The sequence below is a fragment of the Rhizobium sp. 9140 genome, assembly GCF_900067135.1.
Lineage (GTDB): Bacteria > Pseudomonadota > Alphaproteobacteria > Rhizobiales > Rhizobiaceae > Ferranicluibacter.
Genome location: NZ_FJUR01000001.1, coordinates 54,560 through 109,794, shown reverse-complemented (window position 1 = coordinate 109,794; position 55,235 = coordinate 54,560). Strand labels below are relative to the sequence as shown.

Here is a 55,235-nt window from a genome sequence, read left to right as displayed (position 1 = left end):
TCAGACCATTCGCCGAAGTGAAATGTCTGAGTCCAGAGCGAACTGGATGTCATAAGGTATAAACCGGAATGCTTAACGGGCGGTTAACAATGTATTGTTCCGGCCTCGATCTGCCGCATCTTTCATAAAATTATTGTTTCGTTCATCTTTCGCCGTGGAGAAGAATCGCGATTCGTTTGCTGTTCTCCTGTTCCTACGGATTGGGCCTTATGTCCTCCTTACCCACGATCTCCGTTGCACCATCCCGTTCTCCGGCTTCCCCCGGTGACGGATCGACGATCGTCACTTGCGTGGCGCGGGGCGACATCTGCAGACTTTCGGGCGTCGCCATCAGCGGTCCGTTCGATATGGTGGCGGGATATGGGTCGCGTTGCGAGACGGGAACGGCCGCCCGGCGGCGGCTGCGGAAGAGGGCATAGGCGAAGACGATCATGTGGGCGCAAGCGGTGATCATGAACAGCGCGTAGGGACCCATCATCGTCATCACGGGGCCGCCGACGGTCGGGCCGATGATCGTGCCGATGCCGTAGAGCAGCAGCAGGCCGCCGGAGACTTTCACGAAATCCTCAGGCGCTGCGAAGTCGTTCGCGTGGGACACGGCGATCGGGTAGAGCGCATTCGACATGGCGCCGTAGAGGCCGACCATGATGAGCAGCGACACCTTGCCCGCCGGCTCGAACAGGAAGATCAGCAGCCCCGCCAGCGCGGCGACGGCGGAAATGCCGGCCAGCACGTAGCGGCGGTCCATCCGGTCGGAGAGCCGGCCGGCCGGAAACTGCATGATGGCGCCGAGGAAAATGACCGTGCTGACCATCACGGCGACATCCGCATCCGGCAGACCGGCCTGGCGCCCGAAGACGGCGGCGAGCGTGCCATAGGCGCCATTGGCGATGCCGACCATCAGAATGCCGAGGAACGACACGGGAGAATTGCGGTAGAGGCCGGCCAGATCGAGGCGAACCTGCTTCAGCGGCTGCGGGGAAACGGCCGTGGACATCAGCGTCGGCAGCATGGCCACGCAATAGACGATGCCGCAGACCATGAAGAGCACGGCCGTGTTGGTGTCGCCGAAGGGCACGATCATCTGGCCCGCGACCACGCCGAAGAGGGTAATGGCGATGTAAAGCGAGAAGATCGCGCCGCGGCTCTCGTTCGTTGCCCGCTCGTTCAGCCAACTCTCGATGATCATCGACGTGCCGGCGGTGCAGAAACCGGTGAAGGCCCGCAGGACGACCCACCAGACGGGATCGACATGGATGCCGGTCATCAGCGCGACGATGGCGAGAATGGCGGCGAAGATGCTGAAGGCGCGGATATGGCCCGCGCGCCGTACGATGGTCGGCGCCGTCAGGCAGCCGAGCACGAAGCCGCTGGCCCAGGACGTGCCGAGTAGGCCGAGCAGCGTGGCCGAATAGCCCTCCGTGGTGCCGCGCATCGGCAGGAGCAGGCTGTGAAGGCCGTTTCCGAGAAACAGGAACAGTGTTCCAAGGAGAAGGGCCGCGACGGGGAGGAGATTTCTGGTCATGAGACTTCGCTTGTTCCGGACGTGCCAGCGAACCTACTGCAAATTTCCCGAAACCGGAATCGGTTTGAGCATCAATCTCCTCCAATGTTCCGGACGGCGGCGGCATCGCCATCCGCGACAGGTTCCGGCGGCAACCGAACGTTCCCGTCCGGGCGCCAGGACGCTCGAAACCGAACAGAAAGCGCGTCGCATGCCGGCCATAATTGTTCTATGGTCGTGGCGATGTCCAAAGCGCTCTCCCTCCTGCTTCTCGCCCTGATGACGGTCCAACTGGTGAAGCCATTGGGCTGGCCGGGGCTTCGCTATCGCCGGGATTTCTGGAAGATCGCGGTGGCCGCCATCGCCGTGATGATGCTGACGGTACTGATCCGGCCGTAGCCGCGATCCGCAGAGTGCGTCAGACCGTGAGCGTGCCGCGCATGACCTCCACGCAGTCGCCGATGACCAGCACGCTCATCGGCTTGCCGTCCGACATCGCGACACGCAGGCGGATGTGGCTGGCGCGGCCCATTTCCACGCCCTGGTCGATCGTCAGTTCCACCGTTTCGGGCATTGAAGTCACCTTGGTGGCGAGATAGGCGGCGAGGGCCGCCGAGGCGCTGCCGGTTGCAGGGTCTTCCGCGATGTTGTCGAGCGGCGCAAACATGCGGGCGCGAAGCGAGAGCGGATTCTCGCCGGAGCGGACATAGAGGAAGACCGACAGGCGGCCGTCGACCGGGTCAAGGCCGGCCTCGACCGCGGAAAACAGGCTCGTCTCCGGGTGCGCCGCGGCGAGTGTTTCGAGGTCGGGCAACTCGGCGACGAGGAAGGGCAGGGCGACCGAGAGGAACAGCGGGGCGTGGTTGCCGGTGGCGATCTTTGCCGGGGCAAGCCCGATCATGGGGCCGAGCGTGTCCACGGATAGGCCGTCCGCGACGGTCAGCATCTGCGGCGCCTGAATGCTGGCACCGGTGGCAGCACCGCTGGCGGCGCGCTCAACGGTCACCTCGACGATGCCGGCCTTTTCCTCGAAGCGCAGCCTGTCGCCGACCGGTTTGCCGAAGACATGGCCGGCGCGGGCGAGCGCAAAGGCGGTGCCGACATTGGGATGGCCGGCGAAGGGCAGTTCCATGGTTGGTGTGAAGATCCGCACCTCCGCCGTATTGTCCGGGTTTGCCGGCGGCAGCACGAAGGTGATCTCGGAGTAATTGAACTCGCGCGCGATCGCCTGCATCGTCTCGCTATCGAGTCCCCGCGCATCGGCGATCACGGCCAGCGGATTGCCGCGGAAGCGCTCATTCGTGAAGACATCGAGGGTGACGTAGTCGAACTGGGTCATATGGAACGGGCTCCGGTGATGCTGGGTCAAGAGCTATCCCGGATGCCGGCAGGTGCGAAACGGCAGACTTGTGACCATGACAATTTCGACGCGCTGCGGCTTCAGCGACGCTTCGGCCCTTCAAACGGCATAAAAAAACCCGGCCGCACATGGCGGCCAGGTCTCCTCCCTCCCAGAAGGTGTGACAGCATCCGTGCGAATGCCTTGTATAGGGTGTGCGAAAGGGCGGTCAGGCCGCCTTTTCGAGATCCTTCTTCCAGCCGCCTTGGGCCGCCAGGCCGCACATACGGGCGCGGTGGGTGAAGGCGCGCTGGCCGGCGGCGACGTTTTCGGCCTTGCCCTGCCATGCGTTCAGCGCTTCGGTCTGAAGTGCGCGGCCGTAGGAGAAGGTCATGGCCCAGGGCAGGTCGTAGCCGGCGATCATTGCGGAAAGGTGGGCGGTAGCTTCTTCCGTGGACTGGCCACCGGACAGGAAAGCGATGCCGGGGACGGCGGAGGGCACGGTGCGCTTGAGAACGGCGACGGTGCGCTCGGCGACCTGCTCAACGCTGGCCTTGCGCGCCTTCTTGCCGTCGATGACCATGCTCGGCTTCAGGATCATGCCTTCGAGCGAGACGCGAGCATCGCTGAGTTCGGTGAAAACGATGCGCAGCGTTTCCTCGGTCACTTCGGCCGAGCGCTCGATCGAATGGTCGCCGGGGATGCCGTCCATGAGGACTTCCGGCTCGACGATCGGCACGATGCCGGCTTCCTGGCAGAGCGCCGCGTAGCGGGCGAGCGCCTGCGCATTGGCCTTGACGGAGCCGAAGGTCGGCAGCGTGTCCGAGACGGCGATGACGCCACGCCACTTGGCGAAGCGGGCGCCGGCATCGTAGTAGGTCTTCAGGCGCTCGGCGAGACCGTCGAGGCCTTCGGTGATGGTTTCGCCCGGAAACTTCGCCATCGGCTTTGCGCCGGTGTCCACCTTGATGCCGGGAACGGCGCCGGCCGCGCGGATGATATCGACGAAGGGTGTGCCGTCGGCCGCCTTCTGGAACAGCGTTTCCTCATAGAGAATGACGCCGGAAATATGCGATTTCATCGCCTCGTCGGCGCGAAACAGCATATCGCGATAGTCGCGGCGCGAGGTCTCGCTGGAGGCAAGACCGATCGTGTCGAAGCGCTTGCCGATCGTCGCGGTGGATTCGTCGGCGGCCAGAAGACCCTGTCCCTTTGCCATCATCGCTGCGGCGATATCTTCCAGTCTCTCGGTCATGATCCATCCTCTGCGGCGTTTTGTCTCTACCTCTGGCGATAGCAGAAGTCGAAGAGGATGCAAAATAAATTAAAATATTTAAAACGATTGAAAATAATTTAATCGTTTGAATTACCTGTGATTTCCAATGGTTTTCGGTCAAAGCGCATGCAAGCGCTTTGGATCGCCTGCACGCCGGAGGCGCATGGCTGACCACGCGCCTCCATGAATGTCTTGGGTTACTTCTGCTGGTGGAGGATATCGACGCCCGGAAGCGGCTTACCTTCCATCCATTCGAGGAACGCGCCGCCGGCCGTGGAGACATAGGTCAGGTCGTCGCTAACGCCGGCATGGTTCATGGCCGACACTGTGTCGCCGCCGCCGGCAACGGAGACGAGCGCGCCGCTCTTGGTGCGCGATGCCGCGTGCTTCGCGACGGCGACGGTCGCCTTGTCGAAGGGCGCGATCTCGAAGGCGCCGAGCGGACCGTTCCAGACCAGCGTTTCCGCCTTGCTCACCCAGTCGTTCACAGCCGCGATCGACTTCGCCCCGACGTCGAGAACCATGGCGTCTTCAGGGATCGCCTTGATGTCGACCACCTCGTTGGCCGCGCCCGCCTTGAACTCGCGCGCGATGACGCCGTCTACCGGCAGCACAATGGCGCAGCCCGATGTTTCCGCCTCGGTGAGAATGCTGCGCGCTGTCTCAGCAAGGTCGTGCTCGCAGAGCGACTTGCCGACGTCGATGCCTTGGGCGGCAAGGAAGGTGTTGGCCATGCCGCCACCGATGACGAGGGCATCGACCTTCTTCACGAGGTTGGTCAGAAGATCGATCTTGGTCGAGACCTTGGCGCCGCCGACGATGGCGACGACCGGGCGCTTGGGGTTGCCGAGGCCTGCTTCCAGCGCTTCGAGTTCTGCCTGCATGGTGCGGCCGGCATAGGCGGGCAGCAGATGCGCGAGACCTTCGGTCGAGGCATGGGCGCGATGCGCGGCGGAGAAGGCGTCGTTGATGTAGATGTCGCCATTTGCAGCAAGCGCCTTGGTGAAGTCGGCTTCGTTCTTTTCCTCGCCCTTGTGGAAGCGGGTGTTTTCGAGCAGCAGGATATCGCCGTCCTCAAGGCTGGCCACGGCCGTTGCGGCGGCTTCGCCGATGCAGTCGGCGGCAAAGTGAACGCGCTGGTCGATGATGTCCTCGACGGCGGCGGCGATCGGCTTCAGCGACATATCCGCGACCGGCTCGCCCTTGGGGCGGCCGAAATGAGCGAGCAGGATGACCTTGGCGCCCTTTTCCGACAGTTCGCGGATCGTCGGCACGACGCGCTCGATGCGGGTTGCGTCGGTCACCTTTCCGTCCTTGGTCGGCACGTTCAGGTCGACGCGCACCAGCACGCGCTTGCCGGCAATGTCGGTCAGGTCGTCAAGGGTCTTGAAGGTCATGTGTCGTCTCCGGTTACGTCTGATCGGGTCAGGTTCGAATGAAAAGCGTGGGATAGTCGAGCACGAAGCCGTCCGCATCCAGCAGGAGATCCGCCGTGAAGCTGCGGTCGGCGGCCTCGTAGCGATAGAGGCGGTCTTCGGCAAGGCAGGTATAGAGCTGGGCATCGCGCAGCGGCTCGAACGTGTCGAACGGGATGTAGAGCATGTCGAGGCTGCGGGTTCCGTCTTCCGGACGTAGCGCCAGCCGCCGGATCGGCAACGTATTGGTAAAGGGCGTTCCGGCGAGATCGACGTCGATGCACCCCTCGAAGGCCGGCAACGCATGGCCATCGCCGTCCTGCCAGTGGCCGAGGCCATCCGAGATGAGCGAGAGGCGGAAGCCGGTCGTGGTTTCCAGCGTCAGGGCTGTCGTCGTCCAGTGCGGGTCGCAGTCGATCGTGTAGCGAAGCCCATAGGTCGAGCCGCCGCGCGCGCCGATCACGACGGATTCGATGCGGATACCGGGGTGCAGCCCGGATCGCGGCATCAGCGTCAGATGCTCCAGGCCCTCGTCCTCGAACGGGCGCCAGCGCACGGTCATCTGTTGCAGCGGGCGAAACATCGAGGGGATCCTTGCCTTACCCTGCGTTGGATATGCCGAGACGTTGCTTCAAGGCGGTTAGGCCTGCTGACAGACCGCAGGTAAAAAAGCCCCGGAACGCCTGTGGCGCCCGGGGCTCGTCATGGTCTCAGAGCAGCTTGCCCATGGCGACGGCCGTGTCGCACATGCGGTTGGAGAAGCCCCATTCATTGTCGTACCAGGACAGGATGCGCACGAAATTGCCTTCCAGAACCTTGGTCTGGTCGATGGCGAAGATCGAGGAATGGCTGTCATGGTTGAAGTCGCGGGAGACCAGCGGCTCGTCGGTGTAGCCGAGAATGCCCTTCAGCTTGCCGTCGGCGGCAGCCTTGATGGCATCGTTGATTTCGGCGACGCTCGTGTCGCGCTTGGCGACGAACTTGAAGTCGACGACCGAGACGTTCGGCGTGGGAACGCGGATGGACGTGCCGTCCAGCTTGCCCTTGAGTTCCGGCAGCACGAGGCCGACGGCCTTGGCGGCGCCGGTGGAGGTCGGGATCATGGACAGGGCTGCTGCGCGGGCGCGGTACAGGTCCTTGTGCATGGTGTCGAGCGTCGGCTGGTCGCCCGTGTAAGAGTGGATCGTGGTCATGAAGCCGTGGTCGATGCCGATCACGTCGTTGAGGACCTTGACGACCGGCACCAGGCAGTTCGTGGTGCACGACGCGTTGGAGATGACCGTGTGTTCCTTGGTCAGCTGGTCGTGGTTGACGCCATAGACGACGGTAAGGTCGGCACCGTCGGCAGGCGCCGAGATGATGACGCTCTTCGCGCCAGCCTGAAGGTGGGCGGCAGCCTTGTCGCGGGCGGTGAAGATGCCGGTGCACTCAAGCGCGATATCGACGCCGAGATCCTTGTGCGGCAGTTCGGCCGGGTTGCGCACGGCCGTGACCTTGATTGGCTTGCCGCCGTTGATGACGATCGCATCGCCCTGGACTTCGACGGTTGCGGGGAACTTGCCGTGAATGCTGTCGTAGCGCAGCAGATGCGCATTCGTTTCGACCGGGCCGAGGTCGTTGATGGCGACGACTTCGATGTCGGTGCGGCCGGACTCGACGATGGCGCGGAGCACGTTGCGGCCGATGCGGCCGAAGCCGTTGATGGCGACTTTCACTGTCATGTGGGCTCTCTCCCTTTGAGAAGGCGTAACGGGTTCAGGTAATGGTCATCGGGCATGCGCGGATGCGCATGCCCCTTCCGGGATGTGTTTACGAGAGTTTGGCTTCCGCAGCCGCGACGATCGCGTCCGAGGTGATGCCGAAGTGCTTGAACAGGTCCTTGGCAGGGCCGGACGCACCGAAGGAGTGCATGCCGACGAAGGCGCCGTCGGAGCCGATGAAGCGATCCCAGCCCTGGCGGACCGCGGCTTCCGCCGCGATCTTGACAGGCGCGGTGCCGATCACGGTCGTCTTGTAGTCTTCCGGCTGGTCTTCGAAGAGCTCGAAGCACGGCACGGAGACGACACGGGCAGCGATGCCCTTGGCCTTGAGGTCAGCGGCCGCCTTGACGGCGATCTCGACTTCGGAGCCGGACGCGAAGATCGAGACCTTGGCGTCGTCGGCTGCAATCAGCTCATAGGCACCCTTGGCGCAGAGGTTCTCCTCCGAGTAGGTGGTGCGGGCCGGAGCAAGGTTCTGGCGGGTGAGCGCCAGGCCCGAGGGCCGCTTGCCGTCTTCCAGTGCCAGCTGCCAGCATTCCGCCGTTTCCACGGCATCGGCCGGGCGGAACATCAGGAGGTTCGGGATGGCCCGCAGCGCTGCCATGTGCTCGACCGGCTCGTGCGTCGGGCCGTCCTCGCCCACGCCGATCGAGTCATGCGTCAGCACGTGGATGACGCGGATGCCCATGAGGGCGGCAAGGCGGATCGACGGACGGCAATAGTCCGAGAAGATCATGAAGCCGCCGGAGTAGGGGATCAGGCCGCCATGGAGCGTGATGCCGTTCATGGCCGCGGCCATGCCGTGTTCGCGGATGCCCCAGTGCATGTAGCGGCCGCCGAAATCCGTCGGGGTGATCGACGTCATCTGGCTGGTCTTGGTGTTGTTGGACGGCGTCAGGTCGGCAGAGCCGCCGAGCGTTTCCGGCAGGAAACCGTTGATGACTTCCAGTGCGTCCTCGGACGCCTTGCGGGTTGCGATCGTCGGAGGCTTCTCGGCGAGCTTCTTCTTGTAGTCGTCGATGGCCTTGTCGAAGCCGGCGGGCAGCTGGCCTGCAAAGCGGCGGGTGAATTCCGCCTTCTTCGTCTCGTCGGTCGCAGACAGGCGTGCTTCCCAGGCCTTGCGGGCCTGCACCGAACGCTCGCCGGCGCTGCGCCAGGCATCAAGAACGTCTGCCGGCGTATCGAAGGCTTCCGATTCCCAGTTCAGGGCCTTGCGGGTGGCAGCGATTTCTTCCGCGCCGAGCGGCGAGCCGTGAACCTTGTGGGTGCCGGCCTTGTTCGGTGCGCCGAAACCGATGACGGTCTTGCAGGCGATGAAGGTCGGCCGGTCGGACTTGTGCGCGGCTTCGATCGCGTCGGAGATCGCCTTCTGGTCGTGGCCGTCGACTTCGATCGTGTTCCAGTGCACGGCCTTGAAGCGGGCGATCTGGTCGGTCGAGTCGGACAGCGATACGGCGCCGTCGATGGTGATCGAGTTGTTGTCCCAGAAGAGCACGAGCTTGTTCAGCTTCAGGTGGCCGGCCAGAGCGATCGCTTCATGGCTGATGCCTTCCATGAGGCAGCCGTCACCGCAGAGCGCGTAGGTATAGTGATCCTGGAGATCCGAGCCGAACTCCTGTTCGAGCTTGCGCTCGGCAATCGCCATGCCCACGGCATTGGCAATGCCCTGGCCAAGCGGTCCGGTCGTCGTCTCGATGCCCGTGGCATGGCCGAATTCCGGGTGGCCGGCGGTCTTGGAGCCGAGCTGGCGGAACTGCTTGATGTCCTCGATGGTCATATCGGGATAGCCCGTCAGGTAGAGCAGGGCATAGAGCAGCATCGAGCCGTGGCCGGCGGACAGCACGAAACGGTCGCGGTCTGGCCAGTTGGGGTTCTTCGGGTCGAACTTCATATATTTGGTGAAAAGGACGGTCGCGATATCGGCCGCTCCCATGGGCAGGCCGGGATGGCCGGAATTGGCCTTTTCCACTGCATCCATGGCCAGAAAACGGATCGCATTCGCCATCCGGTCGTGTTGTTCATTCGAGATCATGACTGTTCCGCTTAAGCTTGGTGATCAGGGAACGGTCTCTATCCTCCAAAGACCGCATCGGAAGCGGGGTGAGACATAGCACCTCGCCCGGTGGAGTCAACAAAGACGGCAGGCGCCGGGGTCCCGTCGAAGCACGAAAAATCGTGCGTGATCCACAGCTTCCAGCCTGAAGCTGACGGGCTGGCGTTGTGTCGTCCGGCGGATTGAGTCTAATAGTGCGATTGGCTTTGACGAGGGCGCGGCTTGCCGATTCGGTGCCCCGGCCATGGAATGGAAGCAGACACGATGGCGGCAGGGAAGACAGTCAGGGCGGCAATCGACGAGCTGAAGGGGGCCGTCGCCGGTCTGGAAAGCGTGATCGACGGCCGGCTGGACCGCGAACGCGACCGGGTGGAGATCGAGGGCGAGGTTCGCCGGGTCAATACGGACAGGGCGCGGCTTGCGCAGGAGCTCGACCAGTCGCAGTTCCGCGCCAACCGCCTCGAAGAGGTCAACCGCGAGGTTTCCCGTCGTCTCGTAACGGCCATGGAAACCATTCGCGCCGTTCTCGACCGGTGATCCCTATCTCATCCGTCAACGGGCCTCGGGCCGGGAGTTAGCCAATGGCGCAAGTCACCGTGACGATCGACGGTAAGGCCTATCGCATGGCCTGTGAGGAGGGGCAGGAGGGGCATCTCACCGATCTCGCTCTGCGCTTCGACCAGTATGTCAGCCATCTCAAGGGCCAGTTCGGCGAGATCGGCGATCTCCGGCTGACGGTGATGGCGGCCATCATGGTGACGGACGAACTTTCCGAGGTGGATCGCCGGTTAAAGGCGCTGGAGGCCGAAGTGGACGGGCTGAAGCGCGCCCGGGACGCCGCCGTCGCCAGAGAAGCCGATGCGGAAGAGGCGCTGGCCTCCGCGCTCGGCGAGGTCACGACCCAGATCCAGGGTCTGGCCGCCCGCATCGTCAACCGCCCGGCGCCCCCCGCCCAGCCTGGCCATCCTCCTGCCCAACCGCGCTAAGCGTTCGTTTCGAGACGCCCCCGCCGATTTCGCAAACGGCCTCTGGTATGCCGCGCCGAAGCACTCTATATTCTTTTCTGCGGTCTGCGCTTCACGACAGGAACCACAATCCCTGGGGCCATACTCGATCCAACGGGAGCTGTCCCTGTCCAGGCTCGTGGGCCTGGGCATATGGCGCCCACCTACGTTTGTAGGCACCCAGGATCGTAAACATCCATCGGTCGTGTGGATCGCACCTCATCTCCTCCCTTGAGCCGTCAGTGCTTTGACGCGGTGCCGTTCGGCCTCGCGACGAGCGTCTTGCCGCGCACTTAGCCTCGTAGACGATGCGACAAAATTGATCCCGCTCGCTGGACGGTGCAAACCGGATGGCGATATGAGGGGATCATGACGTTAACATCCAGAGAGCAGAAGGCGCTTCTGCGGGCCGAACGGCTGTCGCTGCGCGATGCGCTGTCGCCGGAGGCGCGGGCTGCCGGCGCCGCCGCGATGCTTCGTCACATCGGTACGCCGGAGTTTGCTCGGGCCTTCCACCTTGCCGGGTCCATGGTCTCCGGCTTTTGGCCGATACGATCCGAACCCGACATCCGGCCGCTTTTGGAGGCGTTGCGTGGCATGGGCGCCCGCCTTTGCCTCCCCGTCGTTCTCGACCGCGAAACCATCGTCTTCCGCGAATATCGCGCCGGTTCACCCGTCGTGAAGACCGGGTTCGGCACCACCGGACCCGACAAGACGGCGCCGGAGGTCGATCCGGATATCATGCTGGTGCCGCTTTCGGCCTTCGATCGCGGCGGCCACCGGATCGGTTATGGCGCCGGCCATTACGATCGCGCCATCGCGCGTCTCGACGCGCTGGGCAAGCGACCGCGATTGATCGGGATTGCTTTCGCCTGCCAGGAAGTGGCATCAGTGCCTTTTGAGCCGCACGACATCCCGCTTGACGCCATTCTGACGGAGGAAGGCCTGATCGAGACGCAGCGGCGGGGCTTACAAGCGAGATCAATCTGATATGAGACTTCTGTTCCTCGGCGACATGGTGGGCAAGACGGGCCGGACGACGGTCTGGGAAAAGCTTCCGGGCATCGTCTCCGACCTCAAACTCGACTTTGTCATCGTCAATGGCGAAAACGCGGCCGGCGGCTTCGGGATCACCGAGGATATCTTCCTGGAGACGATCAATGCCGGTGCCGACGTGGTCACCACCGGCAACCATGTCTGGGACCAGAAGGAGGCCGTGACCTTCTGCCAGCGGCACGACCAGTTCCTGCGGCCCGCCAACTATCCCGCAGGCACGCCCGGGCGCGGCTCCGGCCTCTATTTCGCCCGCAACGGCGCGCGCGTGCTCGTCGCCAACATCATGGGCCGCGTGTTCATGCATCCCGAGCTCGACGATCCCTTCAAGTCGGCCGAGGCCATTCTCGCCGCCTGCCCCTTGACGGAGCAGGCGGACGCGATCGTGTTCGACTTCCATGCCGAGGCGACCAGCGAGAAGCAGTGCTTCGGCCATTTCGTCGACGGGCGCGCCAGCTTCGTCGTCGGCACCCACACGCATGTGCCGACCGCCGACCACCAGATCCTCAACGGCGGCACCGCCTACCTGTCGGATGCAGGCATGTGCGGCGACTACGACTCGTCGCTCGGCATGGAAAAGGAGGAGCCGCTCAACCGCTTCATCTCCAAAATGCCCAAAGGCCGCTTCGAAGCCGCATCCGGCCCCGCCACGATCTGCGGCGTCGGCGTCGAGATCTCCGATCGCACCGGCCTTGCCGAAGCCATCGCTCCCTTGCGCATCGGCCCACGCCTTTCGGAAACCGTACCGTCCTTCTGGGCGTGATCGTCTCGATGCGGAATATGAGACGTTACGCATATTGACATCAGCCGGCAGAGCGCATTTTCTGTTGCCGACCAAGACCACTTGGCGCGCTGGCGGGTTGTGTTACGATATCCATGCGGATCGTGTTCAACGAGATCAAACGGCAGAGCAATATCCGGAAGCACGGACTGGATTTCGCAAATATAGAAATGTCCTATTTCTCGCGTTCGATCATTGTCCCGGCGAAGAAAGCTCGGATGCTGGCCGTCGGGCAATATGAGCATGTCATCACGGCCGTGGTCTTCTCGCGTCTTGGCACGGAAGCTATTTCAATTATCTCCTTCCGTCTGGCGAGCAAGAAGGAAAGAGCAATTATGAGCAAAGCTAGAAAATCCCTATGGCCCGTAACGGACACTGACGAAGCCGAAATTCAGGCGAGAATCGCTTCTGATCCTGACGCTCCAGAGGCAACGGATGAGGAACTGGCCCAAGCGCGCCCCTTCGCCGAGGTCTTTCCCGATCTCGCCGAAAGCATCCGCCGGGTGGAAGCGGAACGGGAAGCGTCAAGGGAACGCGTTTCCCTCGATCTCGACGGCGATGTCCTCGCCAAGTTCCGGGCGACCGGCGAAGGCTGGGAGGAGCGGATCAACAAGGTCTTGCGCTCGGCCAAGCCTTAAAGCCGTTCCTCAGGCAATGACGCGATTGTGACGTATCGCCTCTTTACCGCGAGCCGCCTGCGCATATCCTGACACGACCGCCGAACAAGGCCGAACCGGGTCAGGGTGTGCCATGCTGCGATCTGCCGTTCTCACCTGCGCTGTCCTTGCCTCTGCCGGCTTCGCCTTCCTGCAGGCGCCGGCGCTCGCTCAGGAGCGGGCGGTCAGCCAGTGTCAGGCGATCGCACAGGCGTTGCCGGACGCCGGTTTCGTCCAGTTGGCGAGCGCCGATCCCTTCGCATTCTCTCTTCAGCAGGCTGCAACACGCGACCAGACCGTTGCCATCACCTTTCTCGGACACTCCACCTTCCTCTTGGAAACGCCGGGCGGGGTGACGATCGCGACCGACTATTCCGGCTTTCACCGCCCGCCGCAGCCGCCGATGGTGGCGACGATGAACAAGGCGCATTCGACGCACTACACGCTGACGCCGGGGCCTGAGATCGCCCACGTGCTGCATGGCTGGAGCGACGACGGCAACGCCGCCGATCACGATCTCGTCGTCGGCGACGCCTATATCCGCAATGTGCCGACCGACATTCGCGCCGGCTATGGCGGCGCGATGGAGCCGGACGGCAATTCGATCTTCATCTTCGAGGTTGCCGGCCTCTGCGTCGGCCATCTCGGCCATTTGCATCACGAGCTCGACGAGACGGATTACGCCGAGATCGGCCGTCTGGACGTGGTGATGGTGCCGGTGGATGGCGGGCTGACGATGGGCGCGGAGAGCATGGTGCGCGTGGTCACCCGGCTGCGCTCCGCGCTGATCCTGCCGATGCACCGGCGCGGCCCGCCGGTCGAAAGCTTCCTCGGCCTCTTCGGTCCCGGCTTCGACCGCAAGATGGCTGACAGCGCCACCGTCACCGTCTCGCTGCGCACCCTGCCAAAGAAGCCGCTGATCATGGTTCTCCAGGGCCTTTGAGGCTTTGCACCCGCGATGAGCCGGACAACAGGCTGGACGAACCGGCCGGATGAAATTATAAGGCGGCCCGATCCCATCATCGGCAGAGTTTATCCAAGAGGGCGCCATGGCCGGCCATTCACAGTTCAAGAACATCATGCATCGCAAGGGCCGCCAGGATGCCGTGCGCTCCAAGATGTTTTCCAAGCTCGCGCGCGAAATCACCGTCGCGGCCAAGGCCGGCCTTCCCGATCCCTCGATGAATGCCCGCCTGCGCCTTGCCATCCAGAATGCCAAGGCCCAGTCCATGCCGCGCGACAATATCGAACGCGCCGTCAAGAAGGCATCGGGTGCCGACAGCGAGAACTACGACGAAATCCGTTATGAGGGCTACGGCCCGGGCGGCGTCGCCGTTATCGTCGAGGCGCTGACCGACAACCGAAACCGCACTGCGTCCAATGTCCGCTCGACCTTCACCAAGGCCGGCGGCGCGCTGGGTGAAACCGGCTCGGTCTCCTTCTCGTTCGATCGCGTCGGCGAAATCATCTACAAGCCCGATGTCGGCACGGCGGACGCCGTCATGGAGGCGGCCATCGAAGCCGGTGCCGAGGACGTGACCAGCGACGAGGATGGCCACACGATCATCTGTGGTTTCGAGGATATCGGCGAGGTCTCCAAGGCGCTGGAAGCGACGCTCGGCGAAGCCGAGACGGTGAAGGCGATCTGGAAGGCGCAGAACAGCGTTCCCGTTGACGAAGAGCGGGCGGAATCCCTGATGAAGCTCATCGACACCCTGGAAGACGACGACGACGTGCAGAACGTCTACGCCAATTTCGAAGTGTCCGACGAGGTCATGGCCAAGCTGTCGGCCTGACCCGCAGGTTGCAATCACGTCTTGCGCCGGTTGTTTTTGGTGTGAGGGTGCGCCCTTGCTAACTTAATCGTAATGTCTGTCGGTCAGCATGCAGTCCGTCTGCTGCTGCCGACGCCTCGTTGTCATCGAGGCGTTTCCCGCGTCGGCCGACGGACTGCGGAGGCCCATGTCGCTTCCGATGCGCGGTTTCCGCGCAGGTCCAACCTGAATGCTGGATGGAAAGCGGGCCGGGCGATGCGTTTCGTTCACCTCAGACTGATCGGACCCGCCATCGGCGGCGTCGCCCTTTTCATTGCCGCCATGGCGACCGTTCCCTATTACGGCGCGGCGCGGATCGACGGCGAGGCGCGGGTTCAGCAGGAGACGCTGGTCGAGCGCAATCTCGCGCTCTGGATCGCCGATATCGAATTCGCACTGACCTCATGGACCATCTGGGACGAGGCGATCGCCAAGCTCGACAACACGTTCGATTTCGAGTGGACGGATCGAAACGTCGGCGCCTCGTTGATCGGAACGTCGCGAACGCGCTTTGTCGCGGTTCTCAAGCCTGACGACTCCGTTCTTTACGCACGCACGGATGAGACGGTAAAATCGCGGCCCTTTTTCGCCCGCGGCGCGGAGCGGATCGTTGCCGACGCCGAGCCGCTCGTGGCCGACGTGCGCAAGCGCGAAGCCGGGCCGAAGGGACCGGGCATCCCGAAGCCCATCGCCATCAGCCGGATCGAGGTCGTCGGACAGGATGCCGTGCTTCTGTCGGCGAGCCTGTTCCAGCCGGATTTCGGTACGTCGCAGGTCAGTGGTCCTCGTGCGCCCGTGCTGATCACCGCCATGCCCATCGGCAGTAGCCTGCAGGATTTCTTCGGAACGCGGTTCCTGCTCGATGATGCCCGCGTCAGCCCCTTGAGCGAGGTCGTACCCGAGCGCGCTCGGTCGGAAATCGCCATTGGGCCTGATGGCGAGATACAGGTCCTCTCATGGCGCCCGCCGACCCCCGCGCGCGATATGCTCTATCAGGCGACGCCGCTCGTTCTCACGGTCTTCGTCGTACTTTTCGTCGGCGGTTTTCTGCTGGTGCGCATCTCGCAGACGACCGCCCAGATGCTGGTCGGTCGCGAACGCATGATGACGCATGCCGCCACGCATGATGTTCTCACGGGTCTGGCGAACCGGGCGCTGCTGGACACTGCGTATCTAGAGGCAATTTCGTCGGGATCATTTGTCGTGGCGTGCCTCGATCTCGATGGTTTCAAGGGCGTCAACGATACCTTCGGTCACGCGATCGGCGACGATCTGCTGCGCGCTGTCGCAACACGGCTGCGCGCGAATACACGCGATATGGATCGCCTTTTCCGCCTCGGCGGCGACGAGTTTGCCATCCTGATGCCATCGATCACAATTGCGGATGCCGAAGCGGCGTGCTGGCGGCTCGGGGAGGCCTTGTCGGCGCCGATGTACCTGCCGGGCGCCTATCCGCCGGGCCATCGCATCGAAATCGCCGCCTCTTTCGGGCTCTGCCACGTCAAGAGCCCGGAAACGAGCCGCGATGCCGCCTTCCGGTCGGCGGACGATGCGCTCTATCAGGCGAAGTCGCTTGGCCGCGGTTGCGTCGTCGTGGCGGGGAACGCGGATACCGGGGAGCAGACGGCGTTCACCGGCGATCTTCGCCGCGCTGCCGCCAGCTTGCGCGGCTGAGCCTAAATCATGCCGCGGCGGCAAGCTCCTGCCGCGCTTCTGCAAAACGACGGACCGACGTCAGTCGGGCCTCCATGTCGAAGATCGGCATGGAGATGATCAGTTCGTCCGCGCGCGTATCCGAGAGGAACGCCTGCGTCTTCCGGCGCACCGTCTCCGGCCCGCCGACGATGGCATAGGTCATCGCGTGATCCACGAAGCCCTTCTCCGACGCATTCCAGAGACCGTCCATGCTGTCGACCGGCGGCGGAAACTGCCCGCGCGCATTGCGGCGCAGCGCCACGAAGGATTGCTGCATCGATGTGAAGAGATGCTGCGCTTCCTCGTCGGTATCCGCGGCCACGCCCATGATGCCGACCATGGCGTAAGGCTTGTCGAGAATGGCCGACGGCTCGAAACGTTCGCGATAGATCTCCAACGCCGAAAACAGCATGTCCGGTGCAAAATGCGAGGCGAAGGCGAAGGGCAGGCCGAGCATGCCGGCGAGCTGCGCGCTGTAATGGCTGGAACCGAGAAGCCAGATCGGGACGTTGGTGCCGGCACCGGGGGTGGCGATCACCTCGCCCTCGCGCGGCGTGCCGAGCAAGCCCTGCAGTTCCACGACATCGTTCGGGAAGGCATTGGCGCTGCCTTCCATGTGGCGCCTGAGCGCCGCCGCCGTGCGCATGTCCGTGCCCGGCGCCCGGCCAAGGCCGAGGTCGATGCGGCCCGGATAGAGCGCCGCGAGCGTGCCGAACTGTTCGGCAATGACGAGCGGCGAATGGTTGGGCAGCATGATGCCGCCGGAGCCGACGCGGATCGTCTTCGTGCCCGCCGCCACATGCGAGATGACAAGCGCGGTCGCGGCACTGGCAATGCCGCTCATGCCGTGGTGTTCTGCCAGCCAGAACCGCTTGTAACCCGCGCGCTCGGCCTCCTGAGCCAGTCGCCGCGAGTTGTCGAGCGCGTGTGAAACAGTGCTGCCTTTGGTGATCGGCGACAGGTCGAGAATGGAAAAGGGGACCATGGAAAGCGGCCTTCAATTGATGAACGTCATTGTCATGTAAGAGACCCGTTTGCCGAATCCAAGGACGGCTCAGAACGCGTTCGTTGCGGATGTTTTTGTTTTGTTCACATTTTGCTGGCAGCGTCCGGGTGCAAAGGCTAGGATATTTTCATGCAATCCACGATTCGCATTATCGGTATCGATCCCGGGCTCCGCCGCATGGGATGGGGCGTGATAGACACGCTGGGCAACACGCTACGCTTCGTGGATTCCGGCACGATCCTGTCGGATGGCGATGCTGATCTCGCCTCGCGGCTCTGCCAGCTGCATGACGGGCTTGCCGATATCATCCATCTTCACAAGCCGGACGAAGCGGCTGTCGAGCAGACCTTCGTCAACAAGGACGCCGTGGCGACGCTGAAGCTCGGGCAGGCTCGCGGCATCGCCATGCTGGTGCCGGCCCGCGCCGGGCTGAGGGTGGCGGAATATGCGCCGAACGCCGTCAAGAAATCGGTGATCGGCGTCGGGCATGGTGAAAAGCAGCAGATCCACATGATGATCAAGGTTCTGATGCCTAAGGCGACCTTCAAGGGCAACGATGCCGCGGACGCGCTGGCCATCGCCATCTGCCACGCCCACAACCGCCAGAGCTTTGCCGGCAGTCTCGCCCATCGCATCGCGGCCGCCACGGCATGACGACTTTCCTGTAAGCTTTCTTCTTTTTCTCGGGGACCTCAGCGGATGATTGGCAAGTTGAAGGGCACGATCGACGAGATCGGCGACGACCATGTTGTGATCGACGTCCATGGCGTCGGTTATGTCGCCTATTGTTCCGCGCGCACCCTCGGCAAGCTCGGCTCGACCGGCGAGGCGGCCGTGCTGTTCATCGAGACCTATGTCCGAGAAGACCAGTTGCGCCTGTTCGGCTTCCTCTCCGCGCTGGAGCGCGAATGGTTCCGCCTGTTGCAGAGCGTCCAGGGCGTCGGTGCCAAGGTCGCGCTTGCCGTCCTCTCGGTCCTCACCCCTGGCGAACTCGCCAACGCTATCGCGTTGCAGGACAAGACCTCCATCTCGCGTGCGCCTGGCGTCGGCCCGAAGGTGGCCGTGCGCATCGTCACCGAGCTGAAGAACAAGGCCCCGGCCTTCGCCGGTGAGGCTTCTGCCGGCATTGGCTTCAAGCAGGAACTGGGAGAGGGGGCCGTGCCGGCCCCGGTCGCGGATGCCGTCTCGGCGCTGACCAATCTCGGCTATTCCCGCGATCAGGCCGCCAACGCCATCGCCGCAGCCCTGCGCAATGGGGGCGAGGGGGCCGACAGTGCCAAGCTGATCCGGCTGGGTCTGCGGGAGTTGTCGCAGTGATTCCTTGTCTGCGAGGGGATTCCTTACTATGGTACGAAGGTAAGGAATGGAGCGTCTTATGGGCTATGCTGCGAAACTGACATCCAAAGGACAGACGACGATACCGATCGAGGTCCGGAAATATTTGGACCTCAATCCGGGCGATCAGATGGATTTCATCATCGAGGATGGTGAGGTCAAAATCCGGGCGAAGACCAGAAGTATCATGGAGTTTGCCGGTATTCTCGGTCGCGCTCCCAATGGAGTGAGCCTGACGATCGAAGAGATGGACGATGCCATTGCCCAGGCGGTGGCCGATGACGACCGGAGGATCACGCGTGATTGGAATCGATACAAACGTGCTTCTCCGGTTTCTGATGACGGATAACGCCGAGCAGAACCAGAGCGCAGTCGCGTTCTTCCGTTCGAGATCGGCTGCCGATCCGGCCTATATTTCCACCTTCGTGTTCGCCGAAGCCTGTTGGGTCCTGAGCAGGAGCTATGGTTTCAAAAACCATGACATCGCAACACTGTTTGAAGGCTTGATGGCCAGCCGCGAGATCGTTTTCGAGGATTCGGATGTCATAAAAGGCGTCTTTTCGTCAGATGAATTTGCGAAAATCGATATTGCGGACGTCCTCATCGCGGGCTTTGCCAAGCAAGCCGGCTGCGAGAACATCGTTACGTTTGACCGGAAGGCTGCCCGCCTCATCCCCGGAATGGAACTTCTCGCATGACAGACGAAACCCGCCTGATCTCTCCCGAAAAGCGGGGCGAGGATCTCGATACCGCGCTTCGGCCGCAGTCGCTGGACGAGTTTACCGGCCAGGCGGAGGCGCGTGCCAATCTGAAGGTCTTCATCGAAGCAGCGAAGCATCGCGGCGAGGCGCTGGATCATGTGCTGTTCGTTGGTCCGCCCGGTCTCGGCAAGACGACGCTGGCGCAGATCATGGCCAAGGAGCTGGGCGTCAATTTCCGCTCGACATCCGGTCCCGTCATCGCCAAGGCCGGCGATCTCGCGGCGCTGCTCACCAATCTGGAAGAGCGCGATGTGCTCTTCATCGACGAAATCCACCGGCTGAACCCGGCGGTCGAGGAAATCCTCTATCCCGCCATGGAGGATTTCCAGCTCGACCTGATCATCGGCGAGGGGCCTGCGGCGCGCTCCGTGAAGATCGACCTGTCGAAGTTCACGCTGGTCGCCGCCACCACGCGGCTCGGGCTGCTCACGACGCCGCTGCGCGACCGTTTCGGCATTCCCGTGCGTCTCAGCTTCTACACGGTGGAGGAGCTGGAGCTGATCGTGCGGCGCGGGGCGCGGCTGATGGGACTTGGCATTACCGACGGTGGCGCGCGCGAGATCGCGCGGCGCGCGCGGGGAACGCCGCGCATTGCCGGGCGGCTCCTGCGCCGGGTGCGGGATTTCGCGCAGGTCGCCAGGGCCGAAGCGGTCACGCGGCAGATCGCCGACGAGGCGCTGACGCGGCTGCTCGTCGATAATATGGGCTTCGACCAGCTCGACACGCGCTACCTCACTATGATCGCGCTCAACTTCGGCGGCGGTCCCGTCGGCATCGAGACGATCGCGGCGGGTCTGTCCGAGCCGCGCGATGCGATCGAGGATATCATCGAGCCCTATATGATCCAGCAGGGCTTCATCCAGCGCACGCCGCGCGGCCGCGTGCTGACCGTCAATGCTTGGAAACATCTCGGGCTTGTGCCGCCCAAGGATCTCGAAGCCTCGCAGTTCCGCCTGTTCCAGGAGGACGACTGAGTGCTCTCCCGGCGCGGGCTCCTGAAGACGCTCAGTGCGTTCGTGCTGGCGGCCTTGTCCGCCGGCGCCTACGCTGTCGGCATCGAGCCGCGCGGCCGTCCCCGTGTCGTCACGCACCGGATGACGCCGCCGGGCTGGCCGCAGGGTCTGGTGCTGCGGCTCGTTCTGGTCAGCGATATTCATGCCTGCGACCCTTACATGCCCGCATCGCGGATCGCCGAGATCGCGCATCAGGCGAATGGCCTTGGCGGCGACATGATCCTGTTGCTCGGGGACTTTCTTTCGGGCATGCGGCTGGGATCGCCGGTGCCGCCGGAGGCCTGGGGCGAGGCGTTGCGGCCGTTGCGCGCGCCGCTCGGCGTACACGCCATTCTCGGCAATCACGACTGGCTGGACGATCCGCAGGCCATGGAGAGCGGCAGGCCCGTGACCGTTCAGGCCGTGCTCGATCGTCTCGGCGTGCCGCTCTACAACAATCGCGCCGTGCGCCTCGAAAAGGACGGGCACGCCTTCTGGCTGGCCGGTCTTGCGGATCAGCTGTTTCCGGCCGCCGGGCTCGACGATCTCGCCGGCACGCTGGCAAGCGTGACCGACGCCGCACCCGTCATCCTCATGGCGCACGAGCCGGACATCTTCCCGGCCGTCCCCGCACGCGTTGCCGTCACGCTGTCCGGCCACACCCATGGCGGGCAGATCCGCCTGTTCGGCTATTCTCCCGTCGTACCGTCACGCTTCGGCAGTCGCTATGCCTATGGGCATATTGTCGAAGACGGCCGCCATCTTGTCGTGTCCGGCGGGCTTGGTACGTCCATCCTTCCGGTCCGGCTCGGCTCGCCACCGGAGATCACCGTCGTGGAGCTGGGCTGATGAGCAAACGCAAGATGGTCCGGCTCGATGCCGGCAACAAACGGTTCAATTTCCGGATCGCGGGGCTGGGTTTTCGCGACGGGCATGTCCTTGTCCACCGGGCCGTGCACGAGACGTTCTGGACATTTCCGGGCGGTCGCGCCGAAATCGGCGAGACGTCCGAAGCAACCCTTCGTCGCGAGATGCAGGAGGAACTGGGCGTCGATGTCACCGTCGAGCGCCTCTTGTGGACGGTCGAGAATTTCTTCCATTACGAGGCGCGCGATTTCCACGAGATCGGCTTCTACTATCTGATGACCGTGCCTCCGGTCTTTCCGTTCCACGCCACCGAGATCGTGCATCGCAACCGCGACGGCAAGAGCGATCTGGAGTTCAAATGGGTGCCTGCGACTGTCGCAGCACTGCGCGCGCTCGATATTCCGCCCTATTTCATTGCCGAGGAGATCGAGACATTGCCCGAGACCAGCCGGCATATCGTCTGGCACGATGGCGATCTCGACCTCATCTGACGGAACCCGTTTCACCGACGCGCATTTTCTGAAGCGACCGACCGTCGCGTCAGAGGAGCAAGCGATGAAGAAATTTGCAAAAGGCACTACGGTGTCATGGAAATGGGGACAGGGCACGGCGGAAGGGAAGGTGGACGAAAGCTTCACCGAGGATGTCGAGCGCACCATCAAGGGTCACAAGATCAAGCGCAAGGCCTCGACCGACGAGCCGGCCTACCTCATCAGTCAGGAAGACGGCGCGCATGTGCTGAAGAGCCATTCGGAACTGCGTGCGAACTGATGGCCGGCGATCACATTCCCCCGGAGGCGGTCGCCAAGGCGGCGGAAAAGGGCCTCGAGTTTCGCCAGACGTTCAAGCGGGGCGGCACGCAGATCGGCGTCGCGCGTGCCCGCGACCTCAAGAACCGCGCCAACCTGTCTCCCGATACGATCAAGCGCATGTCGAGCTATTTTTCCCGCCACAAGGTCGACAAGCGCGCCAAGAATTTTGGCGACGATAGCGATCCCTCTCCCGGCTACATCGCCTGGCTGCTCTGGGGTGGCGACGCCGGACGGGACTGGGTGGAGAAGCAGAAGAAGACGCCGGGAAAGGGCAAGGAATAAGGAGCAAGTCGTGCCGTCACCGGTTGTCTGTCAGATGTTCCGAAAGGGCTGCGATGTCGGCGCGGAAACGCTCGGTCCCGCCGGGATGCCAGCCGAGCGAACGCAGGCGGCTTGTGTCCATCGGATGGAACAGGCTTTTGTCCAGAGGCTTGGGTAGCGGATGAACGCAAGCGGTGGCCTGCTGAAGTTCGGAGAGGACGTCGTGGTGGCTCATCAGGAGGTCGGAAGCGTTGAACGCCCGGCCACTGACAAGCGTGGCGTCCGTCGTGAGAAGAAGGAGGATCGCAGCCGCCAGATCGTCACCATGGACCTCGGTGCCGACGCGATCCTCGACCGGCCGGCCGGAGAGGTAGTCCCGCGCAAGCGTTTCCCATTTGTGCGGCAGATCGGAAAGCAGGCCGTAAACGCCTGTGGCGCGGAGGCTGGCCGTCACGAAATCCTCTCCGCTCAAGGCACGCAGCGCCTGTTCTGCTTCCCATTTGACGATACCGTACAGGCTCTCGGGTGCGGGCGTCATATCCTCCGTCAGGAGAATGCCATCCGGCTGACGGCCATAGACGGCGCGGCTGGACAGAAAGATGCAGCGCCGGACGCCGGCGTGTTTCGCCGCTTCGAACAGGCGCACGGAGCCGTGAAGGTTGGCGCGCCGGAAGCCATCGGGGTCGTTGCCCTCGCCACCGCGATATCGGCCGGGCAGGTGCTGGAAGGCGGCATGGACCAGAGCATCGCATCCGTCGAAGTCGGGCAGGGTCGCGTCGGGATCGAGCGAGAGGAGCGTGGTCTCGACAGGGCGTGAGAAGGGCAGGGTGTGCGTCGCCGCCCTGACGCCGGCCAGCACCTCATGGCCCTGTGCGAGCAGATGCTCCACCACGAAGCGACCGACGATGCCTGTTGCGCCCGAGACCAGAATCCGCATCAGCCGGCTCTTTCGCTGAAGGAGGGGCCGGAAAGGCGCGCGATATCGGGAATGTCGGTGCCGTCGTGGAAGGCGTGCCAGAGGTCGATCAGCGGTTTCAGCGCCTCCGCCTTCGGGTGATCCGTCTCCCACGGCTTTTCATACTGGTAGTGCAGCACGCCGATGGAAGGCCAGTCCCACAGGCCCGGCAGCGCGAACCACACATATTGCAGCATGTTCATCGTCACCGGCAGGCCGTGCCAGTCGGGGAAGAACGCCTGCAGAAAACTCTGGTCGGTGCGGGGCCAGAACGCGTCCGGCATATCCAGCCTTTGCAACATCGCCCGGAACGTCTCGTCGGTGGGTTTGGCCACGAAGACGCCGGAGTTCAGCCGGTGGAAATCGGCAAGGCTTTCGTAGACGTTGGGCGCGGCCGAGAATTCCGGATAGGCGAAAAGCCGGTCGATGTTCCTCAGAACCAGAGCATCGGCGTCGATAAAGATGCAGCGCTCGTAGTCCGTCAACTGCCAGAGCCGCAGCTTGCAGAAATTGTCGAGCGGCGAATGAAAGGCCGGCTTGCGCCCCTTGGTGAAGGGCGCTGCGGCATGGACATTCCGCCTTGCATGCCGCTCGTTGAACGCGTCCGACAGCGGCAGCAGATCGGTTTCGATCAGCCGCACATCGAAAGCGCCCAAGGGCGCGAGCACATCCAGAGCGACTGCCGGCGTATGAAGAACGACGATATCGGCCCGGGTGCCTGTCCGGCGGATCGAGCGGCAGAGCGCTTTCGCGCCCATCGCGTAATCGGCATTGGTCACCAGCGTGACGAAGGCGTGGGCGGCGTCTCCGCTCATGAAACCGATTTCAGCCGGCGCCCTTCCGGGTCATGGACGATCTTTGCGGCGATGTCCTTCGTCCAGGCGGAAACGGCGGGAACGCGACTGCGATCGACGCGATAGGCGTATTTCTTCGCCACATCGACGATCTCCGACAGCAGGCCGTCCTTGAGCTTCGTCGGGGCGAGGCCGAGGTCGAGGAACTTGTCGTTCTTCACCACAAGGTCGTTCTCCGGCGCTTCCTTGCGCGGGTTCGGCAGCCAGGCGATCTCGGCGCCGGTCATGTCGCCGATCATCCGGGCAAGATCGCGCACCCGGTGCGTCTCGGTCATCTGGTTGAAGATCTCGACACGCGATCCCCGCTGCGGCGGGTTCTTCAGGGCCAGCTCGATGCAGCGCACGGAGTCCTGAATGTGGATGAAGGCCCGGGTCTGCCCGCCCGTGCCGTGCACGGTGAGGGGATAGCCGATGGCGGCCTGTATCAGGAAGCGGTTCAGCACCGTGCCGTAGTCGCCATCATAGTCGAAGCGGTTGACCAGCTGCTCGTGGCGCCGGGTCTGCTCGGTATGCGTACCCCAGACGATGCCCTGATGCAGGTCGGTGATGCGCAACGCGTCGTTCTTGGCGTAGAACTGGAACAGCAGCTGATCGAGGCACTTGGTCATGTGGTAGATCGAGCCTGGATTAGCCGGGTAAAGAATATCCTGACTTACCGTCTCGCCGCTCTGCGTGGTGATGCCGACGGGCAGATAACCCTCGGGGATCGCGGCGCCCACCGTCGAATATCCATAGACGCCCATGGTTCCCAGATGCACCAGATGCGCGTCGAGGTGCAGTTCCACCAGCGCGTTGAGCAGGTTGTGCGTTGCCGAGACGTTGTTGTTGACCGTGTAGTTCTTGTGCCGGTCGCTCTTCATCGAATAGGGCGCGGCGCGCTGTTCGGCGAAGTGGATCACGGCATCCGGGCGATGCTCGGCCAGCCAGTTTTTCAGAAGCTCGTAGTCCCGACCGAGGTCGATCAGGTTGAAATGGATGCGGCGCCCCGTCTCGGCATGCCAGATGCGCGTGCGCTCCTGGATGGAGTCCATCGGTGTCAGGGACTGCACGCCGAGTTCCGTGTCGATCCACCGGCGCGAGAGATTGTCGAGGATGTGGACGTCGTGGCCCGCCTCGGACAGGTGCAGGGCCGTCGGCCAGCCGATGAAACCGTCTCCGCCCATCACTGCAATCTTCATGACGTCGCCTCCTGAAGAAATGTCGATCGACGGTTGCCCGCCTCTGGAATGAATTTTGCGCCTTCACCGCTGTAATTAGAAATTATGACAGTTGTTCAATGCTTGTCGCGATCGCTTCTTTGCGCCACAACGGCCTTACGAACATGAGGACGGGCATAAGAGGCGGCAGGACGTGGATTATTCGATTGCGGGTCGGCTGGGCGACGAAGGGCATCTGCTCCACCAGCGGGTCTATTACGAAGATACCGATTTCTCCGGCCTCGTCTATCACGCCCGCTACCTGCATTTCCTCGAGCGCGGCCGCACGGATTATCTGCGCTGCCTCGGCGTCGAGCAGCGCGCTCTCCTGACGGCCGATGCCGAGGGGCTCGTCTTCGTCGTCCACCGTATGGAAATAGACTTCCGCCTGCCGGCCCGCATGGACGATATCCTGACCATTCGCACCGTGACGGAAAAGGCCGGCGGTGCGAAGATGGTGCTGCAACAGCAGATCCTCTGCGACGATCGCCTGCTGATCGCCGCAAAGGTCGTCATCGCCGTCATCAACGCCGCCGGGCGTCCGCGACGCCTGCCGGAAGCGCTGGCCGCAAAATTCCTCGCCTGAGACAAGCCGTTCTCGCGGGTGCGCAGGCTGCTAACCGAAGTTTCATTCCCGCATGCTACAGAAACGGCGATAGGGGATGTCCATGAAGATAGCCGTCAACGCCCGGGTCACGAAATTCGCCATGGGTGGCCAGCAGCGGGTTGCTGCCGAGATCGCCACGCGGCTAGGGCCGATGACCGAAATCGTGCCGGATCGCCCGCTCGGCGGCATGAAGGCGCATGCCTGGGAGCAGGTCGTGCTGCCGGTTCGCGCGCGCGGCCATCTCCTCTGGTCGCCATCGGCCACGGGACCCGTCGCCAAGGGAAACCAGGTCGTTACCCTCCACGACGTCGCTTTTCTGGATGTACCCGAATTCTTCTCCCGCTCCTTCACGGCTTTCTATAAGGCGCTGCTGCCGATGCTGGTCCGGCGCGCCGCGCGGGTCGTCACGGTGTCGGAATTCTCGCGCCAGCGGATCGCGGCCACGCTTCCCATCGACGCGGGCCGGATCGACGTTATCCCGAACGGCGTCAGCCGCCATTTCCGCCCTTATGCGGCGTATGAAATCGCCGCCACGCGAACCGCGCTCGACCTGCCCGAACGATACCTTTTGCTCCAGGCCACCGCCGACCGGCGCAAGAACCTGGCAGCGACGCTTCGCGCCTGGGCCATCGCGCAGCGCGCGCTTCCGCAAGAGATCACGCTCGTCGTCTCCGGCAATCTCGGGCGTGCGCACGTGTTCGGCGATGTCGCGTCCATCCCCGACGTGCCGCGCACGAAGCTGATCGGCTATGTCGATGAGGCGCATATGGGGCCGCTGATGGCGGGTGCCGAAACCTTCCTGTTTCCCTCGCTCTACGAGGGCTTCGGCCTGCCGATTGTCGAGGCCATGGCTTGCAACACGCCGGTGCTGACATCGTCGGCCACCGCGACAGGCGAGATCGCGGGCAATGCCGCCATGCTGGTCGATCCCCTGTCCGACACCGCGATCGCGGACGGCATCGTGGCGCTGATGCGCGACGAGAATCTGCGCAGGCGGCTTGCCGCGGAAGGTCTGGTGCGCGCAGGGGATTTCCAGTGGGACAGTGCGGCGGCGCGGTACTGCACGCTTTTCCGCTCGCTCGGTGCGGATATCTGACGCACCGATAGCTGTCGGGCCGTGCTTTCGCTCGACGCCGAACCCGCAGGGCCGAGCGCGGTAACACTCCCTTAACCATAATGATGTCTTATCGACCCACGGGATTTTGTGCAGTGCACGTCATCCTTTGACCAAGATTACGCGGGAAAGGTTTGCCCGAAGCTTGGATTGCACGTGTGCGATCGGCGGCGGGCTGCCGGGGCGAACTTGAAAACAATGACGTTTGAGCGACCTGGCGTCGAGCATGTGATGGCTCTTGCCGGGCGTCCGGATTCGGGGATTTGATAGCATGGAACAGGCTGGATTGGCCGCTGTGACCACGGACGTGACGTTGTGGTCTCTTTTCATGGAGGCCGGCTTCGTCGTGAAGCTGGTCATGCTCGGGCTCATGGCCGCCTCGGTCTGGACCTGGGCCATCGTGGTCGACAAGACCATTCGCTATGCCCGCGTCCGTCGCCAGCTCGATAGTTTCGAGCAGGTGTTCTGGTCGGGCCAGTCGCTGGAAGAGCTCTACCGCACCCTGTCCGACCGCCAGACCTCCGGCATGGGGGCGATCTTCGTCTCGGCCATGCGCGAGTGGAAGAAGAGCTTCGAGCGCGGCGCACGGTCGCCCATCGGTCTTCAGATGCGGATCGACCGGGCGATGGACGTGACGCTCTCGCGCGAGTCCGAGGCGCTGGAAGCGCGGCTCGGCTCGCTTGCCACCATCGGTTCGGCCGGCCCGTTCGTCGGCCTGTTCGGTACCGTCATCGGCATCATGACCTCGTTCCAGGCCATTGCCGGGTCGAAGTCCACCAACCTTGCGGTCGTGGCGCCGGGTATCGCGGAAGCGCTGCTGGCCACCGCCATCGGCCTGCTCGCCGCTATCCCCGCGGTGATCGCCTACAACAAGTTCACGGCGGATGCGGGCAAGATCAACTCCCGCATGGAAGGCTTTGCCGACGAGTTCTCCGCGATCCTGTCGCGCCAGATCGACGAAAAGCTGCAGCCGCGCCAGGCGGCGCAATAAAGAACACTGACGGAGACCTCAACGATGGGTATGGCAGTGGGCGGATCCAAGGGCTCGGGCGGCAGACGCGGCGGGCGTGGACGCGGACGCGGCGGCAAGGCCGTCATGAGCGAAATCAACGTGACGCCCTTCGTGGACGTCATGCTGGTGCTTCTCATCATCTTCATGGTGGCCGCGCCGATGATGACCGTCGGCGTGCCGATCGACCTGCCGGAAACGCAGGCCAAGGCTCTGAATTCCGATACGCAGCCGATCACGATCTCGGTCAATCCGGCCGGCGAGATCTTCCTGCAGGAAAGCCCGATCACCATCGAAGAGGTCGTGCCGAAGCTCGAGGCCATTGCCAAGACCGGCTACGAGGAGCGCATCTATGTGCGCGGCGACACCAATGCGGACTACGGAACGGTCATGAAGGTCATGGCCCGCATCTCGTCCGCCGGCTTCAAGAACCTGGGTCTCGTGACCCTTCAGGAAACGGACAAGTGAGCCTTTGACATGAAGGGCAGCATCGCAACCTCCGCTGTACTTCACGGACTGGTGCTCACCTGGGCACTGGTTTCGCTCGGCAGTCCGAAGCCTCTCGAGGTCGCGCCGGTTGAGTCCGTGCCGGTGGAGATCATCAGCGAGATGAGCCAGATCCAGCAGGGCGACCTCAAGGCGCCCATGGCCGAGAAATCTGCACCCAAGCCCTCCGAAAAGCCCCAGACACTGCCCGAAGCCGAGAATGCCGGCGATAACGACGTCGATATGAAGACGCCGCCGAAGCCGGTTTCCAAGCCGATCGAGAACCAGGCCTCCGCCGCACCGCCGAAGTCGGAAGACGCACCGCCGTCCCCCGATCCGGTGAAGGAAGAGGTCAAGCCGTCCGAAAAGCCGCCCGCCGAACCCGCAACCGAGGTCGCCGCCCTGCCGGCGCCCAAGGAAGAGGTGAAGCCGGACCCCAAGCCCGATCCGAAGCCGGAGCCGGAAGCAAAGGCCGAGCCGACGCCGGAACCGACGCCCACACCCGCCGAGCCGACGCCGGCAGAGGCCCCGGATGCTGCGGCCCTGCCGCAGAACGTGCCGGCCCCGACGGCGCGCCCGAAGGTCGAGGAGACCGCTGCCGCGCAGACCGCCAAGACGCCTGATCGCAAGACGGATGCGGCGCCCAAGGAACAGAAGAAGACGTCGTCCCAGAAGGAAAGCGACTTCAATGCCGACGAGGTGGCAGCCCTCCTCAACAAGACGGAATCCTCCGGCGGCGGCGCCAAGCGCTCGCAGGACAAGGCGGCTCTCGGCGGCAAGAAGACCACGACCGGGAATACGCTGTCGATGAGCGAGATGGACGCGCTGAAGGGCATGATCCAGAAGAACTGGTCGATCATTCCCGGCATGGCGGATCTTCAGGGCATGATCATCACGGTCACGATCCAGCTCGATCCTCAAGGCGAGATCGTCGGCCAGCCCGAGGTCGAGGCGACCGGGGGAACGCCGACCTCGCAGCGCGCCATGATCGGCAGCGCCACGCGCGCCGTGCGCCGCTCCGCGCCCTTCAAGCTGCCTGCCGAGAAGTACGATTCCTGGCAGGAAGTCGTCATCCACTTCGATCCGTCGGACATGCTGCTGTGACCGCCGGCTCTATCATCGAAATCACTTCGGCCATCGCTTCGTGGGATGGCCGTCACCATACCGAATGGACTGCTGAGAGGCTCCGTAACCATGCTTAGACGCACCTTTTTCCGGCTCTTCGTCGCGCTGACGGGTCTGGTCGCTGCTGCGACCGTGCCTGCGCAAGCGCGCGTCGAGATCAACATCAACCGGGGCAACGTCGAGCCGCTGCCGATCGCCATCACCGACTTCCTGCAAGGGGAGATGGGGCAGAAGATCTCGGACGTCGTGGCGGCCGACCTGAAGCGGTCGGGCCTGTTCGCACCGGTCGACCGCAAGGCCTTCATCGAGAAGGTCACCAACCCGGACGCGGCGCCGCGCTTTGAAGACTGGCGCGTCTTGAACGTGCAGGCGCTCGTCACCGGCCGCGTCACGCAGGAGGCCGATGGCCGCCTGAAGGCGCAGTTCCGCCTGTGGGATGCGACCGCGCAGAACCAGATCACCGGCCAGCAGTACTTCACGCAGCCGGAAAACTGGCGGCGTCTCGCCCACATCATCGCCGATGCGATCTACAAGGAAATCACCGGCGAAGAGGGCTACTTCGATACGCGAGTCGTCTATGTCGCCGAAAGCGGCCCGAAGACGGCCCGCAAGCGCCAGCTTGCCATCATGGACCAGGACGGCGCCAATGCGCGCGCAATCACCAATTCCAACGATATCGTGCTGACGCCGCGCTTCTCGCCGAGCCGCCAGGAAATCACCTATATGTCGTTCGAGGGCCAGGAGCCGCGGGTCTATCTGCTGCAACTGGAGACCGGGCAGCGTGAAGTCGTCGGCAACTTTCCCGGCATGACCTTCGCCCCGCGTTTCTCGCCGGATGGCCAGCGCGTCATCATGAGCCTCCAGCAGGAGGGCAATGCTAATATTTACACGATGGATCTGCGGTCGCGCACCACGACGCGCCTGACCTCGACGCCCGCCATCGACACCTCGCCGTCCTATTCGCCGGACGGCGCGCGGATCGTGTTCGAAAGCGACCGCGGCGGCCGCCAGCAGCTTTACGTCATGGGCGCCGACGGTTCCGGCCAGACGCGTATATCGTTCGGCGACGGTTCCTATTCCACGCCGGTCTGGTCGCCGCGCGGCGACCTCATCGCCTTCACCAAGCAGTCGGGCGGCAAGTTTTCGATCGGCGTGATGAAGCCGGACGGGTCCGGCGAGCGAATTCTCACATCCGGCTTCCACAACGAAGGCCCGACCTGGGCGCCCAACGGCCGCGTGCTGATGTTCTTCCGCCAGGATGCCGGCGCCGGCGGTCCGCAGCTCTATTCCATCGACCTCACCGGCTATAACGAGCAGCGCGTCGCCACTCAGGGCTTCGCCTCCGACCCGGCCTGGTCGCCGCTTCTGGAGTAGCCAAACCTCATGAGTGCGGCGGGAATCCTGGCAAAATGCCGCTTTTCCGCCGCAAAATCCTGATGACGACCGTTCGTTGGTCGTGCGTTGAGAGAGTTTTAACCATCTGCGTTGCATGAAGATTAACCGCTTCCGGTTACAGTTCGGCAACCCTTATATTCACCTACCCCCGACCTTCGCTTATCAAGGAGACCGGCTCATGAGCCGCATTCACGTCCCGGCCGCAGGCCGCCTCCAGTCCCTCGCGCGCAACCCCGTCGCGATCGCCCTGTTCATGTCGCTGGCCATTGCCGGCTGCGCCTCCAAGAAAAACAACATGCCGAACGACGCCGCCGGCCTCGGCCTCGGGGCCGGCTCGGCAACGCCTGGTTCGCAGCAGGACTTCACGGTCAATGTCGGCGACCGCATCTTCTTCGACACGGACAGCTCGTCCATCCGCGCCGACGCACAGGCAACCCTGTCGCGCCAGGCACAGTGGCTCGCCAAGTACCCGAACTACCAGATCACGGTCGAAGGCCATGCCGACGAACGCGGCACCCGCGAATACAACCTTGCGCTCGGCGCCCGCCGCGCTGCCGCTGCCAAGGAGTTCCTCGCGAGCCAGGGCGTTCCCGCCGGCCGCATGCGCACCATCTCCTACGGCAAGGAAAAGCCGGTCGCCGTTTGCGACGACATTTCCTGCTGGTCGCAGAACCGCCGCTCGGTCACCGTTCTCGGCGGCGGCAACATGTAAGTCTCGACCGATCGGGCTTGGCAGGCGCTCGGCCCGTCGCTCCGATCCTTCGACGACAGGTTTCGAAATGCAGAAGGCGGTCCGCAGGGGCCGCCTTTATTTTTCGTCACACTTTGACCGAACTCCGTTGCTTTTTGCAGGCAATTGGAAAACTGTGCGGCGGTTGCAGTGCGGTAGAGGCGGGACTCCTTCGCCTCGGCCTGCGACATGATCGGTATGAAAACGGGACACATGACATGAAGAACATTGTCGTGGCAGCCATGATCGGTCTTGGCGCCTTCGGGTCGCTGAGCCAGCCCGTGACTGCCATGCCGCTTTCCGGCTGGTTGGACAAAGCGTTCCACCGCAATGAGACGAAGCCTGCGCAACAAGCGCCGCTGCTCTCTGCGCAACAAGCGCAAGTGCTGAAAGTGCAGGCCAGCGAGGCCGGGCGCATCGGGCAGCTTGAGGAAACGATCCGCTCCCTCAACGGGCGTATCGAGGAGATGAGCTTCCAGCTCCTGCAGATGCAGGAGCAGATCCGGAAGTTCCAGGAAGACAACGAGCTGCGCTTCCAGGACATCGAAGGCGCCAAGCCTGCGGCGCCGCGCAAGAGCGGGGCGCTCGAAACCCCGCGCACTTCCGGCGAGGCTATGGCGACCCCGGGGGCGACCACCGGTCGCACAGCACCGTCTGCAAACGTTACCGATCCCGGCGCAAGCACGGGATCGGAGACGGCCTCCGGTGTGCCCGGCGGTTTGCCGACAACGCTCGGCCAGATCATCCTCGACGATGCCGGCAACCCCATCGGCGCCAATGCCGACAATCTACCCGATACCAGCACCGATCCGGGCGCCGTCGCGTCGACCGATCCCGGCACGCGCGCCGCACCGGGCCTGAATGCCACGCCCGAGACGGAGCAGCAGACGGCCAGCCTCGACAATCCCGGCGATTTGTACCAGTCGGCCTATGGTCACGTGCTTTCCGGCGACTACAGCCAGGCGGAAAACGAGTTCCGCGGCTATCTCGAAGCCTTTCCCAAGGGCGAGAAGGCGGCCGATGCCAGCTTCTGGATGGGCGAAGCCCAATATTCGCAGGGCAAATTCAACGACAGCGCCAAGACCTTCCTGAATGCGCATCAGGCCTATTCCAAGTCGCCCAAGGCGCCGGAAATGCTCTTGAAGCTCGGCATGTCGCTGGCCGCGCTCGACAACAAGGAAACCGCCTGCGCGACGCTCCGCGAAGTCGGAAAACGCTACCCCAAGGCCTCGCCTGCCGTGAAGGCCAAGGTCACGAGCGAGCAGAGCCGCCTTTCCTGCTGATGCAACCGCTAGTGCCGGCCCGGCCAAGCCCTGACCGAGCGGGCAGCGCGCCGCGTGCCGCCGCCCACGCCTTCCTCTCACGCCTGCGCCATCCGTCCACCGTGCTCGTCGCCGTCTCCGGCGGCAGCGATTCGGTCGGCCTCCTGCTCGCCCTCCATCACGCGCTGAAGACTTCCGGATCGCCCCACCGCCTCGTAGCCTGCACCGTCGATCACGCGCTGCGCTCCGGTTCGGCCGCAGAGGCCGAGGCGGTCTCCCGGCGCTGCGGCGCGCTCGGCATTCCCCATACTGTTGCCCGCTGGTCGCATTCCGGCATCACCTCCGGCCTCCAGGCGGAAGCCCGACTTGCCCGCTACCGGCTCCTATCCGAAGCGGCGCGCGACTTTCGAGCCGATCTCGTCGTCACCGGACATTCCCAGGACGATCAGGCCGAGACCATTGCCATGCGCGCCGCCCGCAGCCCACAGACGTTCGACGCGGGCGAACCCCCCACCATCGGCCTTGCCGGCATGGCGGATGCCGTCCTTTTCGCGAGAACCCTCTGGATCTGCCGGCCCTTCCTCAACGTCCGCCGACAGGCCATCCGCGATGACCTCACATCTCTCGGCGAGGGATGGATCGACGATCCGAGCAATGACGATCCCCGTTTCGAGCGCGTCCGCTTCCGGCAGGCCGGTCCTGATGTCGCGGGGCAGGGCACTGGAAATATTCTCCAAGACGCGATCTCCCACCGCCTGAAGGCTGATGCCGCGATATCGGAGCTTCTTACCGATCACGTTCGCGTTCACGCAGCCATCGCGGCCGAGATCGCCCTTGCCGACCTCGATGTGACCGACATCCACTGGCAGCGGCTGCTCGCCGTGCTCGCCGCCACCCTTGCCGGAAAGCCGCATCCGATCGGGCAAGACACCGCCGTCCGTCTTTTTGCGACCCTGCAGACGGATATGGCGGGCGCAACCACCGCCGGCGGCTGCGTTTTCGAGCGACGCGGCGGGCGGCTGTTCGTCTATCGCGAGCGCCGCAATCTCCCGCCACCGGTCACCGTCCAGCCGGGGCAGACGCTGATCTGGGACGGCCGCTTTGCGATCGACAACCACGGCGCGGCCGCGATCACGCTCATGGCGGGTGCGGATCGCACACTTGTCCACAGGCTCACGGCCGGCGGCCTTCCCACAGGCGTTGCCGGGCGCGTTGCGCAGGCGTCTCCCGGCATGCTCTTGCCCGACGGCGCAACCGCTGATCCCACAGCCTTTTCGCTGACGCCCGTCATCGCGCCCTACGACACCTTTTTGCCGCGTTTCGACCGGATGATCGCGCAAAGCATCGCCGCGCTTTTCAACCGCGCACCGTTTCCGACATGTCCGGTTGACGATATCTCGACGAAATGATCGGGCAAAGGGCGGTTTGCCTTGGCAAGGCCTGTCGCGAACCCTATGTTAGCGAAGAAATATGGGTCCCGGTCGCGGGGCGCCAGCACCGGTTCCGGGGAATTCGATGAACCCTAATTTTCGTAATCTTGCCCTCTGGGCCATTATCGCTCTCTTGCTGATTGCGCTTTTCAGCATGTTTCAGCAGCCGTCGGAGCGTAGCGCCTCGCGGGAAGTTCCGTTTTCGCAGTTCCTGAAGGATGTCGATGGCAGCCGCGTCAAGGACGTTGTCATCACTGGCAACAAGGTGCTTGGCACCTTTAACGAGAGCGGCGCGACGTTCCAGACCTATGCCCCCTCCGTGGATACGGCGCTTACCGAGCGGCTCGAAGCCAAGAACGTGACGGTCACTGTTCGTCCGGAAACGGACGGTTCCAACGGTTTCCTGAGCTTCATCGGCACGCTGCTTCCCATGCTGCTGATCCTCGGCGTCTGGCTGTTCTTCATGCGCCAGATGCAGGGTGGGTCGCGGGGCGCCATGGGCTTCGGCAAGTCGAAGGCAAAGCTGCTCACCGAAGCGCATGGCCGCATCACGTTCGATGACGTTGCCGGCGTGGATGAAGCCAAGCAGGATCTGGAGGAAATCGTCGAGTTCCTGCGCGATCCGCAGAAGTTCCAGCGCCTCGGCGGTCGCATTCCGCGCGGCGTGCTGCTGGTCGGCCCTCCCGGCACCGGTAAGACGCTGCTCGCCCGCTCGGTTGCCGGCGAAGCCAACGTGCCGTTCTTTACGATCTCCGGTTCGGATTTCGTGGAAATGTTCGTCGGTGTCGGCGCATCCCGTGTCCGTGACATGTTCGAGCAGGCCAAGAAGAACGCGCCTTGCATCATCTTCATCGACGAAATCGATGCGGTCGGCCGTCATCGCGGCGCCGGGCTCGGCGGCGGCAATGACGAGCGCGAGCAGACGCTGAATCAGCTTCTGGTCGAGATGGACGGCTTCGAGGCGAACGAGGGTGTCATCCTCATCGCCGCGACCAACCGTCCCGACGTTCTCGACCCCGCTTTGCTGCGTCCGGGCCGTTTTGACCGTCAGGTCGTCGTGCCCAATCCCGACATCAACGGTCGCGAGCGCATTCTCAAGGTTCACGTTCGCAATGTGCCGCTGGCACCGAATGTCGATCTGAAGATTCTCGCCCGCGGTACGCCCGGTTTCTCCGGTGCCGATTTGATGAACCTCGTCAACGAATCCGCCCTCATGGCCGCCCGCCGCAACAAGCGCGTCGTCACCATGGCCGAGTTCGAAGACGCCAAGGACAAGATCATGATGGGTGCGGAACGCCGCAACTCCGCCATGACCGAGTCCGAAAAGAAGCTGACGGCCTATCACGAAGCCGGACATGCCATCGTCGCGTTGAAGGTCCCCGCAGCCGATCCGCTGCACAAGGCGACTATCATTCCACGCGGTCGTGCGCTCGGCATGGTCATGCAGTTGCCGGAAGGCGACCGCTATTCGATGAGCTACAAGTGGATGGTCTCGCGCCTCGCCATCATGATGGGTGGCCGCGTTGCCGAGGAAATCACCTTCGGCAAGGAGAACATCACGTCCGGAGCGTCGTCCGATATCGAGCAGGCCACCAAGCTTGCCCGCGCCATGGTCACGCAGTGGGGCTTCTCCGACCAGCTCGGCCAGGTCTCCTACGGCGAGAACCAGCAGGAAGTCTTCCTCGGCCACTCCGTCTCGCAGTCGAAGAACGTGTCGGAAGCAACTGCGCAGAAGATCGATAACGAGGTTCGCCGCCTGATCGACGAAGCCTATGACGAAGCCCGCCGGATCATCACAGACATGAATTCGGAGTTCGTGGCCGTGGCCGAAGGCCTGCTGGAATATGAAACGCTGACGGGCGAAGAGATCAAGGCGCTGATGCGCGGCGACAAGCCCGCCCGCGACCTCGGCGACGATTCGCCCCCTCACCGCGGTTCCGCCGTCCCATCGGCCGGCGCCAAGAAGGACGGCACGACGCCCAAGGGCGAGGCGGAAGGCGGTCTTGAGCCGCAGCCGCAATAAAGCGGGGATTATCCGTACCGATCGAACCCTTCGGCTGATGCCGGAGGGTTTTTGCATGAGGCGTACTGAGCGCTATCCCCCGTCATGCTCGGGCGGGTCCCCGAACATCTGCAACGAATTGATGTCGTTGACATTATCAGTTGCGCGGAACAAGCCCCGGCAGGACGATTCGCCAACAGGAAACCTTGTCGGCCGCCCGAACCCGTCGAGCCACGTCGAAATTTTTTCCGATTCTTCCGATAATTCCACCGGGACTTTTCCCCGCCCCTTTTTCCTCCTTCATACTTGGCTCGTCCCGTTATCGGATACACCGGAAGGCGTTCCGGCGAGGCGGGGCCGGTGCCGGATATGAGGGAAAGACGCATGTCCTCCTGTCCGGGCTCGTGAAAGGGCTGTCCGCCGTGGACCCGAAAGGGCCTTCGACGTGGCAATGTCAGTGAAGAGGCGGCGACCGTTGAAACCGCGGTCGTCCTGTGAAACCCGGCAAGGCGGCGCATGTCGCGTCGTGACTGCCGGACGCGCTCTCGGGTGAAGCCGGGGGAATCCTCTTCAAGACAGCCGGGCAGCGGGAAAAACCACCGAACGAGGCGCTGGAAGATGTCATCTTCCACTCAATACCAACGCGGCAGCTTCCAGCGCCTCGTCCGAACTGCCCTCATCTCCACGGCGCTTTCGCGCGCGTGGCTATCGGCGCGTTCGGTCTCCATCCGGGTAAGCTTTACGAAGGTAACGGCGTGTAATCATTTCTGATGGCCGTGAGGATGCCGTTTTCCGCCTGTCTGTGGCAGAAGGTGCCATGAGCGCCAAGGAGACCGGCGGCGTTCCGGCCTTGGCGCTGCCCTCGTCCGCGAAGTGGGCACGCTGGGACACGAGCATTTCCCGGCAGAGCGTCTTTGTGTCGCCTTCGGACGATGCGGCAATACAAATGAGAGACAGCCGTCCGGGTGAACCCGACTTCCCGGAAACGGCTCTGGACGATGGAGCGATCATGAAGCGTAGATATTTCGGCACCGACGGCATTCGCGGGCAGGCCAACATTTTCCCGATGACGCCTGACCTTGCCATGCGGGTGGGCATCGCCGTCGGCACCATCTTTCGCCGTGGCGCGCACCGTCACCGGGTCGTCATCGGCAAGGATACCCGCCTGTCGGGCTATATGCTGGAAAACGCCTTGGTCGCCGGCTTCACCGCGGCCGGTGTCGATGCCTTCGTCCTCGGCCCCATTCCCACGCCCGCCGTCGCCATGCTGACACGGTCGCTGCGTGCGGATATCGGCGTGATGATCTCCGCCTCGCACAATCCGTTCGAGGACAACGGCATCAAGCTTTTCGGCCCAGATGGCTATAAGCTCTCCGACGATATCGAAAGCCAGATCGAGGAACTGCTCGATCAGGATCTGTCGATGCAGCTGGCGCGGAGCAACGAGATCGGCCGCGCCAAGCGCATCGACGGCGTGCATGACCGCTACATCGAGCACGCCAAGCGCACGCTGCCGCGTGACGTAACGCTGAAGGGCCTGCGCATCGCCATCGATTGCGCCAATGGTGCCGCCTACAAGGTCGCGCCGGCCGCTCTCTGGGAACTCGGCGCCGATGTGGTGTCGATCGGCACGGAGCCGAACGGCACGAACATCAATCTGGATTGCGGCTCCACCAGCCCGGCGGCCCTGTCGAAGAAGGTGCATGAAGTCCGCGCCGATATCGGCATTGCGCTCGATGGCGATGCGGACCGCGTGCTGATCGTGGACGAGAAGGGCACCATCATCGATGGCGACCAGCTGATGGCCGTGATTGCCGACAGCTGGGCAGCGGAAGGCACCTTGCGCGGCGGCGGCATCGTCGCCACCGTCATGTCCAATCTCGGGCTCGAGCGTTACCTGCAGGGCCGCAAGCTGTCGCTCCAGCGCACCAAGGTCGGCGACCGCTATGTCGTCGAGCACATGCGCGAAAAAGGTTTCAACATCGGCGGCGAGCAGTCGGGCCATATCGTGCTCTCGGATTTCGGCACGACGGGCGACGGTCTGGTCGCCGCGCTTCAGGTGCTTTCCAGCGTCAAGCGGCTGGGCAAGCCCGTCAGCGAGGTCTGCCACAAATTCACGCCCGTGCCGCAGGTGCTGAAGAACGTGCGCATTTCCGCCGGCAAGCCGCTCGAGGACAATGCCGTCCGTCAGGCGATCGCCGATGCCGAGGCCGCCCTGTCGAAGAACGGCCGTCTCCTCATCCGTCCCTCCGGCACCGAGCCGCTGATCCGCGTGATGGCGGAGGGCGACGATCGCGGCCAGGTCGAGCGCATCGTCGACGAACTCGTCTCCGTCATCGGCTCCGTCCGCCACGCGGCGTAGATTTCGCTCCATTGGCGGTTGAATAAAGAAACCCGGCCTCGCGCCGGGTTTTTTCTTTCGAAACACGGTGAATTTTCTTGGTTAAACGAGCCTTAACCAATCTCCTCCATGATGCTTTCCAATAGGACGGTCGGGCTGCACGACGAAGGTGGGCTGACGCAACATTCTAATGGAGTGAGCCATGAAGACTATCGTGATGGGCGTTGTGGCAGCGATGCTGACCGGCAGCGCTGCCTTCGCCGCCGACATCTACCAGCCCCCGCTCGAACCCGTTGTCGAAGCCGCCCCCGTCGAGGTTGGCGCTGCCAGCGGCTGGTATCTGCGCGGGGACGTCGGCTATGCCTTCACCAAGCTGCGCGGCGCGAAATTCTATCAGGGCTCCAATTCCTACGAGCGCGATTTCGACAGCTACGATCTCGACAATACCTGGACCGGCGGTGTCGGCGTGGGTTACCAGGTCACCAATTACCTGCGCACGGACGTGACGCTCGACTATCTCGGCAAGACCGATTTCGAGGGCTCGACCACGGGCGGCTGCGGCGTCGCCGACTTCTGCACCTCGCGCGACATTTCCTCGATGACCGCTTGGAGCCTGATGGCCAACGCCTATGTCGATATCGGCACCTACGGCATCTTTACCCCTTATGTCGGTGCCGGCATCGGCGGCACGCAAGTGCGCTGGGACAAGCTGAAGAACACCAGCTGCGAAACGGGTAACCCCGACAATTGCGACGGCGAGTTCGAGCATAGCGGCAAGCGCAAGTGGCGCTTCACCTATGGCCTCATGGCCGGCACGGCCATCGACCTCACCTGCAACCTGCAGGCCGACGTCGGCTATCGCTTCCGCCAGATCGTCGGCGGCGACATGTTCGGCTACAAGGAAAGCGGCGGCCCCGGTCGCGACAAGGGCATCAACATCCACGAAGCCCGCGCCGGCCTGCGCTACAATTTCGGCGGCTGCGAGCAGGCCTATGTCCCGGAATACCCGGTTGAACAGCCGGTCTACAAATAAGCCATTTGGTTTCGTCACCGTTGGAAAGCCGCCCCGCAAGGGCGGCTTTCGTGCGTTTTCGGCACGGTTGATTGGTGCTTCGGTGAGGGGACATTAACCAGCATGACGGGCGTAGCCGGGGGTTGCTTGTTCCCACCGCATCGCGGGTTAGGGTCGAACCGGATGATTCGATGAAAAATTGACGGGACGCGACGATGGACAGACACTTCTGGCGGATCACCGGCCATGCCGGCATGGACCAGATCTTCGAGCGCATCGTGCCTGTGGACAGCCTGTCGGATGCCGCCGTTTGCCTGCTTCTCCAGTGCCTGCTCGCCCGCGAGGTCGATATCAACCAGTTGATCGACGGTTTCGGCCTTGCCGACACGCAAGGCGCTGGCCCGCTCGATGTGCACATAGAGCCCGGTCCGCCGCTGCAGTACCGGCTTGCCGGCGCGAATATCGTCTTTGAGGCGAGCGTCATGACGGAACGCCCGCCGCAGTTCCGCTCGTCCTATGGCTCCGGCCTTGCCGCATGAGCGGGTGTCGCTGTTAACGCACCATTAACCATACCGGCCCAAAGGTTAACGCCTGTATATCGGCCGCCTGCGTGATTCGCCGGCCGGCTCCGACACCGGGCAATCGAGGGCTCCATGACGCGTCTTTCAAACTTGGCCGCAGCACCACTGGCCAAAGCACGGGCGACCAAGCCATCGTCGGCAGGCACGTACCTCGCCGGCTTGATCTGTGCCGTCCTGAGCGCGGGTGTCGGCCTGCCGGCCGCGCAGGCCGAAGACGCGCCGCTCTCGGCACCGGAAGTCACCATCGCCACGGACACCGTCTCGACCGGCCTCTATCTGCGCGGCGATCTCGGCTATACTGCGTTTCGCGACGATGGCGCGCCCGACCTGTCGGTGGGCGGTGCCCGCCGCGGCTTCGATGACGATCGTTTCGACCGTCCCGTTTCCGGCACGCTCGGCCTCGGCTACCGGTTGACCGATATCCTGCGCGCCGACGTCACCACCGACCTGTTCGACGGACGCTTCGAAGGCAAACAGGAAACGGCAGGCGTCTCGACGCGCTACCGGGCAGACCTGCGCGGCGTCGGCATCATGGCCAACGGCTATGTCGATCTCGCCACCATCGCCGGCTTCACACCCTATCTCGGCGCCGGCGTCGGTGCGACCTATGTGGATTGGCAGGATGTCACCGCCCGCACCGAAGCCGGCCCGATTGCCGGTGGCGCTTATGAGGGCGATGACAGCTGGCGCTTCACCTATGCCCTCATGGCCGGCGCATCCTACGACCTCACGGAGCGGCTGAAGCTCGATATCAGCTACCGCTATTCCGATATCGCCAAGGGCGACATGTTCGCCCGCTCCGGTGAGACAGCCCGCGACGACGGCCTCTCCCGCCACGAAATTCGCGCCGGCCTGCGTTTCTCACTCTACTAGCCCTCCGCAGGCGGGCGAGAGGAACCTTGTCGCCGCCCGCAGGTTCTGGCTCCAGCAAAAGGAGCCCGCCATGACCGACATTGGAAACCCCATCCCCCGCGGCACGATCGACACCGACGCGCCCCTCGTCGATGAAGCGCTCGCCGCCAAAGAAGACCAGTCCTCCAGCAATGCCGCCGATACGGTGGCCGCCCTTAAGGCAGAAATCGAGACGCTCCGCACGCGCATCGCCGAGCATCGCTCGGATACCGCGGCAAAGGTCCGTTCCACCGTCCGCGACCGCCCGCTCGTCAGCTTGGCAGCAGCCCTGCTCGCCGGTTACGGCATCGCTCTTGCCCTTCACGGCGGCCGCTCGGCCAGCACTGGACACGGCTGGCGATAGGGCCGCGCGCCGGGCGCTTTGCCCGGCCTCCGACCAGACCTGAAAACGTCTTGCACTTTGCTCATAACGACGGGCCACGTCCGGAACACGGAATTCTCCCTTGCGTTCCATGAGCAGTTTCTATAATCACGGCGGCAGGACACGCCTCCCTAACGAGGCGCTTTCTATCTGGAAGGGTAGCCACCATGAATACGACTGCGACACCGGATCTGCGTCCGGAGAATACCCATTTTTCGTCTGGACCTTGCTCCAAGCGCCCCGGTTGGTCGCTGGACGCGCTCTCCGATGCACCGCTCGGCCGGTCGCATCGAGCCAAGGTCGGCAAAGCCAAGCTCAAGCAAGCGATCGATCTGACCCGTGAGGTCCTGAACGTGCCTGCGGATTACCGCATCGGCATCGTTCCCGCGTCGGATACCGGTGCTGTGGAAATGGCGATGTGGTCGCTGCTGGGCGAGCGCGGCGTCGATATGGTCGCCTGGGAAAGCTTCGGTTCCGGCTGGGTCTCCGATGTCGTGAAGGAGCTGAAGCTCTCCGACGCCCGCAAGATCACCGCCGACTATGGCAAGCTGCCGGATCTCTCCACGATCGATTTCAACCGTGATGTCGTCTTCACCTGGAACGGTACCACGTCCGGCGTTCGCGTTCCCAACGCCGACTTCATTCCCGCCGACCGTCAGGGCCTGACGATCTGCGATGCGACCTCCGGCGCGTTCGCGCAGGACCTCGATTTCTCCAAGCTCGACGTCGTCACCTTCTCCTGGCAGAAGGTGCTGGGCGGCGAGGGCGGCCATGGCGTGCTCATCCTGTCCCCGCGCGCCGTCGCGCGGCTGGAAAGCTACACCCCGGCCTGGCCGCTGCCGAAGATCTTCCGCATGACCAAGGGCGGCAAGATCGTCGAAGGCATCTTCCAGGGCGAGACGATCAACACGCCGTCCATGCTCTGCGTCGAGGACTACATCGATGCATTGCAGTGGGCGAAGTCGCTCGGTGGCCTGAACGCACTGATGGCGCGGGCGGATGCCAATGCGCAGGTCATTTTCGATTATGTCGAGAAGACCGACTGGATCGCCAATCTCGCCGAGGTTGCCGAGACCCGTTCGAACACGTCCGTATGCTTGAAGATCGTCGATCCCGACGTCACGGCGCTTGCGCCCGACCAGCAGGAAGCCTTTGCCAAGGGTATGGTTGCCCTGCTGGAGAAGCAGGGTGTCGCCCATGATATCGGCGCTTACCGAGATGCCCCTTCCGGCTTCCGCATCTGGGCCGGCGCGACCATCGACACCGCGGATCTGAAGGCGCTGATGCCCTGGTTCGATTGGGCGTTCGCGACCCAGAAGGCTGCGCAGGTCAAAGCCGCCGCCTAAGGCCGGCTCAGGCAGGGCCGCGCCACGCCGCGCGGTCCCCGCTCCATCCGCCGACGCATCGCATCCCGTTTCTTCCAAGACGTTTCTCATCAGTGGAGGCCTCTTATGGCACCTCGCGTTCTCGTATCCGACGAACTGTCGGAAACCGCCGTTCAGATCTTTCGCGATCGCGGCGTCGATGTCGATTTCCAGCCGCAGCTCGGCAAGGACAAGGAAAAACTCGCCGAAATCATCGGCAATTACGATGGGCTTGCCATCCGCTCTGCCACGAAGGCGACGGAAAAGCTGATCGCGGCCGCGACCAACCTGAAGGTCATCGGCCGCGCCGGTATCGGCGTCGACAATGTCGATATCCCCGCCGCCTCGCGCCGCGGCATCATCGTCATGAACACGCCGTTCGGCAACTCCATCACCACGGCCGAACATGCCATCGCGCTGATGTTCGCCGTTGCCCGCCAGCTGCCCGCCGCCGACACCTCGACGCAGGCCGGCAAGTGGGAAAAGTCCAAGTTCATGGGCGTCGAGATCACCGGCAAGACGCTTGGCGTCATCGGCGCCGGGAATATCGGCTCCATCGTCATCTCCCGTGCCATCGGCCTGAAGATGCAGGTCATCGCCTATGATCCCTTTCTGTCGAAGGAACGTGCCGAGGAAATGGGCGTCACCAAGGTCGAGCTGGACGAGCTGCTGGCGCGCGCCGACTTCATCACTTTGCACGTACCGATGACCGACAAGACGCGCGGTATCCTCAATGCGGAAGCGATTGCCAAGACCAAGCCCGGCGTGCGCATCATCAACTGCGCCCGTGGCGGTCTGGTGGATGAGGCAGCCCTTGCCGAAGCCATTAAGTCCGGCCATGTCGCCGGCGCCGGCTTCGACGTCTTCGAAACCGAGCCTGCTAAGGAAAGCCCGCTGTTCGGCCTGCCGAACGTCGTCTGCACGCCGCATCTGGGTGCCGCCACCACGGAAGCGCAGGAGAACGTCGCGCTTCAGGTCGCCGAGCAGATGTCGGATTATCTGGTCAAGGGTGCCGTTTCCAACGCGATCAACATGCCCTCGATCACGGCCGAGGAAGCGCCGATCCTGAAGCCGGTCATTCGTCTTGCGGAAGTGCTCGGCGCCTTCGTCGGTCAGGTCACGGAAAGCGCGATCAAGGAAATCGAGATCCTGTATGACGGCTCGACAGCCGCCATGAACACCAAGGCACTGACGAGCGCGGCCCTTGCCGGCCTCATCCGTAGCCAAGTTTCGGATGTCAACATGGTCTCCGCACCGATCATGATCAAGGAAAAGGGCGTCATCCTCTCCGAGGTCAAGCGCGACAAGACGGGCGTGTTCGACGGCTACATCAAGCTGACGGTGACGACGGAAAACCAGACGCGGTCGGTCGCCGGCACGGTGTTCTCGGATGGCAAGCCGCGCTTCATCCAGATCAAGGACATCAACCTGGACGCCGACGTCGGCAGCCACATGGTCTACATCACCAACACCGACGTTCCCGGCATGATCGGCTTCATCGGCAAGACCTTCGGTGATGCCGGCGTCAACATCGCCAACTTCCAGCTCGGTCGCAAGGATGCGGGCTCGGACGCCATCGCGCTGCTCTATGTCGATGGCCCGGTGCCGGATAGCCTGCTGAAGACCCTGACCGACAACCCGGCCATCCGCCAGGCAAAGCCGCTGGTCTTCAACGTCGAATAAGCCACCACGGCAAAGCGTGACGCACCGACAGGCGCGCCGGACCTCCCAAGATCCGGCGCGTTTTTCGTGTCGGATGTTTTATTCGGCCGCCTTCGGCCGCCCCTTTTCCGCCACCGCAATGCCGACGAGGGCGAGGAGGAGGGCTAGAATATGGAAGGTCTGGAGGGTTTCGCCGATCAGCGCGATCGACAGGAGCGTGCCGAAGATCGGGATGAGGTTGATGAACAGTCCGGCGCGGTTGGGACCGATCAGTTCCACGCCGCGCACATAGAGGATCTGCGAGATCAGCGAGGGGAAGATGCCGGCATAGGCAACGATGACCCAGCCCGTCATATCCGGCCAGATCATCGCGCCGGAGGTGCTCTCCCAGATCATCAGGGGTATGCTGCTTAAGAGCGCGGCAAAGGCGGAAACGGCGATCAGGCTTTTCCAGTGGATGCCCGGCTTGTAGCGCAGCGACACAGTGTAGCCCGCATAGACGAGGACGGCGAACATCATCAGCGCATCGCCGCGGTTGAGATCGAGCGACAGCAAGGTCGAGAGATCGCCGTGCGATGTGGTGAGCGCCACGGCGAAGAGCGTGAGCACGAAGCCGAACCATTGGGCGAGCGAGACGCCGGTGCGAAACAGCACGAAGTTCATGGCGAAGATCACCATGGGGATCGCGGCCTGTTCGATCACCGCGTTGATGGCGCTGGTATATTGAAGGGCCGAATAGAGCGAGGCATTGAAGGCGGTGAAGCCGATGGCGCCGTAGCTGAACAGCAGAAGCCAATGCCGACGGATGAGCGGCCAGTCCTTGCGGAGCTGGGGGATGGCGATGGCCATCAGCAGGGTGCAGGCGATCACCCAGCGCATGCCGGTCAGCAGCATCGGGCTGACATGGCCGACGGCGATCTTGCCCGCCACGGAGTTGCCGCCCCAGATGAAGGTGGTCAGCGCAAGGATCAGATAGGCCTGGATGTTCAAGCTGAAATTCCGTCTCGGGCAAGAGAAACGAGGGGTTCATGACGCGTGCTCCGCGCTGCATATCGCGTAAAGAGGCGTGTTGTCATGCAAAAAGCCCTGAATCCGGGGCGAACGGAATAGCTTTTGAAAAAACAAGACAGTATAGATGCGCGGGTTTGCAGCCCCGGATGACGGGTGGATGCAGCACCATGGGTCGGTGCGGGATGTCATTGCCGGACGAGGCAGGGCGATCGCGTGCAGTGCGAAGATGAGCGCGGATGAAAACGTGCGCTTGCAGACAGGAAAAACGAAATGACGAATGTCGTGGTTGTCGGATCGCAATGGGGGGACGAGGGCAAGGGCAAGATCGTCGACTGGCTCTCCGAACGCGCCGATGTCGTCGTCCGCTTCCAGGGCGGGCATAATGCCGGCCACACGCTCGTCATCGATGGCACCAGCTACAAGCTGTCGCTGCTGCCCTCCGGCGTTGTTCGCCCGGGCAAGCTCGCCGTCATCGGCAACGGTGTCGTCATCGACCCGCATGCGCTGATCGCCGAGATCGAGAAGCTGGACGGGCAGGGCGTCACCATCACACCGGAAAACCTGCGCATCGCCGACAATGCGACGCTGATCCTGTCGCTGCACCGCGAGCTGGACGGCATCCGCGAGGATGCGGCGTCCAACAGCGGCACCAAGATCGGCACCACCCGCCGCGGCATCGGTCCGGCTTACGAAGACAAGGTCGGTCGCCGCGCCATCCGCGTCATGGATCTTGCCGATCTCTCGACGCTGCCGGCCAAGGTCGATCGTCTGCTGACGCACCACAATGCCCTGCGCCGCGGCCTGGGCGAGGCCGAGGTCAGTCATTCCGCGATCATGGACGAACTGTCCTCGATCGCCGCGCGCGTTCTGCCCTTCATGGATACGGTCTGGCTGCTGCTCGACCGCTTGCGCCGCAAGGGTGCGCGTATTCTGTTTGAAGGCGCGCAGGGTACGCTGCTCGACATCGATCACGGCACCTATCCCTTCGTCACCTCGTCCAATACGGTTGCCGGTCAGGCCGCCGCCGGTTCGGGCATGGGTCCGGGCGCGCTCGGCTATATCCTCGGGATCACCAAGGCCTATACGACCCGCGTCGGCGAAGGCCCGTTCCCGACGGAACTGCATGACGAGATCGGCCAGTTTCTGGGGGAGAAGGGCCATGAATTCGGCACCGTCACCGGGCGCAAGCGCCGCTGCGGCTGGTTCGATGCGGCGCTCGTGCGCCAGGCGGTCGCCACCAACGGCATCACCGGCATCGCTCTGACGAAACTCGACGTGCTGGACGGCCTGAAGGAACTTAAGATCTGCGTCGGCTACACGCTTGACGGCGTCGAGATCGACCATCTTCCGGCGAGCCAGGCCAGCCAGGCCCGGGTCGAGCCTGTCTACATCACGCTGGAAGGCTGGCAGGAATCGACCGTCGGCGCCCGCAGCTGGGCTGAACTGCCGGCACAGGCGATCAAATATGTCCGCCAGGTCGAAGAACTTATCGGTGCGCCGGTCGCTCTCCTGTCCACAAGTCCGGAGCGTGACGACACCATACTTGTTACCGATCCGTTTGAGGACTAGGTTAACGGGCCTGTGACGGGGTGATGACAAGGGCGTAAAGCGCGGGTTTTGTGAGAGATCCCGCGCTTGCGCCATATCAAGTATCGGCTTAATCACCCCGAAGGGTTGAAAGAAAGTTTTCGATGGCGGATTTTGTAGCAGTTATTCGCAGGACCGTGGACGGCTTGTCCGACAACAGTCCGGAGATGCGGGCCAGGGTTTACGAAAAGGCCCGGGGCGCCGTCCGTCGCCAGCTTGAAAGCATGAAGCCTCGTCCCTCCGACGAGATGATCGACCGTCAGATGGGCAAGCTCGAAGCGGCCATCACGGAGGTGGAGGGAACTCACGCGCCGGCCCCTGTCGAAGATATGCCGCCCGAGGTCGTGCCCGCGACGGCTGTCGCCGCTGCCGTACTCCCCGCAGCCATACCTCCGGCCGAAGAGGTCCCCGCCGAGCCGGCACCGGCCGACGTCACCTTCGAGCAGCCGCCCGTTCCCTATGATGTGACGCATGTCGATCGGCAGGAGGCTGTCGAAGCCGCGCCCGTTATCCCGGAACCAGAGCCCCAACCGGAGCCGGAGCCCGAACCTGTCGCGGACGTGTCTCCCGAGCCCGAGCCGGTTTACGAAGAGCCCGCTCCCGAGCCGGTCTACGCCGATGAGCCCGAGCCGGCGCCTTCGGAAGACGTGCCGCCGGAATACGCACCAGAGCCTGAGACGCAACCCGAGCCATATCTTGAGCCCGAGCCGGTCGCCGATCGCGAGGCGCTGGATGCGGCAGACGTGCTGGCCGAAGAATATGCCCAGATTCAGCAGCCGGCATCGCCTGCATGGCAGAGTGTCGATGAGAACGACACGGTTGCGCTCGAAGAGCCCGCAGCCGGAGAGCCTGCTCCCGCAGAGGACCCGGCGCAGGCCTGGGCCGAGCCCCGGCACATGGAGCCCGTCGAACCGTACGAGCCGGAGCCGGCCGAAACTGCATCGATCGAGCCGGACTACATCGAGACGGAAGAAGCCTATTCGGAGCCTGCGCCCTACGAGCCGGCGCCCGTCGTGGAGCCTATCGAGCCCGACGCCAGCGCGATGCCGGCGGCGAACTGGGATCTGCCGGAATGGAACGAGGCGCCGACCGAGCAGCCCGGCACGCCGGTTGCTGCGCATATCGAGCCTGCCTGGACAGAAAGCGTCGGGACGCACTCGGCCGAAGACGTCGCGGCTCACGATGCCGGCTGGGATGATGAGCCGGTCGCTCATGACGATCACAATTATGCCGTCGATGCTGCACCCGTCGTCCTTCCCGCCGTTTCCGGCGGACTGACGCCCGAGGGCGAGCCGTCGCATTCCTGGGCGCTCGACGAGACGGACCCGTTCCAGCACGATGTTCGCCCCGAGGGCACCGAGCCCGCCGTGTCGGACTGGTCCTGGCCGGTCGATCGCACCAACGAGACCGAACAGGCGAGCCCGAGCGATGAGCCGCCGCCGCCGCAGAACTGGGATGAAATCGACAGCCTGCTGGCGGCCGGCGGTGCTGCGGCTGCAGCCCAGAGCCGTTCCCCGCTCGACCCTGTGGAAGCGCCTCCCGCACCGCGTCGCCCGGCGTCCTATCGCGCCGAGCCGCGCAAGTCGGCCTTCAGTCTGAAGCGGATCGCTACCGTCCTCGTCCTGCTGCTCGTCTTCGGCGGCGGAGGCTATGCCTACTGGACGAACCGCGATACGGTGAATGGCTGGGTTTCCGAGACGATCGCCTCGCTGAACACGGCGCCGCCGACGGCCAGCAATGGCGGAACCTCGGCGACGGGAACCGGCGGCGCGGCCTCCGGCACCGCGGCCAATGGCAATGCGACGACCGACGTGGCGTCGGCCGAGCCGAGCAACAAGTTTACCCAGCGCCTCCAGACCGACGGCACCGAGATCGACGAGGGTGCGGCCCAGCCGCCGGCCGGCACGGCAACCGCGCAGGAAGGCAAATCCGTCGCCGCCCAGACGGAGGCGAGCCGCCCAGTCGATACCGCCGATGCCGGGGCGACGGCGACACCGCCTGCGGCGGGCACGCCCGCCACGACGGCGGCGCAGGCCGATCCGTCGGCCACGCCCGGTACCGACGCTGCACCCGCAACGACACCGCCGGTCAACCCGACCTCCGCTCCGAACGAAGCGACGACCCAAATGCCGGCCGGCGCCCAGAAGATGTTCCTCTACGAGGAACGCCTCGGCCAGACGGCGCCGACTGCCATCGAAGGCGGCGTCGCATGGTCGCTGAAGGAAGAAGCACCGGAAGCCGGGCAGCGTCCTGAGCCCGTCATCCAGGCGCAGATCACCGTACCGGATCGCGGCCTGACCGCGCTGATGACCATCAAGCGCAACACCGATACCTCTCTGCCGGCCAGCCACACGATCGAGTTCGTGTTCTCGCTGCCGGAGAACTTCGAGGGCGGCAGCATCGACAGCGTCCAGCGCGTGGCGATGAAGCGCAACGAGCAGGATCGTGGCGATCCGCTGATCGCGGTCCCCGCCAAAATCACCGACGACTTCCACATGATCGCGCTCAACGACTTTCCGGAAGCCGTGACCACCAATATTGATCTCCTGCGCACCCGCTCGTGGATCGACATTCCCCTGACCTATCGCAACGGCCGCCGTGCGCTGCTGACGCTGGAAAAGGGTGCGGCCGGCAATGAAGCGTTCACGCAGGCTCTGGCCGCGTGGAGCCAGGCGCGTCCGGCCGGCAACTAATAGGATGATGTGTTCCGGGGTCGCGCTGCGGTCCCGGATGCCATGATCGAACGCGATGAGGCCCGGAAATCAGGCCGGGCGATCAGGTTTGGGCAGGCTCGACCTTGAAGACATCGTCGCCCACGAACACGATGACATAGCCGCCTCGCGTTTGGGCCTCGGCGGCCCAGCGCTCCAAGAGGATTTTATAGGGCGCCTGCTTCCAGATCGCGGGATGATCCGGATCGACCAGCACGGTCGTCTGCGGCCCCTGCTCGTACACCATCATATGCGCGACCAGCGGGTCCCATTCCGCATCGAGGTCCGGCTTCGTCATCCACGCACAGAGGAAGTCGCGACAGAGCGTCGGCCGCACGGCGTAGATCGTGCAGCCGCGCTCCGCCACGCAATGGCGGCACCAGGCGTTGGCCGGCTTTTCCAGCGCGTCGATATCCGGCAGGCGGCAGCACAGTGTGCAGGTGCGGCAACTCCGGCCGGAAAGGGGCAGGGGCGCGAGGTGGCTGGCAAGGCTGGCTCCGGTATCGGACGGCGTCACGCGAAATTCGCTCTCTTCGTGGTGTTGCGCGCCATGCTCATCCCTTTCTGCCCGCTCTCCCGTATCCATCCGAGCAGGGCCGCATGATTTTGGGTGCCGCGCGTGGTAACGTCGGTTCATGGAGATCGATGAGGACAAAATCGATGATGCCGTTCTGGCGCTGCTATGGCTGACGCTGCATAACGAGCGTTGGGCCTGGAAGGGTTTCGACTGGGCAACGACGGATCGGCTTCACAAGAAGGGCTTGATCGGCGATCCAGTCAACAAGTTGAAGTCATTGATCCTGACCGATGAAGGCTTGGCGCGTTCGGAAGCGTTGTTCCAGGAGCTGTTTACGCGGCCGCCGCAATAACCGTCTCTTTGTGGGCCTTCCATTGCCAGGGCAGCAGTTCGTGCAGGCGGGAGACGGGAAGATCGGCGATGCGGGCGAACACATCGGCGAGCCACGCCTTTGGGTCGACGTCGTTGAGACGGCAGGTCGTGATGACGCAGAGCATGATGGCGGCACGATCGGCCCCACGCTGGGAGCCGGCGAAGGTCCAGTTTCGACGCCCGAGTGCAATTCCTCTCAGAGCGCGTTCGGCCGCATTGTTCGTGAGACAAATCCGGCCATCGTCGAGGAAACGCGCAAAGCCATCCCAGCGCTTCAGCATGTAATCGATCGGCTCGATCACCTCGGACGATTTGCTGAGCGTGGCGCGCTCCCGTTTCAGCCACGCGTGCATGTCATCGAACAGCGGTTTGCTGTTTTCCTGCCGCGCGGCCAATCGTTCTGCGGCGCTCAATCCATTGATCTGGCGCTCGATCTCAAACAGCGCGTCGTACCGTTGGACGGCCTCCAGGGCGATCGGCGAGATCGGCTTGCCTTTGCGTTTGCGGTCGCGGGCACTTTTCTGGATGTCGGCCAACTCAAAGAATTTGCGCCGCGCGTGCGCATGGCAAAAGGCGAAGGTGATCGGTACGGCTTTCTTTTCGGCGACACTGAGCGGTTCGAAGCCATTGTAGCAATCACTCTGCAGAATGCCGCCATACCCGGCCAGGTGCTTCTGCGGATGCTCGCCGCGCCGGTCGCTCGACGCATAGTATATGGCCGCCGGTGCAGCCGCGCCGCCGTAGGGCCGGTCATCGCACACGTAGGTCAATATTCGCCCGGTCGTGCATTTGTCTTTGGCCTGAATGGGAATAGTGGTGTCGTCGCCAAAAAGGCGCTCGGCCGCGAAGACATGCGCCTCGATCAGATCAAAGATCGGCAGCAGCGCGGCTGTCCCATACCCGACCTGGTCGGCCAACGTCGAGGTCGAAAGCTCGATGCCCTCGCATTTGAACCGGGTGCTCTGCCGGTTGAGCGGACTATGCATGCCGAACTTATCGAACAAGATCGTCGCCAGCAGATGAGGACCGATGAAGCCACGCGGCGTGGCATGGAACGGCGCCGGCGGCTGGCTGATCGCCTCGCAGTCCCGGCAGGTAAATTTTTCCCGTACGGTTTCGATCACAATAAACCGGCGCGGGATCTCCTCCAGCGTTTCGGTCATATCCTCGCCCAGCTTGGAAAGCCGGGATCCGCCACAGCATGCACAAGTGCTGGGAGGATCGATGACCACACGCTTGCGTTCTACATCCTCCGGCCAAGGCTTTCGCACCGGCCGCTTGCGTGTGAACGAACGTACGCTCGCGGTCTTGGCGGCAGCAGCCTGCGCTGCAACCTCGTCCTCTGTCGCGGCCATCACCAGCTCCTCGAGCTGCAATTCCATCTGGTCAAGCAATCGCGCGGTGCGTTCGGAACGCTTTCCGCGAAGCTCCCGCCTCAGCTTTTCGATCGCCAGCTCCAGTTTGGCGATCAACGCCTCGCTGTCGGACAGCATCGCCTGGGCATTGGCGGCTTGCGCCACCGCAATGTCCCGCTCGGCGACGACAGTATCGCGCTCGGCAACAACGCCATCATGTTCAGCCTGCAATATTTCACGCTTGGAAAGCAGCGCCAGATAGGCGCTCGCAAGGTCCGCAGGAAGATCCAAAGGCTTCGAAGTCATGAAGCCATTCGATCAGATTAACTCAATATTTTCAATGTAATAATGCTATCCGACCCGTGTCGGTCGCCAGGTTTCCTGCGGATTGCGCCAGTCGATCCCGGACAACAAATAGGACAATTGCGCCGGTGAGATCGCTACCGCCCCGCCCTCCATATTCGGCCAGATAAACCGGCCCTTCTCCAACCGCCGGGTAAAAAGACAGGCACCCAGACCATCATGCCAGATGATCTTCAGAATATCCGATCTGCGCCCCCTGAAGACGAAGAGATGCCCTGACAACGGATCGTGCTTCAGAACCTCCTGAACCCGAAGCGCCAGCGACGGAAAGCCACAGCGCATGTCCGTGAACCCAGTCGAAAGCCAGACCTTGACGCCTGTTCCCATCGGAAAAAGGTTCACCGCAGCGCCTCCAGTCCGCGCAGGATCCGAAGCAGCGCCTCAACGTCGACATCGCGGTCCACGATCACGCGACGACCGTTCGCGCTGACAACATCCATCCGGCCGACGGTGGGCAATGACCCTGCTGCTGGCTCTACCTCTGGGACAAGCAGCGCGGGGACAAAGCCGCTCACAGGCGACGCAACATCCAGTTGCCACGCTCGTGCGAGCCGGCGCCATTCATATAACTGCGAGCGCGATATGCCATGTCGCCGCGCCGTCGTCGCACACAAGCCAGGTTCCGAATAGCTCTCGGCGACAATCTGCAGCTTCATCTCTTTGCTGAAGCGACGACGTCGCCCGCTATCGACAATCTCAAGTCGTTCCATTCCGCACTGTCCATATTGACGTCAATAAGGACAGTCAGTGCCAGATCCGACAGCTCCTACAAGGCGGCCCACCTCGGATGCGTACGCTCTCCCGATCCAGTTGCGGGGTCGTTCCGCCCACGTGACGGGGAAGCCCGTCGGTACGTTTCCCGACATAGAACCACAAGCTGTCTGTTCGGTGCTATCTTTCGCGTGCAGCAACATGGAATATCGACATGCACCCGAACTTCCGCTTCAGCATCTTCATGCACGGACGGCTGGCGCTCCCGGCGGTGACACTGAGCAGTCAGGCGCTCCGTCGCACGTTGATGATTGCCAGCGACAACAACGAAGCCCGGGCCGACTATATCTACCAGCATGTCGAAGATACAGGCCGCTGCCAGCTGTTCACCGAGGATGAGCAGACCGGCTACGTGATCGAGAAGATTCTCTCGTCATAGCTTTAAAACGGAGGAGACGGACATGATAAAGAATATCGGCTGAGCGTTTTTCAGGCGGGCAAGCTTGCCCGGAATCCGGTCGAACTGACGGATGTCGAGCTGCGGGCACATCTTCTGGTGGTAACCGATTTCGACGAGCCGAAAGTCAACGGCGTCTGCAAATATGCGAGCCGATGCGGCCGCAGCGAATTTTCCCTGTCGGTGGATGGCCCCTATTACGTGGTGGAGCGGGTTCCTATTCACGCAACGGCCTGACGCTCGTACAGCCCTGTCGAGCGGCCGGACTTTGAGAGCCCGAGACACGAAAAAGCCGGCTGGTAGACCAGCCGGCTTTTTGCGCTCGAAGGATCGTAAAACTCTTAGAAGCTCTTGCGGAAGCCGACGATGACGGCGTGGCTGCGGAAATCGGTTTCCGAACGCGAGCCGTCACGTGCCGTGAAGGAGAAATCGTCGGCCGCGGTGAAGCGGTAGCCGATGTCGAAGGTGGTGTTGGTCAGCAGGGCGAAGTTGGTGAACAGGCCCAGTTCCTGGATGTTGATGCCGACGCCGGCGTCCAGGTGATAGGCGAAGCGCGTGTCGTCATCGTCCATCAGCGTGGCAACGCCGGCAACGCCCTGGCGACGCAGCTCGAGGTTCATGACGCCGACACCGCCGCCGACGTAGGGCGTGATGGCCGAAAGCTGGCCGCCGAGCGGAATGTCGAGGTAGCCGTTGACGTAGCCCTGGATGGTGCTTGCGTCGCCGAAGCTGTCGATGGAGCTGATGGCGCCGACGCCGCTGACACGGTGATTGTCGACCGAAGCGTTGCCGTAGCCGACTTCCAGTTCGACGCGGGGAGAGACGTAGCCCATGTCGCCGAAGCTGTAACCGGCGCGAACGCCGCTATAGTAGCCGACGTCGTAATCCGTGCCGACGCGTGCGCCGCCAGCGGCAAACGACGTGTCGTCGAGGAAGGTCAGGCTGCTGACCGAGCCGAGGTAGAAGCCGCCACTGGTTTCCACGACGACCGGGCCGACCGGCTCGGTCAGATCTGCGGCGCGGACGATGGAGCCGGAAGCCGCCAGAGCGGCGCCAGCGAGCAGGATCTTGGTAAAGCGGGTCATGAAGCTATCCTTCAAAAAGAGAGCGGCGCAATCAGCAAGTGTGCGTCGGATGATCGGTAAGTAGCCGGTTTTCACGCGAGCAGTAGAGGGGACCGCACCGAAAATGCGGTCTGGCTCACCTCGAAAAATGGGGCTGTTGCATGAAAGTCACGAATACGTCTCATGCGTGTGTTACAAAGTGCCCAAAGTCTTTTGCGTGAGAAAAGCAACGCAACAGACTTTCGTCCGCGGTTTTGATGCAGGTCGTTCTTCTGGAAACGCGCGATGGTCAGTGGGCCGGCGCA

Annotated in this window: 56 protein-coding genes and 1 other RNA gene; 40 read left to right on the top strand and 17 right to left on the bottom strand. The window is 63.4% G+C overall.

Translation table 11 applies throughout. The annotated features are described in order from the left end of the window. Positions 1-193: 193 nt before the first annotated feature. Positions 194-1,525, bottom strand: a complete 1,332-nt coding sequence (locus GA0004734_RS00605; protein WP_092930320.1) for an MFS transporter — start codon at positions 1,523-1,525, stop codon at positions 194-196. A gap of 222 nt (positions 1,526-1,747) precedes the next feature. On the opposite strand from GA0004734_RS00605, the gene GA0004734_RS00600 reads away from it, so the two are divergent. Next, positions 1,748-1,903 (top strand): hypothetical protein, encoded by a 156-nt coding sequence (locus tag GA0004734_RS00600; RefSeq protein WP_092935698.1) that lies wholly within the window; start codon positions 1,748-1,750, stop codon positions 1,901-1,903. 19 nt (positions 1,904-1,922) lie between these two features. Here GA0004734_RS00600 and GA0004734_RS00595 read toward each other — a convergent pair whose 3' ends face one another. The 6 genes from GA0004734_RS00595 to tkt form a co-directional block, all read right to left on the bottom strand. Continuing rightward, positions 1,923-2,843: a PhzF family phenazine biosynthesis protein gene (locus tag GA0004734_RS00595; RefSeq protein WP_092930318.1), complete on the bottom strand. Its 921-nt coding sequence runs from the start codon at positions 2,841-2,843 to the stop codon at positions 1,923-1,925. A 229-nt stretch (positions 2,844-3,072) separates the two neighbouring features. Continuing rightward, on the bottom strand, positions 3,073-4,098 hold the full coding sequence (locus GA0004734_RS00590) for a class I fructose-bisphosphate aldolase (RefSeq protein ID WP_092930316.1): 1,026 nt from the start codon (positions 4,096-4,098) through the stop codon (positions 3,073-3,075). A gap of 218 nt (positions 4,099-4,316) precedes the next feature. Next, positions 4,317-5,516: a phosphoglycerate kinase gene (locus GA0004734_RS00585; RefSeq protein WP_092930314.1), complete on the bottom strand. Its 1,200-nt coding sequence runs from the start codon at positions 5,514-5,516 to the stop codon at positions 4,317-4,319. A 28-nt stretch (positions 5,517-5,544) separates the two neighbouring features. Next, positions 5,545-6,117, bottom strand: coding sequence for a putative glycolipid-binding domain-containing protein (locus tag GA0004734_RS00580; RefSeq protein WP_092930312.1), 573 nt, complete (start codon positions 6,115-6,117; stop codon positions 5,545-5,547). A 127-nt stretch (positions 6,118-6,244) separates the two neighbouring features. Then, positions 6,245-7,255 carry a type I glyceraldehyde-3-phosphate dehydrogenase gene (gene gap / locus GA0004734_RS00575; protein ID WP_092930310.1) on the bottom strand — a complete coding sequence of 337 codons (1,011 nt, stop codon included), beginning with the start codon at positions 7,253-7,255 and terminating at the stop codon, positions 6,245-6,247. An 88-nt stretch (positions 7,256-7,343) separates the two neighbouring features. Then, complete coding sequence (gene tkt / locus GA0004734_RS00570; RefSeq protein ID WP_092930307.1) at positions 7,344-9,326, bottom strand: transketolase; 1,983 nt, start codon at positions 9,324-9,326, stop codon at positions 7,344-7,346. A 285-nt stretch (positions 9,327-9,611) separates the two neighbouring features. On the opposite strand from tkt, the gene GA0004734_RS00565 reads away from it, so the two are divergent. The 9 genes from GA0004734_RS00565 (at position 9,612) to GA0004734_RS00525 (ending at position 16,329) form a co-directional block, all read left to right on the top strand. After that, complete coding sequence (locus GA0004734_RS00565) at positions 9,612-9,884, top strand: DUF4164 domain-containing protein (protein WP_092935696.1); 273 nt, start codon at positions 9,612-9,614, stop codon at positions 9,882-9,884. Positions 9,885-9,928: 44 nt separating this feature from the next. Next, positions 9,929-10,333 carry a cell division protein ZapA gene (locus GA0004734_RS00560; protein ID WP_092930304.1) on the top strand — a complete coding sequence of 135 codons (405 nt, stop codon included), beginning with the start codon at positions 9,929-9,931 and terminating at the stop codon, positions 10,331-10,333. 78 nt (positions 10,334-10,411) lie between these two features. Then, a non-coding RNA gene (gene ssrS / locus GA0004734_RS00555) (6S RNA) lies at positions 10,412-10,569 on the top strand. Between the two features lie 151 nt (positions 10,570-10,720). Beyond that, positions 10,721-11,341: a 5-formyltetrahydrofolate cyclo-ligase gene (locus GA0004734_RS00550; protein WP_092930301.1), complete on the top strand. Its 621-nt coding sequence runs from the start codon at positions 10,721-10,723 to the stop codon at positions 11,339-11,341. Position 11,342: 1 nt separating this feature from the next. Further along, positions 11,343-12,167 carry a TIGR00282 family metallophosphoesterase gene (locus tag GA0004734_RS00545; protein WP_092930298.1) on the top strand — a complete coding sequence of 275 codons (825 nt, stop codon included), beginning with the start codon at positions 11,343-11,345 and terminating at the stop codon, positions 12,165-12,167. 113 nt (positions 12,168-12,280) lie between these two features. Next, the gene (locus GA0004734_RS26765) at positions 12,281-12,823 is read left to right on the top strand and encodes a BrnA antitoxin family protein (RefSeq protein ID WP_092930296.1); all 543 of its coding nucleotides are present in this window, start codon (positions 12,281-12,283) and stop codon (positions 12,821-12,823) included. A 112-nt stretch (positions 12,824-12,935) separates the two neighbouring features. Then, complete coding sequence (locus tag GA0004734_RS00535) at positions 12,936-13,784, top strand: MBL fold metallo-hydrolase (protein ID WP_092930293.1); 849 nt, start codon at positions 12,936-12,938, stop codon at positions 13,782-13,784. Positions 13,785-13,890: 106 nt separating this feature from the next. Beyond that, on the top strand, positions 13,891-14,637 hold the full coding sequence (locus tag GA0004734_RS00530) for a YebC/PmpR family DNA-binding transcriptional regulator (protein ID WP_092930290.1): 747 nt from the start codon (positions 13,891-13,893) through the stop codon (positions 14,635-14,637). Positions 14,638-14,871: 234 nt separating this feature from the next. Further along, positions 14,872-16,329, top strand: coding sequence for a sensor domain-containing diguanylate cyclase (locus GA0004734_RS00525; protein ID WP_175386155.1), 1,458 nt, complete (start codon positions 14,872-14,874; stop codon positions 16,327-16,329). A 7-nt stretch (positions 16,330-16,336) separates the two neighbouring features. Here GA0004734_RS00525 and GA0004734_RS00520 read toward each other — a convergent pair whose 3' ends face one another. Then, on the bottom strand, positions 16,337-17,335 hold the full coding sequence (locus GA0004734_RS00520; protein WP_092930284.1) for an LLM class flavin-dependent oxidoreductase: 999 nt from the start codon (positions 17,333-17,335) through the stop codon (positions 16,337-16,339). 150 nt (positions 17,336-17,485) lie between these two features. On the opposite strand from GA0004734_RS00520, the gene ruvC reads away from it, so the two are divergent. The 9 genes from ruvC to GA0004734_RS00475 all read left to right on the top strand — a co-directional run bounded on the left by ruvC (position 17,486) and on the right by GA0004734_RS00475 (position 22,405). Next, complete coding sequence (gene ruvC, locus GA0004734_RS00515; protein WP_092930281.1) at positions 17,486-18,010, top strand: crossover junction endodeoxyribonuclease RuvC; 525 nt, start codon at positions 17,486-17,488, stop codon at positions 18,008-18,010. Between the two features lie 45 nt (positions 18,011-18,055). Continuing rightward, complete coding sequence (ruvA, locus tag GA0004734_RS00510; protein ID WP_092930278.1) at positions 18,056-18,673, top strand: Holliday junction branch migration protein RuvA; 618 nt, start codon at positions 18,056-18,058, stop codon at positions 18,671-18,673. Between the two features lie 46 nt (positions 18,674-18,719). Continuing rightward, positions 18,720-19,040: an AbrB/MazE/SpoVT family DNA-binding domain-containing protein gene (locus GA0004734_RS00505; protein WP_245292301.1), complete on the top strand. Its 321-nt coding sequence runs from the start codon at positions 18,720-18,722 to the stop codon at positions 19,038-19,040. Beyond that, the gene (locus GA0004734_RS00500; RefSeq protein WP_175386146.1) at positions 19,030-19,389 is read left to right on the top strand and encodes a PIN domain-containing protein; all 360 of its coding nucleotides are present in this window, start codon (positions 19,030-19,032) and stop codon (positions 19,387-19,389) included. The genes GA0004734_RS00505 and GA0004734_RS00500 overlap by 11 nt, the downstream gene beginning before the upstream one ends. Then, positions 19,386-20,426 carry a Holliday junction branch migration DNA helicase RuvB gene (gene ruvB, locus GA0004734_RS00495; RefSeq protein WP_092930272.1) on the top strand — a complete coding sequence of 347 codons (1,041 nt, stop codon included), beginning with the start codon at positions 19,386-19,388 and terminating at the stop codon, positions 20,424-20,426. Before GA0004734_RS00500 ends, ruvB begins: the two co-directional genes overlap by 4 nt. Continuing rightward, positions 20,427-21,293, top strand: coding sequence for a metallophosphoesterase (locus tag GA0004734_RS00490; protein WP_092930269.1), 867 nt, complete (start codon positions 20,427-20,429; stop codon positions 21,291-21,293). Continuing rightward, a complete protein-coding gene (locus tag GA0004734_RS00485) occupies positions 21,293-21,802 on the top strand; it encodes an NUDIX hydrolase (RefSeq protein ID WP_092930266.1) in 510 nt (169 codons plus the stop codon). Before GA0004734_RS00490 ends, GA0004734_RS00485 begins: the two co-directional genes overlap by 1 nt. A gap of 64 nt (positions 21,803-21,866) precedes the next feature. After that, positions 21,867-22,082: a DUF2945 domain-containing protein gene (locus GA0004734_RS00480; protein ID WP_092935692.1), complete on the top strand. Its 216-nt coding sequence runs from the start codon at positions 21,867-21,869 to the stop codon at positions 22,080-22,082. Then, positions 22,082-22,405, top strand: a complete 324-nt coding sequence (locus GA0004734_RS00475; RefSeq protein ID WP_092930263.1) for a hypothetical protein — start codon at positions 22,082-22,084, stop codon at positions 22,403-22,405. The genes GA0004734_RS00480 and GA0004734_RS00475 overlap by 1 nt, the downstream gene beginning before the upstream one ends. 16 nt (positions 22,406-22,421) lie before the next feature. On the opposite strand, the gene GA0004734_RS00470 is transcribed toward GA0004734_RS00475, so the two are convergent. From GA0004734_RS00470 to GA0004734_RS00460, 3 genes are read right to left on the bottom strand one after another with little or no spacing between them, the layout of a single operon-like run. Further along, positions 22,422-23,321 carry an NAD-dependent epimerase/dehydratase family protein gene (locus GA0004734_RS00470; RefSeq protein ID WP_092930260.1) on the bottom strand — a complete coding sequence of 300 codons (900 nt, stop codon included), beginning with the start codon at positions 23,319-23,321 and terminating at the stop codon, positions 22,422-22,424. Continuing rightward, complete coding sequence (locus GA0004734_RS00465) at positions 23,321-24,154, bottom strand: glycosyltransferase (protein ID WP_092930257.1); 834 nt, start codon at positions 24,152-24,154, stop codon at positions 23,321-23,323. The genes GA0004734_RS00470 and GA0004734_RS00465 overlap by 1 nt, the downstream gene beginning before the upstream one ends. Next, positions 24,151-25,371 carry an NAD-dependent epimerase/dehydratase family protein gene (locus GA0004734_RS00460; RefSeq protein WP_092930254.1) on the bottom strand — a complete coding sequence of 407 codons (1,221 nt, stop codon included), beginning with the start codon at positions 25,369-25,371 and terminating at the stop codon, positions 24,151-24,153. The genes GA0004734_RS00465 and GA0004734_RS00460 overlap by 4 nt, the downstream gene beginning before the upstream one ends. A 172-nt stretch (positions 25,372-25,543) precedes the next feature. On the opposite strand from GA0004734_RS00460, the gene ybgC reads away from it, so the two are divergent. From ybgC to serA, 17 genes are all read left to right on the top strand, one after another. Further along, positions 25,544-25,975: a tol-pal system-associated acyl-CoA thioesterase gene (gene ybgC, locus GA0004734_RS00455; protein WP_092930251.1), complete on the top strand. Its 432-nt coding sequence runs from the start codon at positions 25,544-25,546 to the stop codon at positions 25,973-25,975. A gap of 82 nt (positions 25,976-26,057) precedes the next feature. Continuing rightward, a complete protein-coding gene (locus GA0004734_RS00450) occupies positions 26,058-27,092 on the top strand; it encodes a glycosyltransferase family 4 protein (RefSeq protein WP_175386144.1) in 1,035 nt (344 codons plus the stop codon). Positions 27,093-27,381: 289 nt separating this feature from the next. Beyond that, complete coding sequence (tolQ, locus tag GA0004734_RS00445; protein ID WP_062475077.1) at positions 27,382-28,101, top strand: protein TolQ; 720 nt, start codon at positions 27,382-27,384, stop codon at positions 28,099-28,101. A gap of 24 nt (positions 28,102-28,125) precedes the next feature. After that, the gene (gene tolR, locus GA0004734_RS00440; RefSeq protein WP_092930245.1) at positions 28,126-28,587 is read left to right on the top strand and encodes a protein TolR; all 462 of its coding nucleotides are present in this window, start codon (positions 28,126-28,128) and stop codon (positions 28,585-28,587) included. Positions 28,588-28,596: 9 nt separating this feature from the next. Then, entirely contained in the window at positions 28,597-29,709 is a 1,113-nt protein-coding gene (locus tag GA0004734_RS00435) for a cell envelope integrity protein TolA (protein ID WP_092930241.1), read from the top strand. Between the two features lie 90 nt (positions 29,710-29,799). Then, positions 29,800-31,104, top strand: coding sequence for a Tol-Pal system beta propeller repeat protein TolB (gene tolB / locus GA0004734_RS00430; protein WP_175386142.1), 1,305 nt, complete (start codon positions 29,800-29,802; stop codon positions 31,102-31,104). A 199-nt stretch (positions 31,105-31,303) separates the two neighbouring features. Then, positions 31,304-31,837, top strand: a complete 534-nt coding sequence (gene pal, locus GA0004734_RS00425; RefSeq protein ID WP_092930235.1) for a peptidoglycan-associated lipoprotein Pal — start codon at positions 31,304-31,306, stop codon at positions 31,835-31,837. Positions 31,838-32,073: 236 nt separating this feature from the next. Further along, a complete protein-coding gene (ybgF, locus tag GA0004734_RS00420) occupies positions 32,074-33,138 on the top strand; it encodes a tol-pal system protein YbgF (RefSeq protein ID WP_092930229.1) in 1,065 nt (354 codons plus the stop codon). Positions 33,139-33,149: 11 nt separating this feature from the next. Next, positions 33,150-34,526 carry a tRNA lysidine(34) synthetase TilS gene (gene tilS, locus GA0004734_RS00415; RefSeq protein ID WP_210173745.1) on the top strand — a complete coding sequence of 459 codons (1,377 nt, stop codon included), beginning with the start codon at positions 33,150-33,152 and terminating at the stop codon, positions 34,524-34,526. A 106-nt stretch (positions 34,527-34,632) separates the two neighbouring features. Continuing rightward, entirely contained in the window at positions 34,633-36,570 is a 1,938-nt protein-coding gene (gene ftsH, locus GA0004734_RS00410; RefSeq protein ID WP_092930224.1) for an ATP-dependent zinc metalloprotease FtsH, read from the top strand. Positions 36,571-37,558: 988 nt separating this feature from the next. Next, on the top strand, positions 37,559-38,911 hold the full coding sequence (glmM, locus tag GA0004734_RS00405) for a phosphoglucosamine mutase (protein WP_092935690.1): 1,353 nt from the start codon (positions 37,559-37,561) through the stop codon (positions 38,909-38,911). A 181-nt stretch (positions 38,912-39,092) separates the two neighbouring features. Continuing rightward, positions 39,093-39,923 (top strand): outer membrane protein, encoded by an 831-nt coding sequence (locus GA0004734_RS00400; RefSeq protein WP_092930221.1) that lies wholly within the window; start codon positions 39,093-39,095, stop codon positions 39,921-39,923. Between the two features lie 194 nt (positions 39,924-40,117). After that, positions 40,118-40,441 carry a hypothetical protein gene (locus GA0004734_RS00395; RefSeq protein WP_092930218.1) on the top strand — a complete coding sequence of 108 codons (324 nt, stop codon included), beginning with the start codon at positions 40,118-40,120 and terminating at the stop codon, positions 40,439-40,441. A 114-nt stretch (positions 40,442-40,555) separates the two neighbouring features. Continuing rightward, positions 40,556-41,356, top strand: coding sequence for an outer membrane protein (locus GA0004734_RS00390; RefSeq protein WP_092930215.1), 801 nt, complete (start codon positions 40,556-40,558; stop codon positions 41,354-41,356). Positions 41,357-41,426: 70 nt separating this feature from the next. Continuing rightward, positions 41,427-41,738, top strand: a complete 312-nt coding sequence (locus GA0004734_RS00385; protein ID WP_092930212.1) for a hypothetical protein — start codon at positions 41,427-41,429, stop codon at positions 41,736-41,738. Positions 41,739-41,923: 185 nt separating this feature from the next. After that, on the top strand, positions 41,924-43,102 hold the full coding sequence (locus GA0004734_RS00380; protein ID WP_092930209.1) for a phosphoserine transaminase: 1,179 nt from the start codon (positions 41,924-41,926) through the stop codon (positions 43,100-43,102). A gap of 105 nt (positions 43,103-43,207) precedes the next feature. Beyond that, the gene (gene serA / locus GA0004734_RS00375) at positions 43,208-44,803 is read left to right on the top strand and encodes a phosphoglycerate dehydrogenase (protein WP_092930206.1); all 1,596 of its coding nucleotides are present in this window, start codon (positions 43,208-43,210) and stop codon (positions 44,801-44,803) included. 78 nt (positions 44,804-44,881) lie between these two features. Here the strand turns inward: serA and GA0004734_RS00370 are convergent, their stop codons facing one another. Next, positions 44,882-45,772 carry a DMT family transporter gene (locus GA0004734_RS00370; protein ID WP_092930204.1) on the bottom strand — a complete coding sequence of 297 codons (891 nt, stop codon included), beginning with the start codon at positions 45,770-45,772 and terminating at the stop codon, positions 44,882-44,884. A 291-nt stretch (positions 45,773-46,063) separates the two neighbouring features. Here GA0004734_RS00370 and GA0004734_RS00365 point away from each other — a divergent pair, with 291 nt between their 5' ends. Continuing rightward, positions 46,064-47,362, top strand: coding sequence for an adenylosuccinate synthase (locus GA0004734_RS00365; protein ID WP_092930201.1), 1,299 nt, complete (start codon positions 46,064-46,066; stop codon positions 47,360-47,362). 242 nt (positions 47,363-47,604) lie between these two features. Continuing rightward, positions 47,605-50,073, top strand: coding sequence for a hypothetical protein (locus GA0004734_RS25825; RefSeq protein ID WP_175386141.1), 2,469 nt, complete (start codon positions 47,605-47,607; stop codon positions 50,071-50,073). A gap of 82 nt (positions 50,074-50,155) precedes the next feature. Here GA0004734_RS25825 and GA0004734_RS00355 read toward each other — a convergent pair whose 3' ends face one another. Next, positions 50,156-50,608 carry a YkgJ family cysteine cluster protein gene (locus tag GA0004734_RS00355; protein ID WP_245292300.1) on the bottom strand — a complete coding sequence of 151 codons (453 nt, stop codon included), beginning with the start codon at positions 50,606-50,608 and terminating at the stop codon, positions 50,156-50,158. Positions 50,609-50,726: 118 nt separating this feature from the next. Between GA0004734_RS00355 and GA0004734_RS00350 the strand changes: the two genes are divergently transcribed. After that, on the top strand, positions 50,727-50,960 hold the full coding sequence (locus GA0004734_RS00350; protein ID WP_092930195.1) for a DUF6429 family protein: 234 nt from the start codon (positions 50,727-50,729) through the stop codon (positions 50,958-50,960). Here the strand turns inward: GA0004734_RS00350 and GA0004734_RS00345 are convergent. Genes GA0004734_RS00345 through GA0004734_RS00335 form a run of 3 tightly spaced genes read right to left on the bottom strand, consistent with a single transcriptional unit; the run spans position 50,941 to position 53,408 of the window. Continuing rightward, the gene (locus GA0004734_RS00345; RefSeq protein ID WP_092930192.1) at positions 50,941-52,641 is read right to left on the bottom strand and encodes an IS66 family transposase; all 1,701 of its coding nucleotides are present in this window, start codon (positions 52,639-52,641) and stop codon (positions 50,941-50,943) included. The two genes, GA0004734_RS00350 and GA0004734_RS00345, sit on opposite strands and share 20 nt — an antisense overlap. 45 nt (positions 52,642-52,686) lie before the next feature. Then, positions 52,687-53,025, bottom strand: a complete 339-nt coding sequence (gene tnpB / locus GA0004734_RS00340; RefSeq protein ID WP_092935686.1) for an IS66 family insertion sequence element accessory protein TnpB — start codon at positions 53,023-53,025, stop codon at positions 52,687-52,689. A gap of 11 nt (positions 53,026-53,036) precedes the next feature. Next, positions 53,037-53,408 carry an IS66-like element accessory protein TnpA gene (locus GA0004734_RS00335; protein WP_092930189.1) on the bottom strand — a complete coding sequence of 124 codons (372 nt, stop codon included), beginning with the start codon at positions 53,406-53,408 and terminating at the stop codon, positions 53,037-53,039. Between the two features lie 215 nt (positions 53,409-53,623). Between GA0004734_RS00335 and GA0004734_RS00330 the strand changes: the two genes are divergently transcribed. Continuing rightward, a complete protein-coding gene (locus tag GA0004734_RS00330; RefSeq protein WP_092930186.1) occupies positions 53,624-53,848 on the top strand; it encodes a hypothetical protein in 225 nt (74 codons plus the stop codon). A gap of 359 nt (positions 53,849-54,207) precedes the next feature. On the opposite strand, the gene GA0004734_RS00325 is transcribed toward GA0004734_RS00330, so the two are convergent. Then, positions 54,208-54,951 (bottom strand): outer membrane protein, encoded by a 744-nt coding sequence (locus tag GA0004734_RS00325; protein WP_092930180.1) that lies wholly within the window; start codon positions 54,949-54,951, stop codon positions 54,208-54,210. Between the last annotated feature and the right edge of the window lie 284 nt (positions 54,952-55,235).

Bases quoted from the DNA above. Each gene is read 5' to 3' on its own strand.
- GA0004734_RS00330 (WP_092930186.1), top strand. From the start codon at position 53,624: ATGCACCCGAACTTCCGCTTCAGCATCTTCATGCACGGACGGCTGGCG.
- GA0004734_RS00595 (WP_092930318.1), bottom strand. From the start codon at position 2,843: ATGACCCAGTTCGACTACGTCACCCTCGATGTCTTCACGAATGAGCGC.
- GA0004734_RS00390 (WP_092930215.1), top strand. From the start codon at position 40,556: ATGACGCGTCTTTCAAACTTGGCCGCAGCACCACTGGCCAAAGCACGG.
- GA0004734_RS00485 (WP_092930266.1), top strand. From the start codon at position 21,293: ATGAGCAAACGCAAGATGGTCCGGCTCGATGCCGGCAACAAACGGTTC.
- GA0004734_RS00380 (WP_092930209.1), top strand. From the start codon at position 41,924: ATGAATACGACTGCGACACCGGATCTGCGTCCGGAGAATACCCATTTT.
- GA0004734_RS00600 (WP_092935698.1), top strand. From the start codon at position 1,748: ATGTCCAAAGCGCTCTCCCTCCTGCTTCTCGCCCTGATGACGGTCCAA.
- tolR (WP_092930245.1), top strand. From the start codon at position 28,126: ATGGGTATGGCAGTGGGCGGATCCAAGGGCTCGGGCGGCAGACGCGGC.
- gap (WP_092930310.1), bottom strand. From the start codon at position 7,255: ATGACAGTGAAAGTCGCCATCAACGGCTTCGGCCGCATCGGCCGCAAC.
- GA0004734_RS00385 (WP_092930212.1), top strand. From the start codon at position 41,427: ATGACCGACATTGGAAACCCCATCCCCCGCGGCACGATCGACACCGAC.
- GA0004734_RS00480 (WP_092935692.1), top strand. From the start codon at position 21,867: ATGAAGAAATTTGCAAAAGGCACTACGGTGTCATGGAAATGGGGACAG.
- GA0004734_RS00505 (WP_245292301.1), top strand. From the start codon at position 18,720: ATGGAGCGTCTTATGGGCTATGCTGCGAAACTGACATCCAAAGGACAG.
- glmM (WP_092935690.1), top strand. From the start codon at position 37,559: ATGAAGCGTAGATATTTCGGCACCGACGGCATTCGCGGGCAGGCCAAC.
- GA0004734_RS00395 (WP_092930218.1), top strand. From the start codon at position 40,118: ATGGACAGACACTTCTGGCGGATCACCGGCCATGCCGGCATGGACCAG.
- ruvA (WP_092930278.1), top strand. From the start codon at position 18,056: ATGATTGGCAAGTTGAAGGGCACGATCGACGAGATCGGCGACGACCAT.
- GA0004734_RS00435 (WP_092930241.1), top strand. From the start codon at position 28,597: ATGAAGGGCAGCATCGCAACCTCCGCTGTACTTCACGGACTGGTGCTC.
- GA0004734_RS00335 (WP_092930189.1), bottom strand. From the start codon at position 53,408: ATGGAACGACTTGAGATTGTCGATAGCGGGCGACGTCGTCGCTTCAGC.
- GA0004734_RS00325 (WP_092930180.1), bottom strand. From the start codon at position 54,951: ATGACCCGCTTTACCAAGATCCTGCTCGCTGGCGCCGCTCTGGCGGCT.
- GA0004734_RS00535 (WP_092930293.1), top strand. From the start codon at position 12,936: ATGCTGCGATCTGCCGTTCTCACCTGCGCTGTCCTTGCCTCTGCCGGC.
- ybgF (WP_092930229.1), top strand. From the start codon at position 32,074: ATGAAGAACATTGTCGTGGCAGCCATGATCGGTCTTGGCGCCTTCGGG.
- GA0004734_RS00475 (WP_092930263.1), top strand. From the start codon at position 22,082: ATGGCCGGCGATCACATTCCCCCGGAGGCGGTCGCCAAGGCGGCGGAA.
- GA0004734_RS00545 (WP_092930298.1), top strand. From the start codon at position 11,343: ATGAGACTTCTGTTCCTCGGCGACATGGTGGGCAAGACGGGCCGGACG.
- GA0004734_RS00550 (WP_092930301.1), top strand. From the start codon at position 10,721: ATGACGTTAACATCCAGAGAGCAGAAGGCGCTTCTGCGGGCCGAACGG.
- tolQ (WP_062475077.1), top strand. From the start codon at position 27,382: ATGGAACAGGCTGGATTGGCCGCTGTGACCACGGACGTGACGTTGTGG.
- GA0004734_RS00400 (WP_092930221.1), top strand. From the start codon at position 39,093: ATGAAGACTATCGTGATGGGCGTTGTGGCAGCGATGCTGACCGGCAGC.
- GA0004734_RS25825 (WP_175386141.1), top strand. From the start codon at position 47,605: ATGAAGCCTCGTCCCTCCGACGAGATGATCGACCGTCAGATGGGCAAG.
- GA0004734_RS00465 (WP_092930257.1), bottom strand. From the start codon at position 24,154: ATGAGCGGAGACGCCGCCCACGCCTTCGTCACGCTGGTGACCAATGCC.
- GA0004734_RS00350 (WP_092930195.1), top strand. From the start codon at position 50,727: ATGGAGATCGATGAGGACAAAATCGATGATGCCGTTCTGGCGCTGCTA.
- tolB (WP_175386142.1), top strand. From the start codon at position 29,800: ATGCTTAGACGCACCTTTTTCCGGCTCTTCGTCGCGCTGACGGGTCTG.
- GA0004734_RS00450 (WP_175386144.1), top strand. From the start codon at position 26,058: ATGAAGATAGCCGTCAACGCCCGGGTCACGAAATTCGCCATGGGTGGC.
- GA0004734_RS00525 (WP_175386155.1), top strand. From the start codon at position 14,872: ATGCGTTTCGTTCACCTCAGACTGATCGGACCCGCCATCGGCGGCGTC.
- GA0004734_RS00470 (WP_092930260.1), bottom strand. From the start codon at position 23,321: ATGCGGATTCTGGTCTCGGGCGCAACAGGCATCGTCGGTCGCTTCGTG.
- GA0004734_RS00460 (WP_092930254.1), bottom strand. From the start codon at position 25,371: ATGAAGATTGCAGTGATGGGCGGAGACGGTTTCATCGGCTGGCCGACG.
- ruvC (WP_092930281.1), top strand. From the start codon at position 17,486: ATGCAATCCACGATTCGCATTATCGGTATCGATCCCGGGCTCCGCCGC.
- GA0004734_RS00590 (WP_092930316.1), bottom strand. From the start codon at position 4,098: ATGACCGAGAGACTGGAAGATATCGCCGCAGCGATGATGGCAAAGGGA.
- GA0004734_RS00520 (WP_092930284.1), bottom strand. From the start codon at position 17,335: ATGGTCCCCTTTTCCATTCTCGACCTGTCGCCGATCACCAAAGGCAGC.
- GA0004734_RS00500 (WP_175386146.1), top strand. From the start codon at position 19,030: ATGACGGATAACGCCGAGCAGAACCAGAGCGCAGTCGCGTTCTTCCGT.
- GA0004734_RS00530 (WP_092930290.1), top strand. From the start codon at position 13,891: ATGGCCGGCCATTCACAGTTCAAGAACATCATGCATCGCAAGGGCCGC.
- ruvB (WP_092930272.1), top strand. From the start codon at position 19,386: ATGACAGACGAAACCCGCCTGATCTCTCCCGAAAAGCGGGGCGAGGAT.
- GA0004734_RS00365 (WP_092930201.1), top strand. From the start codon at position 46,064: ATGACGAATGTCGTGGTTGTCGGATCGCAATGGGGGGACGAGGGCAAG.
- serA (WP_092930206.1), top strand. From the start codon at position 43,208: ATGGCACCTCGCGTTCTCGTATCCGACGAACTGTCGGAAACCGCCGTT.
- GA0004734_RS00585 (WP_092930314.1), bottom strand. From the start codon at position 5,516: ATGACCTTCAAGACCCTTGACGACCTGACCGACATTGCCGGCAAGCGC.
- GA0004734_RS00560 (WP_092930304.1), top strand. From the start codon at position 9,929: ATGGCGCAAGTCACCGTGACGATCGACGGTAAGGCCTATCGCATGGCC.
- GA0004734_RS00580 (WP_092930312.1), bottom strand. From the start codon at position 6,117: ATGTTTCGCCCGCTGCAACAGATGACCGTGCGCTGGCGCCCGTTCGAG.
- GA0004734_RS00565 (WP_092935696.1), top strand. From the start codon at position 9,612: ATGGCGGCAGGGAAGACAGTCAGGGCGGCAATCGACGAGCTGAAGGGG.
- ftsH (WP_092930224.1), top strand. From the start codon at position 34,633: ATGAACCCTAATTTTCGTAATCTTGCCCTCTGGGCCATTATCGCTCTC.
- tnpB (WP_092935686.1), bottom strand. From the start codon at position 53,025: ATGGGAACAGGCGTCAAGGTCTGGCTTTCGACTGGGTTCACGGACATG.
- GA0004734_RS00345 (WP_092930192.1), bottom strand. From the start codon at position 52,641: ATGACTTCGAAGCCTTTGGATCTTCCTGCGGACCTTGCGAGCGCCTAT.
- GA0004734_RS00605 (WP_092930320.1), bottom strand. From the start codon at position 1,525: ATGACCAGAAATCTCCTCCCCGTCGCGGCCCTTCTCCTTGGAACACTG.
- GA0004734_RS26765 (WP_092930296.1), top strand. From the start codon at position 12,281: ATGCGGATCGTGTTCAACGAGATCAAACGGCAGAGCAATATCCGGAAG.
- tkt (WP_092930307.1), bottom strand. From the start codon at position 9,326: ATGATCTCGAATGAACAACACGACCGGATGGCGAATGCGATCCGTTTT.
- pal (WP_092930235.1), top strand. From the start codon at position 31,304: ATGAGCCGCATTCACGTCCCGGCCGCAGGCCGCCTCCAGTCCCTCGCG.